This is a genomic window from Nocardioides caeni (genome assembly GCF_004912195.1).
GTDB classification, from domain to species: domain Bacteria; phylum Actinomycetota; class Actinomycetes; order Propionibacteriales; family Nocardioidaceae; genus Nocardioides; species Nocardioides caeni.
The window spans coordinates 669-58,339 of sequence record NZ_STGW01000009.1 but is presented as its reverse complement, the minus strand read 5'-3'; the positions used below and the strand labels follow the sequence as shown (position 1 = coordinate 58,339).

Here is a 57,671-nt window from a genome sequence, read left to right as displayed (position 1 = left end):
GAAGGCGGAGCGCTGCGTCGTGTCGTGGGTATGGACGTAGCGACGGCAGTTGGGGAACACCGCGGTGGCCCGCACGCGGACGACGAGCTGACTGCCGGGGAAGGTCTCCAGCAGCGGGTCATCGGGGTCGATCGAAGCTTCGCCCGTCAGTCGTAGTCGTGAGCCGTCGGAGAAGTCGATGAACAGCAGACCGACGAGCGGGTTCTCGGTGATGTTGCCGACGCTGAGGAACATCCCGTTGCCGTCATAGACCGGGAAGGCGAGCGTCGTGGCGTCGACCACGCGCACGAAGCCCGGGTCGCCTCCCTTGTACGACGACTGGGGCTGCCCGGCCGCGTCGGCCGTGGCGAGGAAGAACATGTCCCGGGCAGCGATCCAGTCGCTGAATGCGGTGAGGTCGTCGCCGGCGACGCCGCCGAGCCGGTCGGCGAGCCGCCGGGTGTCGAAGCGGTCCTGCAGCCGGCGGTGCGAGTCTCGATAGTCCATGGCCCACCTCTCCGCTCGAGCATGGCACCGACCGGAGGGGAGTGGAAGAGCATGATCAGAGGGTCGACGTCGGGGCGGTGGCCGGTCGGCCGCACCGCCCGGGACCTTGGTCCCCGGTGCGGTCCGAAGCCCGGCGCGGGGCGCCGGCCCTGCCTACGATCATCAGCTGGGGAAGCCTGCCCGGGGCGTCGGGAGGACGACGGCGCGCCCCGGGAGCGAGGACGGGATGGCCACGACGGCGCAGGCGATGACCGCCGAGCTGGTCGAGCGTGCCCTCGCCCAGGGCGACGTGGTCGTGCACTACCAGCCCTGCTACGACCTGCGGACGGGCGCGATGGTCGCCGTCGAGGCACTGGCCCGGCTGCGCCACCCCGAGACCGGTGAGCTGGTCGAGCCCGGCCGCTTCCTCGACGTACTCGAGGAGACCGGCAGGGTCGTCCACCTCGACGAGATGGTGCTGTCCGCAGCCGCCGAGCAGGTGGCGCGCTGGCGCGAGCTCCCCGGCGGTGCCGGCCTGTGCCTGGCGGTGAACCTCTCGCCCGCCGATCTCGACGACCCGCTGCTCCCGCGACGCTTCCGTGAGGTGGCCCAGACGGCCGGGCTGCCGCTCGACGCGGTGATCGTCGAGCTGACCGAGACACTCCTCTCGCGCAGCGGGCAGGGGCACGAGCAGGTGCTCGCCGAGCTGGGTGCGCTCGGCTGCAATGTCACCCTCGACGACTTCGGGACGGGCAACGCGAGCTTCGACTACCTGCGGCGTTTCCACGTCGACGGCGTCAAGATCGACCGGTCGTTCATCCAGTTCCTCGGTTCCGGCGGCCCGCGCGAGCGGATGGCGGAGTCCCTCGTCCGCTTCTGCCTGTCCCTGGGCGTCCACGTCGTGGCCGAGGGCGTCGAGCGGCCCCGCCACGTCCGCGCCCTGCGTCGGCTCGGATGCCCCTTCGGCCAGGGCTTCCTGATGAGCCGGCCCGTCGACGCCGAGGCGCTCGGCGCGCTGCTGACGTCGGCCGAGGTGCCCGCGCCACTGGCGCACCCCGCGGATCCGACCGTCCTGCCGGTCCTCGGTGAGCAGGCGCCCCGGCGTCCCCGCCGCTTCGACCGCTTCGCCGCCCGGGTGCTCGCGGCGCTGGTGATCGCGGTGCTCGGCCTCACGGCGGCGCTCGCGAGCGCCCAGCGCGCGGAGTCCCAGGACTCCCTGGTCGACGCGGCCCAGTCGCGTCTGGAGGCGATCAACGTGCTGTCTGCTCAGGGCGTGGACATGAGGCTCGGCGGTCTGCGCGACGTGGTCACCACGTTCAGCGGCAGCGATGTCGTCCGCACCGCCCTGGTCAGCCGCGACCCGGCCCGCATGGACCTGGCCCTGGACGCCCTCTCCGCGACGGCGACCGGCACCCACAACACCTCGCTGTACGACGCCCGCGGCACCATGCTCGCGCTGTCGCCGGCGCAGCGGAGCCCTGACGTGGTCGGCCGCAACTTCGCCTTCCGCGAGTGGTTCGCCGCCGCCAGGCGGGCAGAGGAGGCCTACGTGTCGCAGGCTTACCGGCTGATGACGGCGGAGGGGACGTGGGCGATCGCCGTGGTCGCCCCGGTGCGGGACGGACGCGGTCGTCTGCAGGGCTTCGTGATGGCGACCCTCGCGCTGTCGGCCCTCCAAGCCGAGATCCAGTCGGTCTTCGAGGAGCACGGCGTCGACGTGACCGTGGTCGACCGGCACGGCACCACGCTCGCGAGCACGGTCGGCCTGGTGGGCGCGGCCACCGCGGACTCCCGGCTCCTCGAGAGGCGGAGGGTGCACGGTGAGGGCGACCACGCCCCACTGTGGGCCGCAGCCGAGGTGGAGACCGTGGGCGGCTGGCTGCTGACCGAGCAGGACCGGGAGACCGCACTGGGACACACCCACGCCCGTGCGGACGTGCTGATGGTGCTGGTCGTGGTCACCGGGATGTTCCTGGTCCTCGTGGCGCTGGTCAACGACGCGCGTCGCCGACGGCTCAAGGCCGACCTGCGTCGCTCCAACGAGTGGCTCGCCTCGATCCTCGAGGCGACTCCGACCGGCGTACTCGTGAGCGACGACGAGGACCGCATCCACGACGCCAACGAGGCGGCGGCGGAGCTGCTCGGCGTGCCGGCGGAGTCGTTGCGCGGCCAGACGATCAGCAGCTGGCTGACGACGCGGGACCGACCGTCAGGGGCATCGAACGTCTTCACCGCGACGATCGTGACCCGCTCCGGTGACCTGCGCAGGGTCGAGGTCCGGGTCCGCGAGCTGCGAGGGCCTGACGGCGAGCGGATGCGGTTGCACTCACTCGTCGACGTGACACCGCACCGGCAGGAGCAGGACCGGCTGCGGGCGCTGGGTCGCATGGACGCCCTGACCGGGGCGGCCAACCGGATCGCGTTGCAGGAGGCACTGTCCGCGGCGGCGGCGCCGGGCCGCTCGCCGCACGCACTGGTGATGCTGGACCTGGACGGCTTCAAGTCCGTCAACGACGGTTACGGCCACGCCGCAGGTGACAGCGTGCTGTGCGCCGTGGCAGACGTGCTGGTCGATGCCGTGCAGCCCTCGGACACGGTGGCGCGCCTCGGCGGGGACGAGTTCGTGCTGGTCGCCCGGCTCGACGGGGCGACCACCCACACCGAGCTCGCGGGACGACTGCAGACCCAGGTCCAGCAGGCGCTGGACGCGCACCCGTTCGCCCTGCACGTCCCCGTCGGCGTCAGCATCGGCTCGGTGCTGATCGGCGCGGAGGGTCGGGACCCCGACGAGCTGCTGCGCCTCGTGGACCTGCGGATGTACGAGTCCAAGCGGCAACGATCGTGGCCGCGGGACCGGCCGGGGCGTCGTACCGGCTCGGCCGCCGGCTGACGGACGCCAGAGCGTGCCGCCGCGTTGGCGCGCGATTCACCGTCCGTTTCGATGGGCCACCCATGGTGAGGACCGTTCTCGACACACGCCGGCGGCTCGGGCCCGGCTCGATCCCCCGCAAGGACTCCTTTCGTGCGCCCTCATCGCAGCCTCTCCGGCCTGCTCGTCGGCCTGGTCGGGATGACGCCCGCCGGCATCGTGCTGGCCGCGGCATCGCCCGCAGCAGCCGCCGACCCCGCCAGTGCCCTCGGCAACGTGGTCATCAACGAGGTCAGCTCCAACGGCTTCGCCGGTGGTGACTTCATCGAGCTCCACAACCAGGGCTCGACGACCGTCGACCTCACCGGCTACCACCTCAAGGACAACAAGACGCTGGCCGAGGACGACATCGTCCTCGACGGCAAGCTCCCGCCGGGCGGCTACGCCGTCCACTACGTCGACGGCGGCCCCGGTGCGGCGCCGAAGCCGTTCGGTCTCGGTGGCGCCGACGAGGCGACCCTGCTGTCGCCCGACGGTGCGACGGTGATCGACACCTACGCGTGGGCCACGCACGTCACGCCCAGCTTCGCGCGCGTCCCGGACGGCACCGGCACGTTCGCCGTCACGACCGCGCCCACCCCGGGTGGACCCAACGCGCTGGCCACGACCGCCGAGGCTCAGGTCACGCTCAACGAGGTCTTCACCGACGGTGCCGGCACGAGCGCCGAGGGCCTGCACGACTACGTCGAGATCCACAACGGATCGACCGGCCCGGCTGACCTCACCGGCTGGTACGTCACCGATGGCCCGGGCACGCCGACCGCTGCCGACCGGGTCACCCTCGGCGGCCCGACGGCCACGGTGCCGGCCGGTGGCTACCTCGCCGTCGAGACCGAGCTGATGGACACCGAGATCCCGTCCGGGTTCACCTACCTGCCGGTCAGCAACGGCACCAAGTCCGGCTTCGGTCTCAACAAGACCGACTGGGTCTTCCTCCACAAGCCCGACGGCACCCTGGTCTCCACGACCTTCAAGGGCACGCTGCCCGACGAGCACGCCAACACCTGGTCGCGGGTCCACCCGGGCACCGGGCTCTGGCGCAACGGCGCCGACCAGACCCCGGGTGCGGTCAACACCTTCCCCGGCGGCGAGGTGCCGGTCCTCGACACCCCGGTCGTGCTCAACGAGGTGTCGAACACCTCCGGCCAGGTCGAGCTCCTCAACACCGGCGCCGAGTCGGTCGACATCTCCGGCTGGACGCTGCTCGACTCGACCGCCGCGGTGGTCCACACCGTCCCGGCTGCGACGACGATCGCGCCCGGTGCCCTGCACGTCGCGACCGGCATCACCGGCCTCGACAGCGCCGACTCCCTGACCATCCGTCGCGCCAGCGACCTGGCGAGCGTCGTGGCGTTCACCTGGTTCGAGGACGGCATCGCGTCCTACAGCCGCTGCGAGCTGTTCGGCACCGTGTCCTACGTCGAGACGCCGGCCGCCACCTTCGGCGCGGCCAACACCTGCCCCTCGCTCGACACCCAGCCGTGGCCGGGAGCGAGCACCGTGGCGACCGTCGACGAGGTCAACGGCTTCGGTGACCAGGACGGCAACGGCGAGGGCGACGTCTCGGGTGCCGCCTTCGACCCGTCCGACCCCAGCATCCTGTGGGTGGTGCAGAACAAGAACACGCTGCACAAGATGCACGCGGTCGCTGGCACCTATGTCGCCGTCGACGGCTGGGAGGGCGGCAAGAAGCTGCTGTTCGCGTCCGGCGCCGGCAAGGTCGACTCCGAGGGCGTGACCGTCGGCACCGACGGCTCGGTCCATGTCACCTCCGAGCGCGACAACGACAACAGCGGCGTCTCCTCCAACAAGATCGAGCGCTACGACGTCTCCGGCGTCACGGCGGCGACGACCTCGCTGACCGCGGTCGACGAGTGGGACGTCAACGACTTCGTCACCACCGGCGCCAACCTCGGCCTCGAGGGCATCACCTACGTGCCCGACTCCTTCCTCGTCGACGCGGGCTGGGAGGTCGGCGGCGCGCCCTACAGCGCGGCCACCCACCCGACGCCCGGCCTGTTCGTCACCGCGGTCGAGGGGACGGGCAACCTGCACTTCTTCTCGCTGGCGGCCGGTGCCGCCCCGGTGGAGGTGAAGGTCGAGGACTCCGGCTTCCCGTTCTCGATGGACGTCACCTACGACGCCGACCGGGACCGCCTCTGGGCGCTGTGCGACGACAGCTGCGGCGGCGTGCACAACGTGCTCGACGTCGTCGACGGCGACTTCGTCGTGGAGGCGTCGTACGCGCGACCGGCGGGGATGCCGAACCTCAACAACGAGGGCATGGCGATCGCACCGGCGTCGACCTGTGCCGACGGGGTCCAGCAGGTCGTGTGGACCGACGACGGCGACACCGACGGCTTCTCGCTGCGGGCGGGCAACCTGCCGTGTCCGGAGGCGGTGGCCAGCACGGCGCTCCCGCGGATCACCGGGACGGCGAAGGTCGGGTTCGCGCTGAAGGCATCGATCGGCTCCTGGTCGGCCACGCCCGCGACGGCGACCTTCCAGTGGCTCGCCAACGGCACGCCGATCACGGGCGCCACGCTGCCGACGCTCAAGATCGGACCGAGCCTCGTCGGCAAGCGTCTCTCGGTGCGGGTGGTCGTTGCGGCGGAGGGACGTCTCGACGGGACGGCGACCTCCACCTCGACCGCGGCCGTCACCCGAGGCCTGATCCGGGCGGGCAACCCCCGGATCGTGGGGACGCCGAAGGCGGGCCGCACGCTGACCGCCCGCGCTGCAGCGGCCGCTCCGGCCGCCGCGGTCTCCTACCAGTGGTATGCCAACGGCAAGGCACTGCGCGGCCGGACCACCCGGGCCCTGCGCCTGACCGGCGCGATGCTGGGTCAGCGCATCGCCGTGCGTGTGACCTACAGGAAGGCGGGCTACGCCACGGTGATCCGTACGTCGACACGCGTGCGCGTGCGTCGCTGACCGACGCCGCCGCGCGAGTGCCGGTTCGTCACGGTCCTCGCGCGGCGCGCAGGTGGGCGGGATCCGCCCCCACGCCCATCGCTCGGTGTGATACTCGACCCGAGGGCCCACCAGGGGCCCGCTCGGAGAGGAAGCATGATGCGCTCTGGTCCCGGCCCGGCTCGGTCCGGCGTGGTTCTCGCCCTGCTCCTGTCGCTCCTGCTCGCCGCGTTCGGGTCGACGGCCGGTCCTGCGCAGGCAGCGCCCTCGCCGTTCCCCACCGCAGCCTCGGTGAAGGACGCGGTCTTCGGGACCGGCAGCTGGTCGGCCCGCAACTGGGGTGCCGAAGGCACGATCGGGGGGCGGCCGGCGGCGTGTCGCTCCGACCAGCAGATGGTCGCCCACCGGGCCCGCGGCGCGCGGAGCTACTACGGCGCAACCACAGGCTCGGTCTGGATGAGCTCCGAGGTCGAGGTGCTGCGCTACAGGAGCGTCGCCGAAGCCCGTCAGGATCTGCGCCGCAGTGGTTCCTACCCGCGCCGGTGCCCTCGTGTCACCGAGTGGGTCTGCGAGGAGTGCGACGGCATCTCGACGACCTGGCGCACTCGGGTCGCCGTGCAGCGGGCGGGGAGCGAGAGCGTCGGCTGGTCGTTCAAGCGGGTCGACAACCTCAAGGCCGTCGGCTACACGATGGTGGCGCGCCGGGGCACGACGCTCGTCCTCGTGACACTGACCCTCACGCGCGACGTGTTCGGAGCCAACGGCTGGGTCTACCCCCGCCTGCCCCGCAAGGCCGCGATCGTCAGGCTGGCGCGACTCGCGATCCGCACGGCCACCTGACCCACCTCCTCCACGGCTGTTCCGGGCGACTCCGGTGAGTCCGTGCGGCATAGTTCGCAGGTATGACGACCGCTGTCGCGACCACGACCACCCCCGTCACCTGCCCGCTGTGCGAGGCGACCTGCGGCCTGCTGGTCAGCACGGCGGACGGCGGGTCGATCCGCGTTCGCGGTGATCGTGACGACGTGTTCAGCGCGGGCTACCTCTGTCCCAAGGGCGCGGCGATCGGTGAGCTCCACGCCGACCCCGACCGGCTGCGCCGCCCGATGCTCAAGCGCGACGGCGTCCACGTCGAGGTCACCTGGGAGGAGGCCTACGACGAGATCGCGCGCCGCCTGCCGCCGCTGATCGCGGAGCGGGGGAGCAACGCCGTGGCGCTCTACTTCGGCAACCCGACCGCCCACAACCTGGCCGGTGCGCTCTACCTCCGGCCGTTGGTCAAGGCGATCGGCACGACCAACGTCTATTCCGCCGGCACCGTCGACCAGATCCCCAAGATGTTCGTGACCGGCCACCTGTACGGCGACGTCGCGACGCTCCCGGTGCCGGACCTCGAGCGGACCGAGCACCTGCTGATCATCGGCGCCAACCCGCTGGTGTCCAACGGCAGCATGATGACCGCGCCCGACATGCGCGGACGGATCCGGTCGATCGCCGAGCGCGGTCGCGTGGTGGTCGTCGACCCCCGCCGCACCCGGACTGCCGAGGCCGCGACCGAGCACGTCTCGATCCGGCCCGGCGGCGACACCTGGCTGCTGCTGGCGATGGTCGCCACGCTCGTCGAGGACGGCCTGGTCGACCTCGGTCACCTCGACGGGATCGTCGACGGCGTCGAGGAGGTCGAGCGGATCGCCAAGGACTTCCCGCCGGAGTCGGTCGTCGCCCGCACGGGCATCGACGCGGCGACGATCCGCCGGATGGCCCGCGAGTTCGCGACCGCCGACCGGGCGGTCGTCTACGGGCGGATGGGCACCACGACGCAGCCGTTCGGAACGCTCGCCAGCTGGCTCATCGAGGTGCTCAACATCCTCACCGGCAACGTCGATCGCCCCGGCGGGGCGATGTTCCCCCTCGCCGCCGCCGGGCAGCCCAACAGCCGCCCCGGGCCGCGCCGACCGTTCCGCCACGGTCGCTGGCACAGCCGGGTGTCGCAGCTGCCCGAGGTCATGGGCGAGCTGCCGGCCGTCGTGCTCGCCGAGGAGATCGCCACCCCCGGTGAGGGCCAGGTGCGGGCGCTGATCACGGTCGGCGGCAACCCGGTCGTCAGCGTGCCCGGCTCCGCCACACTGGAGGACGCGCTCGCCGGCCTCGACCTGATGATCAGCATCGACCCCTACCTCAACGAGACGACCCGGCACGCCGACGTGATCCTGCCCGGGCCGTCGCCGTTGGAGCGCGGCCACTACGACCTCCTGCTCTATCAGTACGCCGTCCGCAACATCGCGCGCTGGTCCCCGCCGGTCTTCGACACCGATGTCCCGCCGGAGTGGCACGCGATGCTGCGGATCGCCGCGATCGTCGGCGGGATGCCCGCTTCGACCTCGGTCGAGCCCCTCGACGACGCGCTCGCCGCTGCCGTCGCGAGCCTCAACGGCGCTGAGCCGGCGACCGGCCTCACGGGCCCGGAGCGCCTGCTCGACATCCTCCTCAAGGCCGGCCCCTACGATCTCGACTTCGCCACCGTGGAGGCCGCGCCGCACGGCATCGACCTCGGTCCGCTCCAGCCCCGCCTGCCCGGCGTGCTGTCGACCGCGAGCGGCCGGATCGACCTGGCGCCTGCCGCCATCACCGACGACCTCGAGCGGCTGCGTGCCGAGCCCGAGCCGGCCGACCGCGCGGAGCTGGTCCTCATCGGTCGTCGCCACCTGCGCTCCAACAACTCCTGGATGCACAACGTGGGCTCGCTCAACCGCGGCAGCAACACGTGCACGCTGCACGTGCACCCCGACGACGCCCTCCGGTGCGGCCTCAGCGACGGCGGTGCCGCCGTCGTGGCCAGTCGCAGCGGACGGCTGGAGGTGGCCGTCGAGGTCACCGAGACCATCCGCCCGGGCGTGGTCAGCCTCCCGCACGGCTGGGGCCACGACGACGTCCCCGGCGATGTCGCCCGCGCCCGTCCGGGGGTCAACTCCAACCTCATCGGCGACCAGCGCCTGGTCGACGCCCCCACCGGGACCGCGGTCGTCAACGGGATCCCCGTCGAGGTCGTCCCGGCCTGACATCGGGACCACCGAACCGTCGCCAAACTAGAACACGTTCCTGTAGCGTCCCGCGTGTGAGCAAAGCCACCTCCCTGGCCCGGGTGGGCCTCGTCTACCTGGTCGCGTTCGGCGCCGCGATCGCCTACCTCGCCTGGGCGCCGCGCACCGACCACCTGTGGCTCGACGCGCTGATCGCGGACGTGATCGCGACCGTGCTGGTGTTCGTCGGCAGCCGGATCCACCGCAACTCCAGCTGCTACGACCCCTACTGGAGCGTGCTGCCGCCCGTCCTGGTCGTCTTCTGGGCGGTGGCCGCCGACGCAACGGGTGTCGACGACGGCCGATCGATGCTGCTGACCGTCGTCGTGTTCGTCTGGGCGATCCGGCTCACCGGCAACTGGATCCACGACTGGCCCGGGATGCACCACGAGGACTTCCGCTACGCCCCGCTGCGCGACGGCGCCGGTCGCCTCGAGCTGGTCGTGGACTTCGTCGCCATCCACCTGGTCCCGACGCTGATCGTCTTCGCTGCCCTGATCCCGGCGTACGCCGTCCTCGCCCGCCCCGGCGAGCCACTGGGCTGGCTCGACATCGTGGCGTTCCTCGTCGGCATCGCGGCGCCGATCCTGCAGTTCGTGGCCGATGCCCAGATGCGCCGTTTCATCGAGGTCCGCCAGCCCGGGCAGGCGATGGAGAGCGGGCTGTGGTCGTGGTCGCGGCACCCGAACTACTTCGGTGAGGTCAGCTTCTGGTGGGCGCTGGCGCTCTTCGCGATCGCCGGGTCGCCGGAGGACTGGTGGTGGCTGGTCCTCGGCGCGGTCGCGATGACCCTCATGTTCCAGTTCGCCAGCATCCCGATGATGGAGAAGCGCAGCCTGGAGCGACGCCCGGGCTACCAGGACGTGATCGGCCGGATCCCGCGGCTCGTGCCGCGCCCGCCGAAGCGCCGTGCCGCTGCCTGATCCCGACGTGCCGCGCATCGTCGTCGTCGGTCTCGGTGACAGCGGTCTGCTGACCGCCCTGCACCTGGCACGTCGGCGTGGCCTCGAGGTCGTCGGGATCTCGACCCGCCCGGGCCACGTGAGCGGCCAGGAGCTCGGCCTGCGCCTGGCCCGGCCCGAGGACTGGCAGCGTGACTACCGCTGGTCGTTCGACCGGTTCAAGGGTCTCGACCGCGTGCGCGTCGTGCACGCCGAGGCCACCGCGCTCGACCTGGCCGGCCACACCCTCTCCCTGCGGCAGTACGACGGCTCGCACACCACGGAGCACTGGGACGTCCTCGTGATCGCGACGGGCGTGACCAACGGCTTCTGGCGCCGGCCGGACCTCGTGGACGAGGCCTCCGTGGAGGCCGCCCTGGTGGAGCCGCACCGGCAGCTGGCCGATGCTCGCGACGTCCTCGTCGTGGGCGGCGGTGCGGCTGCGGTCAGCAGCGCTCTGCAGCTCGCCCTGCGCTGGCCCGAGCACCGGGTCCGGCTCGCGTTCCCGGGGGAGCGGGCACTGGTCCAGCACCACCGCCGCACCTGGGAGCACGTCGAGCGCCGACTGGTCGCGGCCGGTGTCGAGCTGCTGCCCGGCCACCGTGCCGTCGTACCGGACGGCTTCGCGGGCGACGCCATCACCTCCGGCGTCGTCGCGTGGACCACCGGTCAGGATCCGACCGCCGCCGAGGCCGTGCTCTGGACGATCGGCCGGGTGCAACCCAACACCGCGTGGCTGCCGGCGGAGCTCCTCGACGACGACGGCTTCGTGGCGGTCCGCCCGGGACTGCAGTCGACGACGGCCGACACCGTCTTCGCCATCGGCGACGTGGCGGCCACCGACCCGCTGCGCTCCTCGGCCCGCAACCGCGCCGACAAGCTGCTCGCCCGCAACATCCGCCGGCAGCTGGCAGGTGGTGCGCTGGGCTCCTTCAACGCTCCCCGGAGGCGGTGGGGATCGGTCCTCGGCGTCGAGCCGGACGGCCTGCGGGTGTTTGCCCCCAATGGACGGCCGTTCCGCTTCCCGGCGTGGACGGTGCGACGGATCCTGCAACCGTGGATCGTGCGCCGGGGGATCTATCGCGGGGTCCGTGGCGACACCGCAACACAACCGAACAATCGTTGAAAAATCTCTTGGGTGTGACCCGCGCTACTGGCAGGCTCGGGGGCATGTATCCCGGAACCTGGGCCGCCAAGAACCCCGACAAGCCAGCGCTGATCATGGCCGGCTCCGGCCGGACGCTCACCTACGCCGAGCTCGACGAGCGCAGCCTGCGGCTCGCCCACCACCTCCGCGAGGCCGGCCTCGGTGTCGGCGACGTCGTCGCGCTGGTCAGCGACAACAGGCCGGAGGCCTACGAGGTCTATTGGGCGGCGCTCCGCTCGGGCCTCTACATCACCGCCGTCAACAGCCACCTCAGCGCTGCCGAGACGTCCTACATCGTCGCCGACTGCGGGGCCAGGGCGATCGTCGCCTCGGCCGCGCTCGCCGACATGGTCGAGGGCCTCGACGTCGACGTGCCGCACCGGCTCGCCGTGGGCGGCGAGATCGCCGGTTACGACGACTACGAGACGGCGTTGGCCGCGGCGAGCACCGAGCCGCTGCCCGAGCAGCCCCACGGCGACGACCTGCTCTACTCCAGCGGCACCACCGGCCGGCCCAAGGGGATCAAGCCGCCGCTGCCGCCGATCGCCGTCGACGAGCCCGGCTACCTCTACCCGACGGTCTTCGGGGCGGTCTACGAGATGGGCGAGGACGTCGTCTACCTCTCGCCCGCGCCGGTCTATCACGCCGCGCCGCTTCGTTTCGGCGGCGTCGTGCACACCGTCGGCGGCACGCTGGTGATGATGGAACGCTTCGATGCCGAGGGCGCCCTCGCGGCCATCGAGCAGCACCGGGTGACGCACACCCAGATGGTGCCGACGATGTTCGTCCGGCTGCTCAAGCTGCCCGAGGAGGTGCGCCTGGCGCGCGACGTCTCGAGCCTGCGCTGCGTCATCCACGCCGCCGCCCCGTGCCCGATCGACGTCAAGCGCCGCATGATCGACTGGCTCGGCCCGATCGTGGAGGAGTACTACGCCTCCACCGAGGCCAACGGCTCGACCAAGATCGGCTCGGAGGAGTGGCTCACCCACCCCGGCTCGGTCGGCAAGGCCCTCCTGGGGATCCCGCACATCGTCGACGAGGAGACGGGCGCCGAGGTCGGCGTCGGGGAGATCGGCACGATCTACTTCGAGCGCGAGGTCCGCAACTTCAGCTATCACAACGACCCGGAGAAGACACGGAGCACCGAGCACCCCGACCACCCCAACTGGACGACCGTCGGCGACCTCGGCTACCTCGACGGCGAGGGCTTCCTCTACCTGACCGACCGCAAGGCCTTCATGATCATCAGCGGCGGGGTCAACATCTATCCGCAGGAGATCGAGGACCTCTTCACCCTCCACGACGCGGTCGGCGACATCGCCGTGATCGGCGTCCCGGACGAGGAGATGGGGGAGCGGGTCGTCGCCTTCGTCCAGCCCGCGCCGGGCGTCGTCGCCGACGACGCCCTCGCCGCCGAGCTCCGCGACCACGCCCGTGAGCGGATCGCGCACTACAAGGTCCCGCGCGAGTTCCACTTCCGTGCGGAGCTGCCGCGCACGCCCACCGGCAAGATGGTCAAGGGCCGGCTGCGCGACGAGTACGTCGGCAGGTGACCCGGCCGGTCCCGTCGGTCTCCCGTCCCCGGACGCGCCGAACCCCCCGGGTGGGCTCCCGGGGGGCTCGGCAGGACACGACGGCGGCCGTCAGGTGAAGATGCTCACGCCACCGGGACCGACGAGCAGTCCGACGACGATGAGCACGACGCCCCAGAGGACCTCCCCGCGCACGAGGCTGACGATGCCCGAGACGACCAGGATGACGGCCAGGATCCACAAGATGAGTGCCACGATTACCCTCCTTTGTCTGGGGTCGACCGGTGGACACTCGATCCCCCAGCGACCTGCTCTCGCAGTACCCGGGAGGCCGCCGATCAGCCCCTCGGATCCGAGGGATCGGTGTCGTCGATGACGTGCATGGCCGCCTCCTCGGCGCTGGCCGCGGCACCGTCGATCCCGACGTCGCTCGCGAGCAGGTCCTTCTCCCGGTCGCCGCGGACGCCCTCGTCCGGGTCGACGAGGCGGCCGGCCCGACGGTCGCCTACCTCGCGGCCCTCCTCGTCGGCCTCGTGCGGCAGCCCGTCGTCGTCGGTCGCCTCCGTCGTCCCCACGTCGGGCTCCTCCTCGCCCAGCCGGTCCTCGAGCGGCCTCGGGTGGGCGGCCTCCCACGGCGTCGTGCCGTAGCGGTCCACGCCGAGGGGCTTCTCGGGCGGGGAGTAGCCGCGGTCGAGCTCGTCGTCGAGATCCTGGTCCTCGAGGGTGTCGGCGGGGTCGAGCTGCGTCTCGTCGTCGACGCTGTAGCCGTCGTACTCCTCGCGGTCGGCGGGATCTGCGGGGGTGTCCTGGGTGCTCATCGGTGACTCCTTCGCTGGCGTCGTCGTCCCGGACGGGCGGACCGTCTCGCCGTACCCTGTGCGCGTGGAATCACTCGCCCTCACGTTCACCTCGGGGTGGGCCAGCGGCATCAACAGCTATCTGGTGCTGCTCGTGCTGGGCATCGCCGATCGGGTGGGCTCGGTCGAGGAGATCCCCGACGTGCTCGGCCGCACCGAGGTGCTCGGCATCGCGGCCCTGCTCTATGCCTTCGAGTTCGTCGCGGACAAGGTGCCCTACGTCGACTCGGCCTGGGATGCCGTCTCGACGGCGATCCGCCCGGTGGTCGGCGGGGTGCTCGGCGTGCTCTTCGCCGGCGACTCGGAGTCGCTGAACGCGCTCGCCGGAGGCTCGGTGGGCGGCGGCACCGCGCTCGTCTCGCACACCGTCAAGTCGGGCACCCGGATCGCGGCCAACACCTCGCCCGAGCCGTTCACCAACCTCGGCATCAGCCTCGCCGAGGACGTCGTCGTGCTGGGCGTGGTCTGGTTCGCGATCGAGCACCCGGTGCTCGCCGCGGTCATCGCCGGGATCCTGCTCCTGCTCGGACTGCTCCTGCTCTGGCTCGCCTGGAAGCTGGTCCGCCGCGGCTGGCGACGGCTCAAGGCCTGGCGGGAGCGCCGTCAGGAGCGGGTCGGTGGCGTTCCGTAGAGTGTGGTGCGCTCGCGGACCGGGCGGTCGATGCCGGCCCCGATCTCGACCAGCTCGGCGACGGTCTTGGCCGAGCCGTGCTCCGAGCCGGCCATCCGGGAGATGGTCTCCTCCATGAGCGTGCCGCCGAGGTCGTTGGCGCCGGCCTCGAGCATGGCGCGGGTGCCCTCGATGCCGAGCTTGACCCAGCTGGTCTGGATGTTGTCGATGCGGCCGTGGAGCATGATCCGGGCCATCGCGTGGACGGCGAGGTTGTCGCGCAGCGTGGGGCCGGGGCGGGCGACGCCGGCGAGATAGATCGGCGCGCTGGTGTGGACGAAGGGCAGCGGGACGAACTCCGTGAAGCCGCTGCTGCCGTTGTCGCGCGCGGTGTCCTGGACACCCTTGAGGACGTTGAGGTGCCCGACCCAGTGGCGCGGGTTGTCCACGTGGCCGTACATCATCGTCGAGGTGGTCGGCAGGCCGATGCGGTGCGCGGTGGAGACGATCTCGACCCAGGTGCGGGCGGGCAGCTTGCCCTTGGTCAGCACCCAGCGGACCTCGTCATCGAGGATCTCCGCCGCCGTGCCGGGCAGCGAGCCCAGACCGGACTCGCGGGCCTTGATGAGGAAGTCCTCGATGGACAACCCGGTGCGGGCGGTGCCGTTGACGACCTCCATCGGGGAGAAGGCGTGGACGTGCATCTCCGGGACGCGCTTGCGGACGGCGGCGGCGATGTCGAAGTAGGCGTCGGCGGGGAGCTCGGGGTCGATGCCGCCCTGCATGCAGACCTCGGTGGCGCCCAGGTCCCACGCTTCCTGGGCGCGGTCGGCGACCTCGTCGTAGGACAGGGAGTAGGCGTCGGCGTCGGTCTTGCGCTGCGCGAAGGCGCAGAAGCGGCAGCCGACGTAGCAGACGTTGGTGAAGTTGATGTTCCTGTTGACGACATAGGTGACCGCGTCACCGACGACGTCCTTGCGCAGCTCGTCGGCCAGCCGGGTGACCTGCCGAAGGAGGTCGCCCTCGGCCGTCATCAGCGTCAGCGCGTGCTCGTCGCCCAGGTCGACCAGGCCCGACTCCGCGGCGGCCTCCGCGGCCGCGAGGGCCTCGCGACCCTCGGCGTGCAGCACCGCGGGCGCGCCGTCGATCAATCCCGTTCGGGCGGCCGCCTCGCCGACCGCGTCCCAGTCGCCATAGACGGAGGCGAAGTCGCTGCGCCGGTCGTCGGTGCGACCCTCGCTGTCGACGGCCGCGAACAGATCGGTCCGGCCCGCCGACTCCAGTACGACGTCGGGCTCCTGCCACGGCAGGCCGCTCGGCCGGACGTCGGGGATCGCCAGTCCGGCCATCGGTCCGTCGAGCTCCGCCAGGGCGGCGACGTGGGCGTGCAGGCGCGGATCGATCCACGCCTCACCCCGCTGGAGCGCCCCGACGACGTACTCGGGGTGCACGGTCAGCCGGGCCTTCAGCTCGAAGCCGCAGGCCGCGGTGATCGAGCGCAACCGCTCCAGCGAGGGCCACGGTCGCTCGGGGTTGACGTGGTCGGGGGTCAGCGGTGAGACGCCGCCCCAGTCGTCGACGCCGGCGTCGAGCAGGGCCCGGCACTCCGCGAGGTCGACGAGGTTGGGTGGCGCCTGGATCCGCGCCTTCGGGCCGAGCACGATCCGGGTGACGGCGATCGCGGCACGGTAGGGGTCGAGGTCGAGGTCGTCGACGTGGCGCATCGCGGTGTCGGGCTTGGCCCGGAAGTTCTGGACGATCACCTCCTGGATCGCGCCGTAGGCGCGGGAGGTCTGGCGCAGCGCGAAGATCGTCTCGGCTCGCTCGGTGAGCGTCTCGCCGATCCCGACGAGCAGGCCCGTGGTGAACGGGATGCCGTGACGCCCGGCGTCCTCGAGGGTGCGGAGCCGGAGCTCGGGGTCCTTGTCGGGGGAGCCGTAGTGGGCCTCGCCCCTGGTCTCGAACAGTCGCCGGGAGGTGGTCTCGAGCATCATGCCCAGCGACGGCGAGACCGGCCTGAGTCGGTTGAGCTCCTCCCACGACATGACGCCGGGGTTGAGGTGGGGCAGGAGACCGGTCTCCTCCAGCACCCGGATCGCCATCGCCCGGATGTAGGCCAGGGTCGAGTCGTAGCCCTGCTCGTCGAGCCAGGCCTGTGCCTCGGGCCAGCGGTCCTCGGGCCGGTCGCCGAGCGTGAAGAGCGCCTCGAGGCAGCCGAGCTCGGCTCCCTGACGCGCGATCTCGAGGATCTCGTCAGGGGAGAGGTAGGGGGCCCGGCCCTCCCGGGCTGCCTGCGTGGGCGTCTCCACGAACGTGCAGTAGTGGCACCGGTCCCGGCACAGCCGGGTGATCGGAATGAAGACCTTGGGCGAATAGGTCACCACGCCCGGCCGGCCGGCGCCGAGCAGGCCGGCGTCGCGGACACGCGCGGCCGCGGCGGTCAGTCGGTCGAGGTCGTCGCCGGTCGCCGCCAGCAGCGCGGTCGCCTCCGCGACGTCGAGGGCAGCGCCGCGCTCGACACGGGCGAGTGCGCGGCGGATCTGCTGGGGAGTGGGGGCGTCGGACATCCTGCTCAGGATATCCGCGACCGGTCGTCGTGCCGCGTCGTGGCCGCCCAGCGAGAGCGCAGTCGGGCCGCAGTCGGGCCGTAGTCGGGCCGTAGTGGGGCGCTCAGTTGCGCAGGGTCGTCCTCAGCCGGCCGACCTTGGCCACGAAGGTGCCGGAGTAGCTGCCCGGGAAGGTCCACGTGACGACACGTCCCCTGCCGCCCGACGTGGTCACCACCGTGTCCCGGCAGCTGCCGGTCGTGGACAGGCAGTTGCCGCCGTTGCTTGTGTACGTCGCCGTGATCGACTCGTAGTCGGCGAAGCCCTCGTAGCGCAGCTCAGCCGCGTAGCAGCCGGGCTCGTCGGTGCAGCGCACCTTCTTCCAGAAGATCCGCTTCGGCTTCGCCGTGCCGCAGGTCTCGGCGTCGGCCGTGCCGGTGGAGCCCCACGCATAGGTCTGTTGCGCCTGGACCGTCAGGCACGCCCGTTCGCCGCCCTCCTCGGTCTCGACGCGCACGACGTCGCGGGTGACGGGCTCGAGGTTGCCCGGTTGGCCGGCGCTGAGCTCGACGCCCTCGGCCCCCTCGGAGTCATCGGAGTCATCGACGTCGAGGGCGAACTGCACCGAGCGGTAGCCCCGTGCGGCCGTGACCGTCGGGAGGGCCGGGGTCGCCAGGTAGCAGTCGTCGAGCTCCTCCACGGCGGCGGCGCGGTCCTTCTCGACCTCGTCCTCGTCGCCGTCGATCGTGAGGTTCTCGGCGGCGAACCAGGCCCCCATCGTCGCGGCGCCGATGTCGCCGAGGCAGTCGGCGTCCTCGAGGCTCCACGTCTCGGCCACGGCCTGCGACCAGTCGTCGGTGCAGTCGAGGACCTCCTCGTAGAAGGCGACCGCGTCGTCGTGCTCCCAGGTCTCGGTGTAGTTCCAGTCGTCGCCGTCCTTCTCGACGACCCCGATCTCCTCGAGTCCCGGCGAGCGGTGCTCGCCGACGAGGTCGTCGACGGCGCACGCGACGGCATCGGCGTCGCTCCACTCCGGGGGCTCGACGCCGTCCTCGATCGCGGCGGCCGCGTCCTTGTCGGCCGCGCTCAGCGGGCCGATGCCGAAACGGCCGGTGGCATAGAGCCACCCGGCCACGGCCAGCCCGGCCACCAGCACCAGTGCGGTGAGCAGGCCGATGACCAGGCCCAGACGTCGTCGGCGCGGCGGCGGGGTGGGGCCGAAGCCGCCGAAACCGGGCGGCGGAGCCGGCGGTCCGCCCGGAGGACCCGCGGGCGGGCCACCCGGACTGCCGTGGGGGAGGGGAGCCGGCGGCCAGCCGGCAGGCGGCTGCTGACCCGGGGTGAGGGTCGGTGCCGCCGGAGGCGGCCCGGACGGTGGAGGTCCCGTCGGGCGGGTGCCTCGTGGGTTGGTCGGCTCCACACGAGGCCAGATCGGCGACGTCTCGTCGGTCATGGCGCAAACCCCTCGCTCCCACGGACCGTGCGTTCGGTCCGCGGGAGCATCGTAGGTCGAGGGCGTCAGACGCCTGCCGGCGTCTTGTCGAGATCGACCGCCGGAGGCTCCGGCGCGGTCGGTGCCGCGCCGCGGTCGAGACGGCTCGGCCACCAGATCCTCGACCCCAGGTCGAGGTTGAGGGCGGTGACCAGCACCGACCGGACGATCATGGTGTCGAGCAGCACGCCGATGGCGACCGTCGTGCCCAGCTGCAGGGTGAACGTCATCGGCATGGTCCCGAGCGCCGCGAAGGTGGCCGCGAGGACCAGCCCCGCTGAGGTGATCACGCCACCGGTGGAGGCCAGGGCGATGAGGGAGCCCTTGCGGGTGCCGTGGATCGCCGACTCCTCCCGAACCCGGGTCATCAGGAAGATGTTGTAGTCGATGCCCAGGGCGACGAGGAAGACGAACGCGAAGAGCGGGAAGCCCGGATCGGTGTGCTCGCGACCGTAGAGCAGGTCGAAGATCACCCCGGAGATCCCGAGCGCGGCCCCGAAGGACAGGATGACCGTGCCGATCAGCAGGATCGGCGACACGATCGAGCGCAGCAGCCCGATCAGGATCAGCAGCACGGCGCCCAGGACGATCGGGATGATCACCTTGTTGTCCCGCTCGGAGGCCTCCATGATGTCGATCGTCACCGCTGACATGCCGGTCACCAGGGCGTCGGCGCCGGGCACGTCGTGCACCGCCTCCCGCACGTCGCCGACCGCTTCGAGGGCGGTGTCGGAGTAGGGGTCGCTGGTCAGCTCGGCGACGATCAGCGTCGTGCCGTCCTTGCTGGCCACCTCGATCGGTTCGGCGATGCCGTCGACGTCGGCCATCGCGGCGGTGACCTCGGCGGCGTGAGCGGTGTCGGTGACCACCTGCACCGGCGTGCTGGCGTCGACCAGCCCGTGCTCGATGAGGATCGTCTGGCCGGTGACGGAGTCCTGGTCCTGCGTGTACTGCTCGTCGCTCGGGATTCCGCCGGTGTCGAGGCGCAGGAAGCCCAGGCACAGGACGGCGAGCACGGCCGCCGTACCGACCCACACGATGCGGGGGCGAGGGGCGATGCCGCGGCCGACGCGGGCCCACAGGCCCGATGAGGTCGGCTCCTCGCTGCCGAAGTGCGGGACGAACGGCCAGAACACCCAGCGCCCCACGATGACCAGCAGGGCCGGGAGCAGGGTCACCATCACCACGAAGGTGACCGCGACGCCGACCGCGTTGGCGGGGCCGAGCCCGGCCGTGGAGTTGAGGTCGGCGAACATCAGGCAGAGCAGTCCCACCACCACGGTCGCGGCGCTCGCGAGGATCGCCGGAGCAGCGCGGTGCAGCGCGAAGGCCATCGCCTCGTGCCGGTCCTCATGGCGGCGCAGCTCCTCGCGGTAGCGGGCGACCAGCAGCAGCGCGTAGTCCGTGCCGGCCCCGATGACGAGCACCGTCAGGATGAACTGGGTCTGGCCGTTGACCGTCAGTCCGGTGTTCTTGGCCAGCAGGTAGAGCAGGCCCATCGCGGCGCCGAGACCGACCACGGCGCTCAGGATCGGCAGCAGCCACAGGATCGGGCTGCGGTAGGTGACCAGCAGGATCAGGATGACCACGCCGAGGGTGATGAGCAGGAGGTTGCTGTCACCGGAGGAGAAGATCGTCGCCGCGTCCGCGCTCTGGCCGCCTGCGCCGGCCAGGTAGGACTCGGCCCCGTCGAGCGCGATGATCTCGTCGATCTCGGGCTTGAGGTCGGGCAGCTCCTCCCACAGCTTGTCGCCGAAGTTGAGCGTGAACTCGAGCTTGGCCACCTGGTCGTCCGTCGACACGAACGGCGCGGGGACGCCGGCCGCGACCGCCGCCTGGGGCGAGAGCACCTGGCTCACGCCGTCGAGAGCCGCGATCTCGGTCGCGTCCTCCTCGATGGCCGCGAAGTCCTCCTCGGTGAGCCCGGACTCACGGAAGTAGACCACGGTCGTGCCGACGTCGTAGGGGTCCTGGAAGGCCTCGAGCCTCTCGAAGGCCTGCGTCGACTCCGCGCTGTCGGGGAGCCAGGACTCGGTCTCGTTGTTCTGGACGTCGATGAGCTTGCCGGCGAAGGAGGCGAGGCCTCCGCCGATCACGATGACCGCGACGAGCACGATCCACTTGGTGAGGGGGCCGGTGAGCTTTCCGGCGATCTGACGGTGCATGGCGAGGACTCTTCCAGTGAGGACCGACAACGGCATCGGGGACTTCTCCGGGTCCGACCCTGAGATCGACCCGGAATCATCGCCACCGGGGAACTGCTTCGTCCTCACGACGAACGAGGGCCCCGGGATGTGACATCCCGGGGCCCTCGAATCGTGCGAATCGCGTGAGAGACCTCTCGCGCTCGTTCGGTCAGAGACCGAGCGAACGGCCGATGATCTCCTTCTGGATCTCGGTGGTGCCGCCATAGATCGTCTGGATCCGGCTGTCGGCGTAGGCCTTGGCGATGGGGTACTCCATCATGAAGCCGTAGCCACCGTGCATCTGCAGGCCCTGGTTGACGATCTTGAGCTGCAGCTCGGTGGTCCACCACTTCGCCATCGACGCCAGCGAGGTGTCGGCCGTGCCGGCGTTGAGCAGCTCGACGCAGTGGTTGACGAAGGTGCGCGCGACGTAGGCCTCCGTGGCCATCTCGGCGAGCACGAACCGCGTGTTCTGGAACTTTCCGATCGGCTTGCCGAACGCCTCACGCGACGTGACGTAGTCGAGCGTCATGTCGAGGACGTGCTCGATGGCCGCGATCGCCATCGTCGCGATGGAGATCCGCTCCTGGGGCAGGTTCTGCATCAGGTAGATGAAGCCCTGGCCCTCCTCGCCGAGCAGGTTGGCCTTCGGGACCACGACGTTGTCGAAGTTGAGCTCGGCGGTGTCCTGCGCCTTGAGGCCCAGCTTGTCGAGGTTGCGGCCGCGGGTGAAGCCGTCCATGCCCTCCTCGACGACCAGCAGACTGAAGCCGTGGGCGCCGGCCTCGGGGTTGGTCCGCGCGACGACGATCACCAGGTCGGACAGGATGCCGTTGGTGATGAAGGTCTTCGAGCCGTTGAGGACGTAGTGGTCGCCCTTGTCGACCGCGGTGGTGCGCAGACCCTGGAGGTCCGAGCCGGCGCCCGGCTCGGTCATCGCGATCGCGGTGATGATGTCACCGGAGACACAGCCGGGCAGCCAGCGGCCCTTCTGCTCCTCGTTGCACAGCTCGTTGAGGTAGGGGACCGTGATGTCGTTGTGGAGCGCGAAGCCCAGACCGCTCGCGCCCACACGGGTGACCTCCTCGGTCAGGACCATGTTGTAGCGGAAGTCCTTGATCCCCGGGCCGTCGTGCTCCTCGGCGACGTCGAAGCCGAGCAGACCGGCCTCGCCGGCCTTGCGCCAGACCTCACGGTCGACCTGGCCGTCCTTCTCCCACTGCTCGTGGTGCTCGATGACCTCCCTCTCGAGGAAGGCGCGCACGGTCTTGCGGAAGTCCTCGTGCTCGGTCTCGTAGATGCTGGGACGCTCGGGCATCAGCTCACCCACTCCTTGATCTGTGCGATGGTCGCGGCCGGGTTGTCGGACGCGGCGGTAACGGAAAGATTCGTGACGCCGGACTCCTTGAAGGCGGCGATCCGCTCCTGGACGTACGACGCCGGGCCGACCAGGTTGCCGGCCTCCAGCCACTCGAGGGGCACGAGCGCCTCGGCCTCCTTCTTCTTGCCCGAGAGGTAGAGGTCCTGGATCTCCTTGGCCTCCTTCTCGAAGCCGTACTCGCAGGCGAGCTGGTTGTAGAAGTTCTTGTCACGCGCACCCATGCCGCCGACGTAGAGGGCATAGAGGGGGCGCATGAAGTCGAGCAGGGCCTTGGTCTCGGGGCCCTCGCCGATGGCGACCATGCCGCCGGCGCAGATCTCGAGCGGCTTGAGGTCCGCGGAGCGCTTCGCGGCGCCGCGGGCCAGCGGCTCGCCCCAGACGTCCTTGGCCTTCTCCGGGTAGTAGAGGAACGGCAGCCAGCCGTCGGCGACCTCGGCGGTCATCGCGACGTTCTTGTCGCCCAGGGCCGCGACCCAGATCGGGAGGTCGGCGCGCTCGGGCCGGTTGAGCAGCTTGAGCGGCTTGCCGAGGCCCAGGCCCTCGCCCTCGGGGAGCGGCACCTGGATGGTCTTGCCCTGGAAGTCGAGGCGCTCGCCGCGCAGGCCGGCACGCAGGACCTGGATGATCTCGCGGGTGCGGGTCAGCGGACGGTCGTAGGCGATGCCGTGGAAGCCCTCGATCACCTGGGGGCCCGAGGCGCCGAGGCCGAGGACCGCACGGCCGCCGGAGACGTTGTCCAGGCCGGCTGCGGTCTGCAGCAGGGCGCCCGGCGTGCGGGAGTAGATGTTGAGGATGCCGGCGCCGATCTCGACGGTCTCGGTCTTGGCGGCGAGGTAGCCCATCAGCGTCGGGGCGTCGAAGCCGTAGGGCTCGGCGACCCAGATCATGTCGAGTCCGGCCTTCTCCAGCTGGACCACCTGGTCGGCCGACTCGCGCGGGTTGCCCGCATAGACGAGGGGCATCGAGAGCTTCATGGGTTTCCCTTCTCATCGCACCCGACGACGGGCGCTGCGACGTGTGTGGCAACAGCGTCCCGGGCGTCTCGGCCAGCGGGCGAGTGTTACGGGACAACTGTGACAGTAATACTGTCACAATAGCAACGGGTTGCCCGTTGTGAATCGGCTCATGCCGATGTGGAACGCTGCGCCCCAGGAGGACACCCATGACTGAGACTTCAGAGACCACCCGCTACACCGTCGCCGTGATCGGCGGCACCGGTCCCCAGGGCAAGGGCCTGGGCTACCGGTTCGCGCGGCACGGCCACGACATCGTGCTCGGCTCCCGCGCAGCGGAGAAGGCCGAGGTCGTCGCGACCGAGGTCAACGACCGGCTGGCCGACGTGGCCGGGGCCGGCACGGCGCGCGGCCTGGCCAACGCCGACGCCGTCGCCGCAGCCGACGTCGTGCTGCTCGCCGTGCCCTACGACGGCCACGACGAGCTGGTCGCATCGCTGCCCCTGGCGGGCAAGACCGTCATCTCGTGCGTCAACCCGCTGGCGTTCGACAAGCGCGGCGCGCACGGCAAGGTCATCAACAACGGCGAGGGCTCCGCCGCCGAGTCGGCTGCCGAGCTGCAGCCCGAGGCGACGGTGGTCGGCGCCTTCCACAACGTCGCCGCGCCCGCCCTGTGGAGCGAGGACGAGTTCCTCGACGAGGACGTCATCGTCGTCGGCGACTCGGTCGAGGGCAAGCAGGTCGCGATCGACCTCGCGGCGTCCGTCACCGGCCGTCCCGGTGTCGACGGCGGCAAGCTGCGGCTGGCCCGCGTGCTCGAGCCGTTCACCGCGGTGCTGATCTCGATCAACCGCAAGTACAAGACCCACTCGGGCATCCGGGTCACGGGCCTCGACGCCCACTGACCCGCCGTACGACGAGAGGGCCCACCGCGACGCGCGGTGGGCCCCTTCTCAATGTCCGGGGCCGTGCCCCGAGCCGTGGCGCCAGTCGTGGACCGTGCGCCTCATCTCCTCGCGGTGGCGTCGCAGGTCCTCGCGGAGCGCGTCCTTCTGGCGCCGCAGGTCCGCCTTCATGGTCTGCTGGTCGGCCTTCCACTGCTGGCGCCAGTCGCTGGTGTCGTCGGGGCGTCGGCGTCCGCGCAGCATCGTCGCGACCAGTCCCGCGGCGCCGGCGACGAGCCACGGCAGGGGCAACAGCCAGTGGCTCTCGGCCAGCTCGACGCGGTCGGTGGTGACGAGCAGCCACAGGACCGACAGGCCGACGAACGCCACGCCCATCACCAGGTGACCGACATTGACGGTGTGCCAGCCCGACCGGGGGAGGGCGTCGCGCTCGGCGCGGGGCCGCTCGACGTCGATCGGCTCGGTGTGCTCGCTCATGCCGCGTCCTCCTCGGTGTGCACGACGAACTCGCCCACGAACCCGTCGATGTCGATCCTCAGCACGGGTGCGTCCGGCCCCGCGTGATGGCGGGCGGCGTCGGTGCGGTCGGCCTTGTCGCCGAACAACTTGATCTCACCGACGCCCTGCAGCTCGGCGTCGACCTCCACGGTGAGACCGTCGTCGGGCACGATCACCTCGAGACTCCCGACCCGCAGGTCGAGCTCGAGAGTGCGGCCGTCGAGCTCGTCGAGGTCCACCACCCGGGTCAGGTCGATGCGCATGTCGCCGACCCCCAGGGACTCGTCGCGGACGTCGTCGGCCGTGCGCGGCGTCTGGTGCACCTCGCCGACCGAGAAGTCGCTCAGGTCGCCCGCCACTCCGCCGGCCACGGTCAGCGCGCCGGCGAGCAGGCCCACGAGGATCAGGCCACCCGCGCGGCCGTAGAACGCGCCGACGAGCAGCATCACTCCGCAGGTGGCCATCACCGTCGCGGGGTAGGCAGCCTCGGGGATGTCCCAGCCGGCCAGGGAGAGCGTCGCCAGCACGCCGCAGAGCAGAGCGGCCAGCGCCATGGTCCACCAGAAGAGGAGGGGAGCCTTCGGGCGGCGCTCCGGGCGTGGAGCCGGCGGTGGTCCCGGCTCGTAGCCGTCGTACGTCGCGCCCCCGCCGGCACCGCTGGAACCGCTGGAACCGTCGGCCGGCACGTCGCCGGCCGGTCCGGTGCGCGGCGGCCCGCCCAGCCACGGGTGCGTGGGGCCGCCGGGCTTCATCGCCTCCTTGCTGCCGAACACGACGAGCAGCACGGCGGCGACGACGAGCAGCGGCCACGGGAACCCGAAGCCGCCGACCGAGTCGCCGACGAGGGAGGCAGCGGCGATGATCCCGGCGATGACGAGGACCGCGGTCCGGATGTTGTCGTCGACACGGATGACCGTGTCCTCGGTCTCCTCCTCGGGCACCAGCAGCCACGCGGCGCCGTAGAGGACCAGGCCCCCGCCGCCGAAGAAGGTCAGCACCACGAACGCCACCCGCACGAGCAGGGGGTCGATGTCGAGGTGCTGCGCGACGCCGCCCGCCACGCCCGACACCTTGCGATCGGTGCGGCTGCGGCGCAGCCGGGACAGGTCGCGGGCCTCCTCACGGGTCACCCGCGGGCCGTGGTGGCCGGTGGGGTGACCCGGGTCCGGGCCAGTGTCGGTCGGTGTGCTCATGGGCTCCAGCCTGCCGGTCGAGCGGGCCGTCCACCATCGGGGACGACCCTGATCCGGGCGTCGGTCCCGGAGTGGGGCGTCAGGGTCGGATCAGGGTCTCACCCCCTGCTGGCGGACGTCGCGCTGTGTGACGATGGAGCCATCATGAGCAGCACCGCACCCCCGGTCCCGGCGCCCGGCCCGGCGCCCGGCACCGTCGTGGCGCCGGCCCCACGACGGGCCTGGCGCGGCCTGCGCGACCCGGTGCTCGGTGGCGTCGCCGCGGGGCTCGCCGCGCACCTCGCCGTCCCGGTGATGTGGGTGCGGGCCGGGTTCGTCGTGGCGACCTTCATGGGCGGGTCGGGCGTTGCCGCCTACGCCGCGCTGTGGGCGATGCTGCCGGCCGGTCCGCCGCCGGAGGTGCTCGCCCCCGGCCTGGCGTCCGCCAGCCGGGACGGTCGCCGGCCCCGCCGCGGCCGCCGACTCTCGGACATCGGACCGGTCCTCACCCTCGCGGTCCTCGGGATCGGCATCGTGTTCGCCACCGAGGCGGTCCTGGGCAACGGTTGGTGGGTGTGGCCGCTGGCGATCGGCATCGTCGGCGTCGCGCTCCTGTGGCGCCAGGCCGACGAGGCCCAGCGGGAGCGCTGGCTCGACGCCACCGGCCAGGTCGATCCCATCGGAGTCGTCGTGGGACGCGGCGGCTGGGCGGCATGGGCGCGGATCGCGGCCGGCGTGGGCCTGATGATCGTGGCGTTCGTCCTGTTCGTGCTCCGCGACGGCTCGCTCTCGCTGGCTCGTGACGCCGTGATCGTCGTGCTGCTCGCCCTTGTCGGCATCGCGATCGTCGCGGGACCCCTCGTCTACCGCCTGGTCGGCGAGCTCGGGGCCGAGCGGGAGGAGCGGGTGCGGACCCAGGAGCGCGCCGACGTGGCGGCCCACCTCCACGACTCCGTGCTCCAGACCCTGGCCCTGATCCAGAAGAACCCCGCCGACGCCTCCCGGCTCGCTCGCGCGCAGGAGCGCGACCTCCGGGCCTGGCTCTATGCGGGCGAGTCCCTCGACGAGGCCACCGTCGCGAGCGCCCTGCGCGCGGTGGCGGCGGACGTCGAGGACGCCTACGGCATCCAGGTCGATGTCGTGGCCGTCGGCGACGTCGCGTTCGACGAGACCGTGCGGCCGATCGTCCAGGCCGCCCGCGAGGCCGCGACCAACGCCGCGAAGCACGCCGGCGTGCCGCGGGTCGACGTCTATGCAGAGATCACCCCGATCGGGATCGACGTGTTCGTGCGCGACCGCGGCGTCGGCTTCGATCCAGCGGTCACCCCCGAGGACCGGATGGGTGTCCGCGGCAGCATCCTCGACCGCATGCAGCGCCATGGCGGGACCGCCGAGGTCCGGTCCACCCCCGGCGAGGGCACCGAGGTCAGGCTGCACCTCGACCACACACCGACCGACCAGCAGGAGGAGACGACGTGAGCGACGCAGCAGCCATCCGGGTGGTGGTGGTCGACGACCACGCCATGTTCCGTCGCGGGGTGAGCGCCGAGCTCGCCGCCACGGGCGCTGGTCGCGTCGAGGTCGTCGCCGAGGCCGCCGATGTCGACGAGGCCGTCGCGGCCGTCGCGGCGCACCGACCGGGCGTCGTACTCCTCGACGTGCACCTGCCCGGCGGCGGTGGGGCCGAGGTCATCCGCCGCACCCGCGACAGCGAGGTCCGCTTCCTCGCGCTGTCGGTCTCCGACGCCGCCGAGGACGTGATCGGCACGATCCGCGGCGGCGCCCGCGGCTATGTCACCAAGACCATCACCGGCCCGGAGCTCCTCGACGCCATCGTCCGCATCGCCGACGGCGACGCCGTCTTCTCCCCGCGGCTCGCGGGCTTCGTGCTCGACGCCTTCGCCGGCGCCGGCATCTCCGCCGACCTCGCCAGCGTCGACGAGGACCTCGACCGGCTCACCGAGCGCGAGCGGGAGGTGATGCGGCTGATCGCCCGCGGCTACTCCTACAAGGAGGTCGCCAAGGAGCTGTTCATCTCGATCAAGACCGTCGAGACCCACATGTCGTCGGTGCTGCGCAAGCTCCAGCTCTCCTCGCGCCACGAGCTCACCCGCTGGGCCTCGGACCGGCGTCTGCTGTGAGGGCTGCGGTCGCCACCGGCATCGCACTCCTCGCGGCCGGTGCGCTGGCCACCGGCTGCTCGACCGGCGACGAGCCGAGCCGTCCCGTGACGACGACGTCCGCTCCCGAGCCCGGCGTCACGCCACCGCCGTCCGCGACATCGGAGCCGGGGCCGTCGTACTCCACCTGGGAGCTGGGCGTCCACGTCCTGCCCCGCACCGCCGACGGCTTCGGCGAGATCCTGCCGACGCCGAGGGCGCTGCGGGTGCGGAGCTATCCGACCACCGACCTGCTGCCGCCGCCAGCCGACGGCGCGTTCGCGTCGTCGATCGGACCGGTCGCGCCCGCCATCCGCGAGCGGATGGGGGAGACCTGGTCGCCCGCCTGTCCCGTCGCCCTCGACGACCTCGCCTACGTCACCGTGTCTTTCCGCGGCTTCGACGGCGAGGCGCACACCGGCGAGCTGGTGGTCGCCGCGACGGAGGCCGAGGGCGTGGTCTCGGTGTTCCGCGCCCTGTTCGCCGCCGACTACCCGATCGAGGAGATGCGGTTGCCGACCACCGCCGACCTCGAGGCGCCGCCCACCGGCGACGGCAACAACACCGCCGCACTCGTCTGCCGCGCGGCGCGTGGCCAGACCACCTGGTCAGCCCACGCCTACGGCCTGGCGATCGACGTCAACCCCTTCCTCAATCCCTACGTGAAGGGTGACCTCGTGCTGCCCGAGCGGGCGTCGGCGTACGTCGACCGCACCCGGACGCAGCCCGGCATCATCCACGCCGACGACCTGGTCGTGCGGGAGTTCGCACGCATCGGCTGGTCGTGGGGCGGGGCCTGGAGCTCGCTGAAGGACTACCAGCACTTCACGGCCACGGGTCGGTGAGCGCCGAGGCCGCTGCGGCGCCCTAGGATCAGCGGCATGGACACCCTCCGCCTGATCCTGCTGATCATCCACATCCTCGGGTTCTCGGCGCTGATCGGCGGCCTCCTCGCCCAGGCCGGGCCGGGGGAGAAGAAGGTCACCGGTGTCATGCGCGACGGCGTCGGCACCGCCTTCCTCGCCGGCCTCCTCCTCGTCGGCGTCCTCGAGGGCGGCGACGGCGACGTCAACCACGCCAAGGTCGGCGTCAAGCTGCTGCTCGGCCTCGTCCTCCTCGTCCTCGTGATGGCCAACATGCGTCGCGAGCGGATCCCCAACGGCCTGTGGATCGGCATGGTCGCGCTCGCGGTCCTGCAGGTCGTCATCGCCGTCGCCTGGTCGCCCGTCCACACCTGAGGCGCCCCGCCTCTCCTGCGGCGCGGCGCATGCCGCTGTAACACGTTGTTGAGCCACCTTCGGTGACCGTGCAGGATCTACACGACCCCTGCAGAGCCGATTTCCGCCGAGACGGGTCGTGCAGGTTCGTCAACAGCGTGTTACATGCCTCTGAGCCGCCGCGACGAGCCGCCGACGATCAAGCAGCCCACCGCCCCCAGCCCATGAGTCGGTACGCCGGAGGTGTCGGACGCGGACGCGGCCGCGGACCGCGCGGCCGGAACGGCGCGAGGTCGCTGACGTCGGTGCCGAAGCGGGAGCAGGTGTCGAGGTACTCCCGGCGGAACCGTGCCCGGGCATGTTCGACGCCGGCGCCCCACACGTCGGCCCAGGTGCCGCGGCTGATCCCGAGCTTGAAGCCGGTCAGGAAGTCCTGCCGCCCCTTCTCCTCCCACAGCACCTCCGTCGCGGGTTGGAGCGCGACGCCGCCGTCGTGAGGCCCGAGGATCTTGACCATGCCGTCGAACTCGAACAGATGGCGTCCCAGCCGCAGGTCGCACCATGCTGTCCGTCCGTCGGCGCTGAGTCCGAACTGAAGCTCGGGTGTCCCGAACCCAAGGCCCTCGACGAGGATCCGCATCAGGGTCTCGCCCGGTGAGTCGGCGTCCGCCGAGGCCGAGGCGATCACCTCGTCCATGATCGTCGACCTCGGCCAACACCACATGAGCGCCTTCACCTCTGCCAGCTGCGACCGCGTCACCCCGAGCCGCATGGCGGAGTCAGCAGCGACGAGTCCTTGCTGATAGCCGTGCTCTCGCGTGATGTCGAGGGCAGTGCGGGCCAGCCCCAGCACGCCCACACCGTGGACGGCCGTGGCCTGTTCCTGGGGGTACGGCGCCAAGTGCTGCGCGATGTCGCGGCGCCGGTGCGTGCCGACGATCCCGGGACGGGTCAGGTGCGACACGGGCCGCGGCTCTCGAAGCACGGGCAGTTGCAGGGCGTAGGCCGCTGAGTGATGACTCAGTACGTGCGAAGCGGCGACGCGCAGGCTGGCCGCCCGGTCGGCCAGCAGGCGCTGCTCTGCGTGGGTGGTGAGGCTCTCGACGTACTCCCGGGCCGTGTAGACGCCGCGCCGCAGCGCCAGCCAGGCGCCGGACTTGACCAGTTGGTCGACGGCCGCTGCCGACATGCCGGCAGCGATGGCTTGGAAGCGCGTCACCAGGCCCCACTGGTTGCTCATGATGGCTCGGACACGGGCGTTCATGCCGCCCACTGTCGCGCTTACTCCGTCCCGGCCGGCTCCTCTCCAGTGCAGCCTGTGCAGTGAGAACGCCACGGAAGGTGGTGTTCGGCCGTCGTGGCCGGGTTTGTGACGCCTGGGACGCAGGGTCGACCGCATCGGGGAGCGGCGCTGTAACACGTTGTTGAGCCAGCTTCGGTGCCCGTGCCGGATGTTCACGACCCGTGGAGAGTTGATTTTCGCCGACACGGGTCGTGGAGGTCGGCCAACGACGTGTTACAGCGCTCGCCGCCGCCAACAACGTGTTACATGCCCGCCCCGCCAACCCGTCCCAGCCACCCGCCGGCTGCGTCGGTACGGCGCCGTAGGCTGGCCGGAGCATGAGTGACGCAACCGCCGCGACCCGGCCCGCACTGACCGCCGACCAGCTTCTCGAGGGCCTCAACGACCCGCAGCGCGAGGCGGTCCGGCATGAGGGAGCGCCGTTGCTGGTGGTGGCCGGGGCGGGGTCGGGGAAGACCCGGGTGCTCACGCGGCGGATCGCCTGGCTGATCGCGGTCCGCAAGGCGCACCCGGGCTCGATCCTGGCGATCACCTTCACCAACAAGGCCGCGGCCGAGATGAAGGAGCGGGTCAGCGACCTGGTGGGCAACCGGGCGCGGATCATGTGGGTCAGCACGTTCCACTCGGCGTGCGTGCGGATCTTGCGCAAGGAGGTGACCCACCTCGGCCACCAGCGGCTGAAGTCGAACTTCTCGATCTATGACGCCCAGGACCAGAAACGGCTCATCACGCTGGTCTGCAACGACCTCGACCTGGACCCGCGCCGCTTCCAGCCGGGGCCGGTGCTGCACTGGATCAGCAACCACAAGAACGAGCTGCGTGACCCCGACGACGTGGCGGCCGAGGCCACGACCAGCATCGACGAGACCTATGCGGCGGCCTACAAGCTCTATCAGCAGCGGCTGCGCGAGGCCAACGCGATGGACTTCGACGACCTGATCATGGAGACGGTGCGGCTCTTCCAGCTCAAGCCGGAGATCCGCGAGACCTACCGGCGCCGCTTCCGCCACGTCCTGGTCGACGAATACCAGGACACCAACCACGCGCAGTACTCCCTCATCCACCAGCTCTGCGGCCCGGACTTCGAGGAGCACGACCCGACCACGCTGGACGGTCTTCCCGCCGACCGGGTGCCGCCGGCCGAGCTGATGGTCGTGGGCGACGCGGACCAGTCGATCTATGCGTTCCGGGGCGCCGACATCCGCAACATCATGGACTTCGAGCAGGACTTCCCTGACGCCCGCACGGTGCTGCTGGAGCAGAACTACCGCTCGACCCAGACCATCCTCAGCGCCGCCAACGCGGTCATCGAGCGCAACGAGGGCCGCAAGCCCAAGCGGCTGTGGTCGGATGCCGGCGACGGGGAGAAGATCGTCGGCTACGTCGCCGACGACGAGCACGACGAGGCGCGGTTCGTGTCCTCCGAGATCGACAAGCTGACCGACTCCGGGGGAGTCAAGCCGTCCGACGTCGCGGTGTTCTATCGCACCAACGCGCAGTCGCGAGTCTTCGAGGAGATCTTCATCCGCACCGGCCTGCCCTACAAGGTCGTCGGCGGCGTCCGCTTCTATGAGCGCAAGGAGATCCGCGACGCGCTCGCCTATCTCCGCATGCTCGTCAACCCCGACGACCAGGTGTCGCTGCGCCGCATCCTCAACACCCCCAAGCGCGGCATCGGCGACCGCGCCGTGCTCGCCATCACGACGTACGCCGACCGCGAGCGCATCACCTTCTGGGAGGCGCTGCAGCGGGCCGGTGAGGCGCCCGGGCTGGCCACCCGCAGCCAGACCAACATCGAGGGCTTCGTCGCGATGGTCACCGACCTGCAGCAGATGGTGGCCGCAGGCGAGCGGCCCGACGTGATCCTCGAGACCGTCCTGGACCGCTCGGGCTACCTCGTCAGCCTCGAGGAGTCCGACGACCCGCAGGACGAGACCCGGGTGGAGAACCTCGGCGAGCTCGTCGCCGTCGCCCGCGAGTTCGCCGAGGACCCCGTCGCCGGCCCGTCCGCCGACCCGGCCGACGTCGACGCCGGCACCGTCGAGCCGGGGCTCGCGGACTTCCTGGAGCGGGTCGCGCTGGTCGCCGACTCCGACCAGATCCCCGACGCTCCCGACGGCGATGCCGACGACCCGGACGCGCCGGAGGACACGGGCGTCGTGACGCTGATGACCCTGCACACCGCCAAGGGCCTGGAGTTCCCGGTCGTCTTCCTCACCGGCCTCGAGGACGGGATCTTCCCGCACTCGCGCGCGCTCGGCGACCGTCCCGAGCTCGAGGAGGAGCGGCGCCTGGCCTACGTCGGCATCACCCGCGCCCGCGAGCGCCTCCACGTCTCCCGTGCCCTGACCCGCTCCGCCTGGGGCGCCCCGTCGATGAACCCCGCCTCCCGGTTCCTCGCCGAGCTGCCGATCGACCTGGTCGACTGGCGGCGCACCGAGGCGGAGCAGACGCGGTGGTCGCGGCCGTCGTACGCGCCCGGCGGCCGGGAGTACGACGCCGGCGGCTCGACCCGTCTGGGCGCCCCCACCGCGGCCGGTCGGCGCAACTTCAGCTCCGCCGCCGCCCGGGCCGACGCGGCCGCGAAGGCCAAGCCGTCACGACCGGTGCCGGTGCTCGCGCCGGGCGACAAGGTCACCCACGACTCGTTCGGCCTCGGCACGGTCGTCTCGGTCGAGGGCCAGGCGGAGAAGTCGGTGGCGTCGATCGACTTCGGCTCCGACGGCGTCAAGCGCCTCCTGCTGCGCTACGCGCCGGTCGAGAAGCTGTAGCTTCATCGGGCCTGGCCGTGCAGCGCCGTCTTGCCGCGAGATCAGGGTTGGAACTACGCAAGGCAACTGCGGCGCGCTCGCGCAATCAGGGCGTCACACCGTGCTGGCGCAGGGCGGCGTCGGGGTCGACCGGGTCGCCGCCGCCGGGGCGGACCTCGAGGTGGAGGTGGGCGCCGGTGACGTGGCCGGTCGTGCCGACATAGCCGATGACCTCGCCGGCGCGGACGGTGTCGCCCGCGCTGACCGTGGTGGCGGACTGGTGGCAGAACCAGATCTCGGTGCCGTCTTCGAGGGTGAGAACGGTCTTGTTGCCGTAGGCGCCGTCGAATCCGGTGGAGGTGATCACGCCGTTGGTGACGGCCTTGATCGGGGTGCCGCTGGGGGCCGCGAAGTCGAGGCCGGTGTGATAGCTGGACCAGAGTCCGTATTCGCCGAAGGTCGCGGTCAGGCGGTAGCTGTCGAGGGGGAGCACCCAGCGGTTGAGGGCGATCTCGGCGGCCTCCGCCTCGGCGGCCTGGACGAGCTCGCCGAGCTGGGCGTTGCGCTCCTCCGCGTGCCGCTCGGCTTCCTCGACCATGTCGATGGTGGAGCCCTGTGCGAGCGCGTCGCGGTCGGAGTCGCGGCTGACCGTCGCCCCCCGGTCGCCGCCGAAGGCGCCCGAGCCGAAGGAGCCGGTCATCGCGTTGGCGGCGGTCAGCCGGCTGGTGCCGGAGGCCAGCTGCGGATCGGCCGACACGACGGCGCCGCCGATCGCGACGGCGAGGGTCGCGACGCCGACGGCGACGGGCAGGGACGGCAGACCCTTGAAGAGGGGACCACGGGGGCCGGCGTGCTTGACGGCACGGCGCTTGCCCGGGGCCTGGATGGCCCGGAGCTGGGTGGTCGAGGAGTCGGTGAGGGGGTCGAAGAGCGGGATGTCGCGTAGGGCGGGCAGCTCGACGGTGGGGGTGCGCTCGAGACCGGCCAGGAGCACCGGCGTCGGCGCCAGCGCCACGGAGGGTACGACGGGCGCGAGGTTCACCTGCGTCGGTCCGGCGGCGCGCCGGCGACCGCCACCCGACGGGGCTGGTGCGGCGGCAGGGGCGGCGGCGGGGGTCGCGGGGGTCTCCGTGACGCGGGCCGCGACGGTCGGTGCCGCGGCCTGCGGTTCACGACCGGCGACGCGCTTGCCGACGTACTTCTCGGCCGTCTGAGGGGTCGTCGGGGAGGAGCCTTCGTCCGTGCTCGACCGGCGCCGCGGCGCGCGGTGATCTGCTCGGTGGCTACCCATCGACTGCTGACTCCTTGGGGGGACGACGATGCAGGCAGATCTCTCCCTGCACCTCATCCGAGCGCCCGATGAGCTCGGCGGCGAGGTGGCCGCCAGGTGACGACCGGGTGAAACGTGCGTGCCGACCTTAACCGATGCGGGGAGGGCCCCGAAATCCCCCGGCACGTCGGCTGTGGATGGCTCGACGGATCAACGATGCGACGTGAAGAGGGTCACGTCACATGTCCGCGGACTCGTCCTACTCGTGGGTCACGACTATCGTGCCCGGGGGTGTGCCGCTGTGCGCGCACCGCACTCTGACCCAGATGTGAGGACGTATCAGTGGACCTGATGGAGTACCAAGCGAAGGAGCTCTTCGCGAAGCACGGTGTGGCCACGACGATCGGTGTGGTCGTCGAGACCGCCGAGGAGGCGAAGGCCGCTGCCGAGAAGATCGGTGGCGTGACCGTCATCAAGGCGCAGGTCAAGGCCGGCGGCCGCGGCAAGGCGGGCGGCGTGAAGCTCGCGAAGACCCCTGACGAGGCCTTCCAGTACGCCACGGACATCCTGAACCTGACGATCAAGGACCTCCCGGTCAACCGGGTCCTGGTCACCCCGGCCACCCCGCCGGAGGCGGAGTACTACTTCTCCTTCCTGCTGGACCGGTCGAACCGCCAGTACCTCTGCATCGCGTCCGTCGAGGGTGGTGTCGAGATCGAGGAGGTCGCGAAGACCAACCCCGACGCCGTCAAGAAGATCGCGATCGACCCGGGCCAGGGCGTCGACGCCGCCAAGGCGCGCGAGATCGCCACGGAGGCCGGCTTCCCGGAGCCCGTCTTCGAGCAGGCCGTGACGATGATCGAGAAGCTCTACACGGTCTTCGTCGAGGAGGACGCCACGCTCGTCGAGGTGAACCCGCTCGCGCGGCTCGCCGGTGACAAGCTCGAGGCGCTCGACGGCAAGGTCTCGCTCGACGAGAACGCCTCCGAGGTCCGCCACCCCGACCACGAGGCGTTCGAGATCCGCGAGGAGGCCGACCCGCTCGAGGCGAAGGCCAAGGACCTCGGCCTCAACTACGTCAAGCTCGACGGCCAGGTCGGCATCATCGGCAACGGCGCGGGTCTCGTCATGAGCACCCTCGACGTCGTCGCGTACGCCGGCGAGAAGCACGGCGGCGTCAAGCCCGCCAACTTCCTCGACATCGGCGGCGGCGCCAACGCCCAGGTGATGGCCAACGGCCTCGACGTCATCCTCAACGACGAGCAGGTCAAGTCGGTCTTCGTCAACGTCTTCGGTGGCATCACCGCGTGCGACGAGGTCGCCAACGGCATCAAGGGTGCTCTCGAGCTCCTCGGCGACAAGGCCACCAAGCCGCTCGTCGTGCGCCTGGACGGCAACGCCGTCGAGGCCGGCCGCGCGATCCTCGACGAGCTGAACCACCCGCTCGTCACGCAGGTCGACACCATGGACGGCGCGGCCGACAAGGCCGCCGAGCTGGCGAACGTCTGAGCGCGCGAGAGATAGAGAGCAGAAGAAGATGAGCATCTACCTCAACAAGGACAGCAAGATCATCGTCCAGGGCATCACGGGCGGCATGGGTGCCAAGCACACCGCCCTCATGCTCGACTCGGGCGCGACGATCGTCGGTGGCGTCAACGCCCGCAAGGCCGGCACCACGGTCACCCACAAGGACGCCCAGGGCGCCGACGTCGAGCTGCCGGTCTTCGGCACGGTCGAGGAGGCCATGAAGGAGACCGGCGCCAACGTGTCGGTCCTCTTCGTCCCGCCAGCGTTCACGAAGGCCGCGGCCATCGAGGCGATCGACGCCGAGATGCCGCTGATCGTCGTCATCACCGAGGGCGTGCCGGTCCAGGACACCGCCGAGGTGTGGTCCTACCTGCAGGGCAAGTCCACCCGGATGATCGGCCCCAACTGCCCGGGCATCATCACGCCCGGCGAGTCGCTGGCCGGCATCACCCCGCACACCATCGCGGGCAAGGGCCCGGTCGGCCTGGTGTCCAAGTCGGGCACGCTGACCTACCAGATGATGTACGAGCTGCGTGACTTCGGCTTCTCGACCGCCATCGGCATCGGCGGCGACCCGATCGTCGGCACCACGCACATCGACGCCCTCCAGGCCTTCGAGGAGGACCCGGAGACCAAGGTGATCGTGATGATCGGCGAGATCGGCGGCGACGCCGAGGAGCGTGCGGCCGACTACATCAAGGCCAACATCACCAAGCCGGTCGTCGGCTACGTCGCGGGCTTCACCGCCCCCGAGGGCAAGACGATGGGTCACGCGGGTGCGATCGTGTCCGGTTCCGCCGGCACCGCGGCCGCCAAGCAGGAGGCCCTCGAGGCCGTCGGCGTCAAGGTCGGCAAGACGCCGTCCGCCACCGCCGCTCGCGCGCGGGAGATCCTCGAGAAGCTCTGAGCTCCTCACCGCAGCAACGACGAAGGCCCGCCACCCCCACGGTGGCGGGCCTTCGCCCATTTCCTGCGCCCGATCGGGCGGTCGACTCAACCCAGCCGGTCGACCGCGACCGGGAGCATCTGGTTGACCGGGGTGCCGCCGTCCTCGTCGAGGAAGTTGTAGTCCTGGCCGACGATGACCGAGGTCAGCACGACCACGCGGTCGCCGTCGAGCGCGACACCGGTCTCCATGATGTAGGCGGAGTCGCCGTCCTCCAGGGCCTCGGGGAGGGGGCCGAAGTGGGCGTCGACGATCAGTGCCTCGGTGCCGGCGTCCACGGCACGCGGCTCGAAGGAGCGGAAGTCCGTGATGGCAGCGGGCCGCTCGGCGCACTCGGTCACGGCGGCCACGACGGCGTCGTACGCCGCCTCGGCGGCCGCCGCGTCGTCGTACTGGCCGACGAGCTCGGTGAGAAGGTCACCCTGGACCTCGATGTCGGGCTCCTGGGTGTTGCGGAGCTCGAAATCGGCCCGGACGACCTGGCTCGCCCCGGTGCCGTTGAGGCCCTCGGCGAGGCAGGGGTGGGCGAGGTCGCCGTGGCCGTCGAGGTCCTCGTCACCCGTAGCGAGGCGGAACCAGTCGGCGCCGTCGCTGTAGACGGTGTCGGCGTCGGTGAGCAGGACGTCGGCCGTCAGCGTTGACGACGAGGGGCTGCCGGTCGAGCTGACCGGGGTGGTCTCGTCGGCGACGGTGGTGGTGTCGTCGCTGCAGGCGGTGAGCAGGGCGGGCGCCGCGAAGGCCATCGCGGCGATGAAGAGGGGGGTGGACCGACGGTTCACGGCGGATCCCTTTCTGTGTGGTGGAGCTGTTGATCGATGTCGGAGGAGATACGTCGGGCCGGCCCGTCCGGTTGCATCGATTGCGCGAGAGATCCCGGGATTCCCGCGCCAGGACAGCAAAAAGTCTCGAGGCCTGCCCGGGTGACGGGCAGGCCTCGAGTGGTGTGCTGGTGGCGCGTCGGAGAGTCAGCAGCCCTGTGCGTCGAAGGCGCACATCGCGTCGAGGACGGTGGTGGTCTCCGCGACGATCTCGGCGACGATCTCGTCCTCGCGTCCCTGCGGGTTGCCGGCGTGACCGCCCCAGGCGGCCACGAGGACGGCGTTGCCCACCCGGACCAGCACGGTGGTGTCGCCGAAGGTGGTCGGTGACCCCTCGAACTCGTCCCAACCGAGGATGGCGACGGCCTCGTGGCCGACGTCGCCGACAGATCTGACCGACCAGTTCGGCGTGTAGCCGTCCTCGCGGGTCTCGCCCTCGGGGCAGCCGCGGTAGAGGTCGGCGACCGCCGCGATGGCGGCCTCCGCCTCGGCGACGGACTGGTAGGTCGTCAGCTGCCGGGTGCGGTAGTCCTCGACGTCGGACCAGGTGGCGCCGAGCCGGTCGTTGAACGGCGCGTCGGCCAGCGGCGTGCCGCAGGCCTCGAAGGCGACCGGGTCGCGCTCGCGGTCGGGCCCGACGAGGCCGTCCTGGTCGGGCTCGGCCGTGCGATCCGGCCAGCCCGCGGCCAGCGGAAAGGCGTCGTCGATGACCGTGTCGCCGGTCGCGGCGTCCGGGTCGGACACCGACTCCGGCACCTCCGGGACGTTGGCGCCCGGCGCCAACCGCTCGGCCGCGAGGGGCAGCATTCGCTGCATCGGGGTGCCGCCGGTCTCCTCGAGGAAGTTGTAGTCCTGACTGATCTGGGTCAGGCTCAGCACCGCGATCCGGTCGTCGAGCAGGACCACGCCGGTCTCGTTGATGTAGGCGCTGTCGCCGTAGGGGTCGACCTCGACGGGCGCCGGGTTGCCGTGGATGTCGACGATCAGGCCCTGGCCACCCACGATGTCGACCGGTCGCGACTGCAGGGTCCGGATCTCGGTGGCCTCGCCCAGGCTGGCGCAGTCGTCGAGCCATCCGCTGATGGTGGCGAACGCGGCCTGAGCCGCCTCGGCGTCGGGGAACTCCGCGACCTCTTGGGCGAGGGTCGGCGGGTACGGCTCGTCGACGATCTCGCCGCCGGGGGCGAAACCGAAGAAGCGGTTGAACTCGGCGGTCGAGCCGAGCCCGCTGAGGGCCTGCTGCTGACAGCTGAAGGTGGTGGCCTGGCCGTCACCCTCGAAGGTCTCGGTCTCCTGCCAGTCGCCCCAGTTGTTGTGGGCCGTCTCGCCGTCGGCGAGCAGGTCGTCGGCGCTGAGGGCGACCGAGCGGGGCGGGTCGGCGACGTTGGTGTCGTCCCGGTCGTCCGTGCCGCTCCCTCCGGCGATGGCGAAGATCGGCACGGCGACGGCGGCGACGGCGAGGGCGGCGCCTCCGGCCACCAGGGCGTTGCGGCGGCGCCGGATCTTCTCGCCTCGCCGACGTGCGTCGGCGGCGGAGTGTGGCATGGGTCCTCCCGATGCTCCTGTGCTGAACCCGGCACCGAACTGGCTCAGCTGGTCCAGCGGATCGCGCTGCTCAGGCATGGGTCATCCCTCCTCCCGCGAGCCCGGACTCGTCGGTCAGCAGCACGGCGAGTGCCGCGCGTCCCCGGCTGAGCCGGGCCTTGATGGTTCCTTCGGGAACGCCGACCTCGGCCGCCACTTGGTGGACGGGGAGGTCGGCGATGTGGTGGAGGACCAGCGCCTGGCGCTGGGCCTCGGGCAGCTGCTTGAGCGCGGCGACGAGAGCCACGTGGGTCTCGTCGACGGCCGGCACGATGACGGGGCCACCGAGGGCGCGGTCGGGGGAGCGCTCGCCGCGCTTGCGACGCCGCCAGCGGCTGACCGCCAGGCGGTAGGCGGTGGTCCGGACCCAGGCCTCGGGATAGGCGGCCTTCTCCAGCTTGCGCCGGTGGGCCCAGGCGCGTGCGAACGCCTCCTGGACACACTCGGTCGCCTCGTCGAAGTCGCCGATCATCGCATAGACCTGACCGGTCACCCGCCGGAACGACGCGGTGTAGAACTCGTCGAACTCCTGCTCGTCCACGCACGCCTCCTCTCGGCTGGTCCGTTGCCCGGGAGCCGGGCTGTCGAGGGTGATACGCCCGGGCCGGCGGGTCGGTTGCACGGATCCGGGAAAAGATTCGCAGACGCTCAGCCTTCGTAGGCGTCCATGCGGCTCAGCCGCTCTCGGGCGCGTCGCGCGAGGTCGGCGAAGTCGCCGTCGGCCATCCCGGCGCCCGGCGCCGCGACGTAGACGAGGACGGAGAGCGACGTACCGCTGCGCACGACCGCGACGTCGCCCTCGAGGGTCTCGTCGTTGGGCAGCGCCGTGCTGAGGTGCCAGGCGGACAGGCTGGTGTCGGCACCGTCGCCGGCGATCTCGGTGACCTCGGTCCCGGCGGACGCGTCGAGGTCGGGGCAGGCGGCCATCTGCTCGCGGACCCGCTCGACGAACCGGCGGGCGGCGCGCGGCGGCAGGGAGCCGACGGTCTGGGTCAGGCCGACGGTCGTCGGCAGGTCGGAGGCGCTCAGCACGAAGGTGCGGAACTGGTTGCCCTTGACCTCCTGGTCGCGGAAGCTGCCGAAGAGGCGCACGATGTCGCAGCCGATCGCGCCGGTGTCGTTGCGGTCGGCGCTCAGCTTCGCGGCCGGGGTGCCCACCCACGGGCCCTGGTCGCGCTCGAGCGGCGGCAGGTCGACCTCGGACACGAACCACGGTGTCCTCCCGACCGGGTAGGCCGGGCGGGCGGTCACCTTCGGCGCCGGGTCGTCGGCGCACGCGCCGCCGTCGGCGAGTGTGCAGAGCCGGTCGACCGCCGTCGCGAGCAGCGCGGCGACGCCCTCCTCGTTGGCCTGGCCCTTGGGCACGGTCGCGGTCAGCGAGGTCGTGGTGGTGAAGAGACCGCTGCGGGCGACACCCACGACGTAGGTCTCCTGGGCGACCCGCGAGCGCAGGACCAGGAGGGCGGACTGGTCGCCCACCCCGGCCACGTCCCAGGTGCTGACGAGCTGGACGCGCGGGATCGCGGAGGCGTCGTCGGCGGGTGCCTGGCAGGCGGTGAACCAGCGCAGCGTCCGCTGGTAGGTGCGGGTCGCGCGCGGCTCGCTGACCGAGGCTTCGGCGAACTGGACGAACGTGCGCGAGGCGCTGGAGCGAGTCCCGTTGCGGAAGGAGCGCACCCAGGCGGCGTTGCCCTTCGGGTCGGCGTAGCGCGTGGACTGGCAGGGGAGGGCGTGACCGTTGCCGGTGGAGTTGTCGCCCGTGCGGCCCTCTGCCCAGCCGCGCGCGGGGAGGGTGGTCCGCACGGTCTCGAGCGGCAGCAGTGCCGTGTCGGGCAGGCGGTTGACGGCCGGCCCGGACGGCAAGGTGGTCGACGCCGCGGGGGGTGGCTCGCGGTCGAGGGTGGGCCGGGAACCGGTCGAGTCGAGCGCGACCGCGCCACCGGCGACGAGCGCGACGACGGCCGTCGCGCCCCCGATCACGGTGTGCGCGCGTCGCCGCGCGGCACCGGCGCGGCGGATGATGGTCGCCCGCGGCCAGGTGACGCTGCGGGTGGCATCGGCGAGGGCGGCCAGCATCAGGTGGATGTGGGACGTCGGGATCGCCAGCTGGGTGGCGAACTGCGCCGCGCCGAGCTGGAGCTCGCGCTCGGCGGTCTCGGCGGCCAGGCCGACCTCGTGAGCCATGTCGGCGAGGCTCACACCCGCCAGCTGGGTGAGCAGCAGGGCGCGGCGCTGGGTGACGGTCAGGGCGTCCAGCGCGTCGATGACCTCGCGGACCTCGGGATCGAGGTCCTTGCGGCGCCGCAGCGGGAGCGCGGTCGTCCGTCGCTGCGCCTTGCGCCAGGCGAGGGGCCGGACGTAGCCCTCGGGATCGTCGAACCGGGCGGTCTTGCGCCAGTGGTGCCAGGCGACCACGAAGGCCTCGCGCACGGCGCTGCGGGCGACGGCGAGGTCGCCGGTCAGCGCGAAGGTCTGCAGCAGCAGGCGGTCACGCGCCGACTTGTAGTAGTCGTCGAAGCTCAGCGCGAGGTCGGCATGGCTGACGTACGACGGTCCGTGCGGTCCGCCGGTGGCATCGGCTGGTGAGGCAGGAGCGGGTGACACGGACATGACCGGTCCACCGTACGGCCTGCGCAGGGCTGCGTCCTACGCCAGGGTGGGTGTCCCGGCGTGGCGGTCCGTCTGGGCCGCGTGGGCGCGTGATGATGGTCGGACCATGACGTCGCTCCACTCCCCGTCGGTCCGCCGTTCGGGCCGCACCGGTGGCCCCGGCGGTCCTGCTCGCACGGACGCCGAGCTGCGCCGCGAGCTGGCGACCACGCGGCCGCTGGTGCCGACCGCGACCCTCGGCGGCGCGATCGCTGCCGGCTCGACGCTGCTGGTCGGCCTCGCTGTCGCCGTCGTCGGCTGGTTCCTCACCGACGCCGGCGGCGAGGGCACGCCCAGCGGGGCCCTGGGGGTGGGCGCGCACGCCTGGCTGATGGCCCACGGCTCCACCGTGGCGGTGGAGGGCATCCGGATCACCGCCGTCCCGCTCGGTCTCACCCTCGTCTGCGCCTGGGTGACCTGGCGGGTCGGTCATCGGGTCGGTGAGTCGGTCTCGGGGCACGGGCCCGACGCCGACGGCATCGCCGACGGCGCCCGCGACCTCACCGTCCCCCTCGCGACCCTCCTCTTCGCCGTCGGTTACGCCGTCCTGGCCGTCGTCACCTGCGCGGTCGCCGCGACGCCCGCCAGCGCGCCCTCGCCGGGTCGTGTGGTGCTCTGGTCGCTGGTGCTCGCGGGCGGCGTGGGCGCTCCGGCGATCGCGTTCGGCTCGGGACGCGCCGCCATCTGGCTGCCCGCCTGCCCGCAGGAGGTCCGGGAGGCGCTGCTCGTCGCGCGCCGCATCCTCGTCAGCTGGCTGCTGCTGAGCCTGGTGATGCTGGTCGGTGCCCTGGTCGTCGACTTCTCGACGGCCGCCAACATCACCTCACAGCTCCACGCCGACGCCGGGGCGGTCCTGCTGCTGACCCTGATCACGCTCGGCGTGCTGCCCAACGCGGTGCTGTTCTCCAGCTCCTACCTCCTCGGACCGGGCTTCGGCGTCGGCACCGGGACCACCGTCGCAGCCGGTGTGCCGGTCGTGCTCGGCCCGCTCCCGATGTTCCCGCTCCTCGCGGCCCTGCCCGACCAGGGGCCGACGCCCTGGTGGACCGACTGGCTGCTCGTGCTGCCCGTCCTGCTGGCGGTCGTCGCAGCCGGTCGCGTCCAGCGTGACCGGCCCCTGCTCGCCTGGGACCGGGCGGCGATCCGCGGCTGCGCCGGCGGCATCACCGCCGGCTTCCTCCTGGCCGTCCTGACCGCGTTCGCCGGCGGGGCGGTCGGTCCCGGACGGATGGCCGACGTCGGACCGGTGGCCTTCGAGGTGCTGCTGCACTCGATCGCCTCCTTCGGCATCGGCGGTGTCGCCGGGGCCCTCGCCGTGTGCTGGTGGCAGCGCAACGGCGGCGACTGGGTGCGGACCCGCGCCGCCGCCCTTCCGCGCCGCCGCCGCTAACATCACCGCTGTGCCCGCCCGCCTCGTCGTCCTCGTCTCCGGCGGCGGCACCAACCTCCAGGCGCTGCTCGACGCGTGCGCCGACCCGGCCTACGGGGCGGCGGTCGTGGCGGTCGGAGCCGACCGCGACGGCATCGAGGGCCTCGCCCGCGCCGACCGGGCCGCGGTGCCCACCTTCGTCGCGAAGGTCGGCGACTTCACGACCCGCGACCACTGGGACCGCGCCCTCGCCGACCGCGTCGCGGCCTTCGAGCCGGACCTGGTGGTCCTGGCCGGCTTCATGAAGCTCGTCGGCCCGGCCTTCCTCGACCGCTTCGGCGGCCGCACCCTCAACACGCACCCGGCGCTGTCGCCGTCCTTCCCCGGCATGAACGGGCCCGGCGACGCGCTCGACTACGGCGTCAAGGTCACCGGGGCGACCCTGTTCGTCGTCGACGCCGGCATCGACACCGGCGCCATCGTCGCCCAGACGGTCGTGCCCGTGGAGGTCGACGACACCACCGCCACGCTGCACGAGCGGATCAAGGCCGCCGAGCGGACGATGCTCGTCGACAGCGTCGGACGCATGGCCCGCGACGGCTTCACCGTCGAGGGTCGCCGGGTCCGTCTCGGCTGACCTCCCCGGCACAGGTCAGTGCAGGTCGGCGCGGACCTCGTCGCGCAGCCGGCTCATCGTGTGGTCGAGCGCCGTGGCCGTCTCCGCCGCCGCGCGCAGCTCGTCGAGCAGGCCGAGCGGCACCGTGCCGTCGTACTTGTAGTAGATCGAGTGCTCGACGCTGGCCCAGAAGTCCATCGCGATCGTGCGGATCTGCAGCTCGACCGGCACCAGCTCGGTGCGGTCGGAGAGATAGACGGGGATGTGGATGATCAGGTGCAGGCTGCGATAGCCGTTGGGCTTCGGCGAGATGATGTAGTCCTCGACCTCGAGCACCGTCACGTCCGGCTGCGACGTCAGCAGGTCGCTGATCCAGTAGACGTCCGTGGCGAAGGGGCACACCACGCGCACGCCGGCGATGTCGCGGATCTCGCTCTCGATGTGCTCCAGCGCCGGCGGGCAGCCCAGCCGCTCCATCTTCGCCAGCAGGCTGTCGATCGACTTCAGGCGCGTCCGCACGTGCTCGATGGGGCTGTGGTCGTGGTTCTCCTCGAACTCCTGCCGCAGGATCGAGATCTTCGTCGTCACCTCGTCGAGCGCGAAGCGGTAGCGCAGGCGGAACCGCTCCAGGGCACGGAGCAGGTCCGGGTCGATCGGCGAGCGGGCCGGACGCGGGGTGACGAGGTGCCCGGCCGCCGGCTCGGCGTGGTCGGGCTCGGGTGGGTCGATGACGCTCATCAGGTCCTCCGGTCGCGGTGGGTCCAGCATGCCTTCCGCGACCAAGCGTCCGGTTCGCGGGTCGGCTGCCACCGGCGGTAGAATCCGGCGTACACGACTGGCGCAGGTGGGCCACCACCAGGGAGTGACGAGTCGGCATCGATCGCCTGGGTGCCCTCATCGAGAGCACCGACCCGATGAGCGACCCCGAGGAGCCCCTCATGTCCGCCACGCCCGACGCCCCCCAGATCGGCACCGTTGAGATCAAGCGCGCGCTGGTCTCCGTCTTCGACAAGACCGGCCTCGACGACCTCGTCCGCGGCCTGCACGACGCCGGGGTCGAGCTCGTCTCGACCGGTGGCTCCGCCGCCCTCATCGAGTCGCTCGGCCTGCCGGTCACCAAGGTCGAGGACCTCACCGGCTTCCCGGAGTGCCTCGACGGCCGGGTCAAGACCCTGCACCCGCGCGTGCACGCCGGCATCCTCGCCGACCGCCGCCTGCCCGACCACGTCGCGCAGCTCGAGGAGCTCGAGGTCGCGCCCTTCGACCTGGTCGTCGTCAACCTCTATCCCTTCGCAGCCACCGTCGCCTCCGGCGCGGGCGTCGACGACTGCATCGAGAAGATCGACATCGGTGGCCCCTCGATGGTCCGTGCGGCCGCCAAGAACCACCCGTCGGTCGCGATCGTGACCGACGGCGCCGACTACGCCGCGGCGCTCACGGCCGCGCAGGGCGAGGGCTTCACCTACGAGGAGCGCAAGGCGCTGGCCGCGAAGGCGTTCGTCCACACCGCGACCTACGACGTCCAGGTCGCCTCCTGGATGGGCAGCGTCCTCACCGACTCCTCCGTCGAGGACGGCGCGAGCACCGGCTTCCCGGCGTGGATCGGCGGCACCTACGACAAGTCCGCCGTCCTGCGCTACGGCGAGAACCCGCACCAGAAGGCCGCGCTCTACCTCAACGGCTTCGGCCCGGCCGGGCTCGCCCAGGCCGAGCAGCTGCACGGCAAGGAGATGTCCTACAACAACTACGTCGACACCGACGCGGCCCGCCGCGCGGCGTACGACCACGGCGACCTGCCGACGGTGGCGATCATCAAGCACGCCAACCCGTGCGGCATCGCCGTCGGCGCCGACGTGGCCGAGGCCCACCGCCGCGCCCACGAGTGCGACCCGGTCTCCGCCTTCGGCGGCGTCATCGCCACCAACGTGCCGGTCTCGCGGCAGATGGCCGAGCAGGTCGCCGAGATCTTCACCGAGGTCATCGTCGCCCCCGGCTACGAGGACGGCGCCGTGGAGGTGCTCCAGGCGAAGAAGAACATCCGGATCCTCGTCGCCGAGCCGCTCACCGCGGGCGGCGTCGAGACCCGCCCGATCAGCGGCGGCCTGCTGATGCAGCAGGTCGACCAGTTCCAGGCCGTGCTGGAGGTGGGCGGCGACGACCCCGCCAACTGGACCCTCGCCACCGGCGACGCCGCCGACGAGCAGACCCTCGCCGACCTCGCCTTCGCGTGGCACGCCGTGCGCGCGGCCAAGTCCAACGCGATCCTCCTCGCCAAGGACGGCGGCGCCGTCGGCATCGGCATGGGCCAGGTCAACCGCGTCGACTCCTGCCGGCTCGCCGTCGAGCGCGCCAACACCCTCGTCGAGGGCGTCGAGCGCGCCCGCGGCGCCGTCGCCGCCTCCGACGCGTTCTTCCCGTTCGCCGACGGCCCCCAGATCCTCCTGGACGCCGGCGTGCGCGCCATCGTGCAGCCCGGAGGCTCGGTCCGCGACGAGGAGACCATCGCCGCCTGCCAGGCCGCCGGCGTCACGATGTACTTCACCGGCACGCGCCACTTCTTCCACTGATTGATGGCGCGAGCGTGTCGCCCTGTCGTTGAGGTCCGCCCGGGCGCTCGCTGCGCTCGGCCCGCGGGCCCTCAACGACGCGACTTCGCCGCGGGGCGCCACGCTGCCGCGCGGCGTTGTCTTTCGTAGCTCCTGCCTTGGCATGGCCGCAAGGCGACTCTGCAGGTTTCCTTCAGCGGCCCACCGGCATTGGACCGTCTCCACACCTCATCTGGGAGGATGCACCCCGTGACTGCACAGAAGCTCGACGGCAACGCCACGGCGGCCGCCATCAAGGACGAGCTCAAGGTCCGTGTCGCCGCGCTGAAGGACAAGGGCATCACGCCCGGGCTCGGCACCGTCCTCGTCGGCGACGACCCCGGCTCGCGCTGGTACGTCGGCGGCAAGCACAAGGACTGTGCCGAGGTCGGCATCGCGTCCATCCGGGTCGACCTGCCCGAGGTCGCCACCCAGGCCGAGATCGAGGAGGCCGTCGCCGGCCTCAACGCCGACCCGGCCTGCACCGGCTACATCGTCCAGCTCCCGCTCCCGCGCGGACGCGACGAGAACCGGGTCCTCGGCCTGATCGACCCCGCCAAGGACGCCGACGGCCTCCACCCGACCAACCTCGGCTGGCTGGTCCTCGGCAACGAGGCCCCGCTGCCCTGCACGCCCTACGGCATCGTCGAGCTGCTGCGCCGCCACGACGTCCCGATCGCGGGCGCCGAGGTCGTCGTGGTGGGCCGCGGGATCACGGTCGGCCGACCGCTGGGCCTGCTGCTGACCCGGCGCTCCGAGAACGCGACAGTCACCCTCTGCCACACCGGTACGACGGACCTGGCCGCCCACGTGCGCAAGGCCGACATCGTCGTGGCGGCGGCCGGCGTGCCCGGCATCGTGACCGGTGACATGGTCAAGCCCGGCGCCGCGGTGCTCGACGTCGGGGTCAGCCGCGTCGACGGCAAGATCGCCGGCGACGTCGCCGACGACGTGTGGGAGACCGCCGGCTGGGTCTCGCCCAACCCCGGTGGGGCCGGCCCGATGACCCGCGCCATGCTGCTGGCCAACGTCGTGACCATGGCCGAGAAGCAGGCCGAGCGCTGAACGAGGAGACCCCCGATCCCGTCGCCGACGGCGAGCTCCCGGACCTGAGCGAGCTGTCGGCCGAGCCGCTGCGCCCGCACCAGCGGTGGAGCCCGCAGACGATCGGCGGCTGGTGCTACCTCGCGATCCTGGGGCTGACCATCGCCGGCATCGTGGTCGCGGCCAGCTCCGAGTGGCGGCTGGGCCTGCGGATCGTCGCCGGCGCGCTCGCCCTGGCGGCGGCCCTGCGGCTGACGCTGCCCGAGAAGGACGCCGGCATGCTCGCCGTACGCCACCGGTTGGTGGACGTGGGCGTGCTCGTGTCCTTCGCGACCGCCGTCCTGGTCCTCGCCGCGACCGTCCCGGACCAGCCCTCCTGACCCTCTCCCCGACACCGGAGACGACGAAGGGCCGGCCCCGTGCGGGGCCGGCCCTTCGTGGTGATGCTGGGACGCTCAGATCAGTCCGAGCTCGGTGACGGCCGCCTTCTCGTCGGCGAGCTCGGCCACGGAGGCGTCGATCTTGCCGCGGGAGAAGTCGTCGATCTCGAGGCCCTGGACGATCTCCCAGTTGCCACCGGAGGTGGTGACCGGGAACGAGGACACGAGGCCCTCCGGGACGCCGTAGGAGCCGTCGGAGACGACCGCCATCGACACCCAGTCGCCGGCGGGGGTGCCGTTGAGCCAGTCGCGGGCGGCGTCGCAGGTGGCGGACGCGGCGGAGGCGGCCGAGGAGGCGCCCCGGGCATCGATGATCGCGGCGCCGCGCTTGGCGACGGTCGGGATGAAGGTGTCGGCGATCCAGGCCTGGTCGTTGACGACCTCGGCGGCGTTCTTGCCGGCGATCTCGGCGTGGAAGATGTCGGGGTACTGGGTGGCCGAGTGGTTGCCCCAGATCGTGATCTTCTTGATGTCGGTCACGGCGGAGCCGGTCTTGGCGGCCAGCTGCGAGATCGCCCGGTTGTGGTCGAGGCGGGTCAGCGCCGAGAACCGCTCGTTGGGGATGTCGGGAGCGTTGGTCGCCGCGATGAGCGCGTTGGTGTTGGCCGGGTTGCCGGTCACGCCGATGCGGACGTCGTCGGCGGCGACGGCGTTGAGCGCCTTGCCCTGCGCGGTGAAGATGGCGCCGTTGGCGGAGAGCAGGTCGCCACGCTCCATGCCCGGGCCGCGCGGACGCGCGCCGACGAGCAGGGCGAGGTTGACGCCGTCGAAGATCTGCTCCGGGTCGGAGCCGATCTGGACGCCGGCGAGGTTCGGGAACGCGCAGTCGTCGAGCTCCATGACGACGCCCTCGAGCGCCTTGAGGGCCGGCTCGATCTCGAGCAGGCGGAGCTCGACGGGACGGTCGCCGGCGATCGCGCCGCTGGCGATGCGGAAGAGAAGGCTGTAGCCGATCTGGCCGGCGGCGCCGGTCACGGCCACCTTGAGCGGGGTGGTGCTCACGAGGTCACTCCTAGGTGTCGGTCGAGGTCACGACGGCCGCATCCTTTTCGAGGCCGGACCGTGAGCGACGCTAGCAGCGTCGGACCGCTCACCGGGAGCCGGGCACGATGCGAGACGATGACCGGCATGACTCCCCGGCTCCGCATCACGGCGGCGGCCCTCGCGCTGGCCGCCACCGCCGTCGCCGGCTGCTCGTCCGGCTCGGAGCCCAGCCCGCCCGCCGGTGTCGACGGACTCACGATCCCGACGCAGGACCCGGACCCGGGGGACTTCGTCGACGAGGTCGACGAGGTCGACCATCCCTGGCTCCAGTGGGCGCCGGGGACCTTCCGCGAGTTCGAGGACGGCACGATCCTGTCCGTGACCGTCGGGCCGGCCCGCGACGGGATCGCGACCGTCGCGGTGTCCCGCCGTGCCCGTGCCGAGGTGGAGCCGGCCGAGGTGATCGACGACTTCATGGCCCAGGACCGCGACGGCAACGTGTGGTGGCTGGGCCGGCAGGAGGGGGTGAGCGGCGAGGTGACCTGGTTCGACGAGCCCGGACTGTTCCTCCCGGCCACGCCCCGTCGCGGCGACGGCTGGGTGATGGCGACCGCGCCCGGCCTCGACGTACGGGCACAGATCGTGGACGACGGCGAGGACGTGGTGGTGCCGGCCGGGGACTTCGAGGACGGGATCGTCCTCGAGATCGTCGAGAACGGCGTGACCCGGTACGAGACCTATGTCCGCGGCGCTGGTCTGGTCGAGAACGACGAAGCGGGGCTCGTCACCAGGTGACGAGCCCCGCTCCGGGGTGAGGGGTGGCCTTACTGCGGCGGCCGCACCTGCGTCTGGTCACCGGGCGGCGGCGCCCAACCGCCCTGCTGGGCGTCGGGGGCCGGAGCGGGGGACGGGGCGGGCGCGGGGGCAGGGGCCTGCTGCTGGGCCGGGATCCACTGCTGGGAGGCGGGGTCCCACTGCCAGCCGTCCTGGATGATCGGCTGCTCCTGCTGCTGGCCGTAGCCCTGCGCGTGGCCCTGCCCGAAGCCCTGGCCGTAGCCCTGGTTCGGGTCCTGGTTCCACTGCTGGGTGAAACCGGGGTTCGACGAGCCGCCGCTGCCGAGGGAGAGGCCGGAGCCGGGGACCGGCTCCTTGTCGCGGCCGAAGATCGCCGGGGCGAGCAGACCGGCGAGCGCGCCACCGATGAGCGGGGCGAGGATGAAGAGCCACAGCTGCAGGATCTTGTCGCCGTCGAAGGTCATGATCGCCGGGCCGATCGAGCGGGCCGGGTTGACCGAGGTGCCGGTGGCGGGGATGCCGACGATGTGCACCAGCGTCAGCGTGAAGCCGATGGCGAGCGGAGCGAGCGCGGCCACGGCACGGTTGCGCTCGTCGGTCACGACGAGGATCACGAGCACGAACACGAGGGTCAGCACGACCTCGAGCAGGAAGGCCGACCACCAGGCGTACTCGTTGAAGCCCGACTCGTTGCCGAAGCCGTTGGTGCCGAGGCCGGAGTCCTTGACGTCCCAGTCCTCGATGCCGAGGAGCAGGACCCGCAGCGCCGCTGCGGCGAGGAGCGCGGCCCCGACCTGCACACCGGCGTAGATGCCGCAGTCCTTCCACGACAGTCGGCCGCTCAGCGCGGCGCCGACGGAGACGGCGGGGTTGAAGTGTCCGCCCGAGATCCGTCCGAACGCGTAGGCGGCGATCATGACCGCGACACCGAAGGCGAGAGCGGTGGCGAGGTAGTTGAAGCTGCCGTCGCTCTCGAAGTCGCGCTCGTTGACCGCGGTCGCCGCGACCCAGAAGGCCACCGAACCACAGCCGAAGAACACCAGGATGAAGGTGCCCACCGCCTCGGCGGCGATCTTCTGGATCATGGTCGGAGGAGTGTCGGCCCGTGTATCGGCCGCGTTGTCGGCCATTGCATCGTCAGTCATGTTCCCTCGTCTCTCCGCGGGCGTGGTCCCGGAAACCAGCCGTTCTCGATCAGTCAGCCTAGATCAGGCGTTGCGCGGCGGTTGGCAGCGGCGCCGCCGGATGGAAGGCTGACCGGGCCACGCGGGTTCCCCAGATCCGCCGCCGTCAGATATCTTGATGTCAAGCAATCTCACTACGTCTCAGGAGTGCGGCCGGAACATGTCGAGCATCATCTACACCCACACCGACGAGGCGCCGCTGCTGGCGACGTACTCCTTCCTCCCGATCGTCGAGGCGTACGCCGCCAAGGCCGGCGTCGCGTTCGAGACCCGCGACATCTCCGTCGCCGCGCGCATCCTCGCGCAGTTCGGGCTCGCCGACGACGCGCTGACCGAGCTCGGCGAGCTGGCCAAGACGCCCGAGGCCAACATCATCAAGCTCCCCAACATCTCGGCCTCGATCCCGCAGCTCAAGGCGGCGATCAAGGAGCTGCAGGCCCAGGGCTTCGACATCCCGGACTACCCGGAGAACCCGACGAGCGACGCCGACAAGGAGGCCCGGGCCAAGTACGACAAGGTCAAGGGCTCCGCGGTCAACCCGGTCCTGCGCGAGGGCAACTCCGACCGTCGCGCACCCGCGTCGGTGAAGAACTACGCCAAGACCCACCCGCACCGCAACAAGCCCTTCGCCGAGGGCTCGAAGACCGACATCGCCACCATGAGCGCGCACGACTTCGCCAGCAACGAGAAGTCGGTGACCCTCGCGCAGGACGACGTGGTGTCGATCGTGCTCGAGACCCAGGCGGGCGAGACCGTCGTGCTCAAGGACGGCTTGAAGGTCCTCGCTGGCGAGATCCTCGACGCCACGAAGATGGACGTCGCCCAGCTGCACGCCTTCCTGCGCAACGCGATCGCCCAGGCCAAGGCCGATGACGTGCTGTTCTCGGTCCACCTCAAGGCCACGATGATGAAGGTCTCGGACCCGATCATCTTCGGCCACGTGGTGAAGGCCTACTTCGCCGACGTGTTCGCCCAGTACGGCGACGACCTGGCCGCGGCGGGGCTGTCGGCCAACGACGGCCTCGGCGCCATCCTCTCCGGCCTCGACGCGCTGCCCAACGGCGCTGAGATCAAGGCCGCGTTCGACGCCGGCCTCGAGAGCGGCCCCCGTCTGTCCTACGTCAACTCCGACAAGGGCATCACCAACCTGCACGTCCCGAGCGACGTCATCATCGACGCCTCCATCCCCGCGCTGGTCCGCAACGGCGGCAAGCTGTGGGGCGCCGACGGCGGCGAGGACGACACCCTCGCGGTGATCCCGGACTCCTCCTACGCCGGGGTCTACAAGGCCGTCTTCGACGACGTGAAGGCCCACGGCGCGCTCGACCCGGCCACCATCGGCACCGTCCCCAACGTCGGCCTCATGGCGCAGGCGGCCGAGGAGTACGGCTCGCACGACAAGACCTTCGAGATCGCTGCCGCCGGCACGGTCAGGGTGCTGGCCTCCAACGGCGACGTGCTGATCGAGCACGACGTCGAGGCCGGCGACATCTGGCGCGCCTGCCAGACCAAGGACATCCCGGTCCAGGACTGGGTCAAGCTGGCCGTCACCCGGGCCCGCGCGTCGCAGACGCCCGCGATCTTCTGGCTCAACGAGTCGCGCGCGCACGACGCCGAGCTGATCAAGAAGGTCAACGCCTACCTGCCCGAGCACGACACCGAGGGCCTGGAGATCCAGATCCTCGCGCCGACCCTCGCGACGGCGTACTCCCTGGAGCGGATGCGCAAGGGCGAGGACACCATCTCGGTGACCGGCAACGTGCTGCGCGACTACAACACCGACCTGTTCCCGATCCTCGAGCTCGGCACGTCGGCCAAGATGCTCTCGGTCGTCCCGCTGATCGCCGGCGGTGGTCTCTTCGAGACCGGCGCGGGCGGCTCCGCGCCGAAGCACGTGCAGCAGCTGGTGGAGGAGAACTACCTTCGCTGGGACAGCCTGGGCGAGTTCTTCGCGCTGGTCCCGTCGCTGGAGAAGTACGCCGAGCAGGCCGACGCCCCCGCGGCGCAGGTGCTCGCCGACGCGCTCGACCGGGCGACCGGCACCTTCCTCAACGAGGACCGCTCGCCGGGCCGCAAGCTCGGCACGACCGACAACCGCGGCTCGCACTTCTACCTCGCGCTCTACTGGGCCGAGGAGCTGGCGAGCCAGACCGAGGACGCCGACCTGGCGGCCGCGTTCAAGCCGCTGGCCGAGTCGCTGCGGGCCAACGAGGCCCAGATCGCCGAGGAGCTGATCGCCGTCCAGGGCAGCCCCGCCGAGATCGGCGGCTACTACTACCCGGACGCGGAGAAGACCTCCGTGGTCATGCGGCCCAGCGCGACCCTCAACGAGGCGCTGGCCGGCTTCTGATCGACACGGGACGCCCGGGGACCTCCCCGGGCGTTTCGTCGTTTTCGAGTCCTTGCGACGGAAATAATCCGGAGGCGCCTGTCGGTGGCGGGACCTAGTCTTGATCCAGTGACGACGACGTTGCCCCGGGCTGCTGTGCTCCCTGACGCGCCGGCCGACCGGAGGCCCTCGCGCCAGGTCGACTGGCGCCGACTGCGCTCGCCGCTGGCCGTGATCGGGCTCGTCTGCTCGGCGCTCGCCGCGATCGGCGCCACCCTCGGCACGGTCGTCGCCGGACGTCTGGCCGAGGAGCCGTCGCGCGCACTCCTGATCGTCCTCGCCGCATGCGTGGTGGGGGCGTCCCTCGTGGAGACCTTCGGCAAGGTGCTGTGGGTCGGCAACTCCGACCGGGCGGAGGGCGTCCTGCGCGACGACCTCGTCGACGCCGCCCTCCGTCAGCCGCTCGCGGCCCTGGGGGAGCAGGCCGTCGGCGAGATCCTCGACCGTGTCGACGACGACACCCACGAGGTCGGCAACCTGGTGCGGTGGCAGGTCTGGATGCTGTCGCGCACGGTGTTCTCGTCCGTGCCGCTGTGGATCGTCGCGGGCTTCAGTTGGTGGCCGGCGTGGTTCCTCTTCCCCGTCCTCGCCGTCGTCACCTTCGCCGCGATCCGCGGTCTCCTCGGCGAGATCTCGCGCCGCAAGGTCGTCGAGGAGATGGCGTGGACCGACCACGCGGCCGCGCTCGAGGAGGGCATCGCCGGTCGCGACGACCTGCGCACCAGCCTCGGCCAGGCGCACGTCATCCGCCGGGTCGCGCACCTGTCCGCCACGGTGCACGAGCGCTTCCGCGAGGTCGTGACGATCGAGAGCCGTGTGACCCGGCGTTCCGGGGTGCTGCTCTATTCGATGCTCGCCGGCGTCGCGGTCGCCGGTGTCGTGCTCGCCAGCAGCAACGAGATCTCGGTCGCTCGGCTGGTCACCCTCTTCCTCGTCACCTCCACCTTCGTCGGCCAGGTGTCGATGCTGGCCAACCACCTCCCCGACCTGCAGGCCGGTCTCGGGGCCGTCATCCGGCTGCGCCAGATGCTCGCGGTGGAGCCCGAGCCCGTCGGCGGCCAGGCCGTGCCCGGCGCCGCCGTCGGTGTCGAGATCCGCGGCCTCGACTTCGCCTACGCCGAGGGCACCTTCGCGCTGCGCGACGTCGACCTCCACGTGCCCGCCGGGCAGACGATGGCGCTGGTCGGGCGCTCGGGCTCCGGCAAGTCGACCCTGGCGTCGCTCCTGTCCCGGGCCGTCGAGCCGCCGCGCGGCACCGTCCTCGTCGGTGGGGTGGACGTGCGCGACCTCGACCTCGACGCCCTGCGTGGTGCCGTCGGCGTGGTCACGCAGCGCACCGAGATCCTCGCCGGCACGCTCGCCGAGAACATCACGCTCTTCGGCGAGCGGCCGCGGGCGGAGGTCGAGGCCGCCGTACGACAGCTCGGGCTGGCCAGCTGGGTCGCCGGCCTGTCCGACGGGCTCGACACCCTGCTCGGTCCCGGTGGGACGCGGCTGTCGGCGGGGGAGGAGCAGCTGGTCGCCTTCGCCCGGCTGCTGATCCGCGACGTCAAGGTCGTCGTCCTCGACGAGGCGACCGCGCGGATGGATCCGCACACCGAGCGTCGGGTCGTCGCCGCCGCCGACCGGCTGCTCTCGGGGCGCACCGGCGTGCTCATCGCGCACCGGCTCAGCACGATCCAGCGGGCGCCGCTGGTCGCGGTCCTCGACCACGGTCGGGTGGTGCAGCAGGGGCGGCGGGCCGAGCTGGCGCGCGTCGACGGGCCGTTCCGCGACCTCCTGCACGCCGGTCGCGCCGACCTCGACGCCTCGCCCGGGGCGCCGGTCGCCCACGCCACCCTCGACGAGCCGCTCGCGACGGACGCGGAGGTGGGTGGTCGTCGGCGGATGGGCCCGCCGCCGCCGGTGCCCGAGGTCGGGACCGGCCCGACATTGGCCCGCGGCATCCTCCACGTCCTCGCCGTGAGGCCCCAGTGGGGGCTTGTCGGAGCCGCGCTGTTCCTCGCCATGTCGCTCACCGGCGCCCAGGGCGCCGTCACCGGCCTGCTGTGGGGCCACATCGTGGAGGACGTGGACGGCGGCGTGCCCTGGGTGCTCGTGACCTGCCTCATCGTCAGCCTGCTCGCCGCGCCGCTGATGCTCGCCGACGCGGTGTGGCGCTATCCGCGGTGGTGGGTCGAGGTCCTGCTGCGGACCCGGATGTCGGTGCTGCAGGGGCAGACCGCGCAGCACCGGCTGCCGCGGACGCCGCCCGGCGAGGTCGTCGCGCGGTCGATGGACGCCGACCGCTATGCGCGCTACGCCGACCGCTGGGTCGACTTCGTCAACGGCATGGTGATCGCCGCGGTCACCGCGCTGCTCGCCGGCACGTGGGTCGCGGGCGCGGTGCTGTTGGCCGTCCTAGTCGTCTCCGCGCTGGCGTCCGGTCTCGGCCGGCCGATCGCCGGCCGGTCGGCCGCGTCGGCCTCCGCGGCCCGCGCCCGGTTCGGCCGGGCCGTGGTCTCCGCGCTCGAGTCCGCGCGGACGGTCAAGCTCGCGGCGGCGACCAGCCAGGTCCGTGCCCACCTGCGGCGTGTGGACGGCGGCCGGGTCGATGCCGCCGTACGGGAGCACCGGGTGCAGGCAGTCCTCGACGGCGTGCCGATGGTGATGGTGCAGTGCGGCGTCGTCGCGGCGTGGGCCATCCACGTCGGCGACGGATGGGGACTCGGTACGACGCTGCTCGTCGCCAACGCGGTCGCCGGCTTCGACTGGTTCGGCCGGGTGGCCGGCATGGTCGTCACCGAGGCCCCGGGCACGCGGGCGTGGCAGAAGGAGACGAGTCGCTTCGCTGGTGGTGTCGACCTGATGGACCTGCCGCCGGGTGTGGATCTCGTCAGCGGTGCCGCGCCCGATCCCGACCCGGTCGAGCGGGTGCCGCTCGACGTCCTCGAGCTGACGGGCTTCGCCGCGCTCCACGACGACGGCACGATCGGCGTGCGCGACGTCGACCTGACGGTCCGCGCGGGCGAGCTCGTGCTCCTCGTCGGCCAGGTCGGGTCGGGCAAGTCGAGCCTGCTGTCGGCGCTTGCCGGGCTGATCGACCACGAGGGTCGGATCACCTGGAACGGCACCGAGGTCGAGGACCCCCAGGTCTTCTTGCGGCCGGGCCAGGTCGGTCACGTCGCCCAGGTGCCGCGGGTGCTGTCCGGCACCTTCGCCGACAACGTCCGCCTCGGCCACGAGCGACGCTTCGACGAGCCCGTCTCGGCGGCCCGGCTGGGCGCCGACGTACGGGATGCGGGCGGGAAGGACGCCCTCGTCGGGCACCGCGGCGTCCGCCTCTCCGGCGGCCAGGTGCAGCGCCTGGCCCTGGCACGTGCCCTCGCGTCCGACGCCGAGCTCCTGCTTGCCGACGACGTCTCGAGCGCCCTGGACGCCACCACCGAGGTCGAGCTGTGGGCGGCCCTGCGCGAGCGCCACGCCACCGTCATCGGCGCCACGTCCAAGCGTGCCGCCCTCGCCGGCGCCGACCGCGTCGTCGTCCTCGTCGACGGCGAGATCGCGGCCACGGGTCCGTGGTCGGAGCTGGCCGCGACCTGGGGCCACCTGGCGGGCTGAGCCGGACTATCCTCGCGGTGTGTCGACGATGCCGCAGGTGGAGCCACGGGTCCGGCCGCTCGGGGCGATCGCCGTCGGGCTGGCCGTCGTCGGCCTGTTGTGTGCGGCGTCGGGGTTCTTCAGCCCGCTCACCGTCCTCTTTGCGGGGATCGCTCTGCCGCTGGGACTGGTCTGTCGTGGCGACGAGCGCCTACGACGGCTTGGGAACGCGGCGGTCGTCCTGTCGGCGGTCGCGCTGCTACTCGCCGCGGTCACGTTCCTGATGGTCGTCGACGTCCTCTAGTTGTCGGCGTGGAGGCAGGCCTCTGATGTGACGGTGGTGAAAGAGACGTCGTGACGAGGTCAGGCAACCGCGGGCCAAACATGTCCCCAGCGGTCGACCGTGAGCCGGTAGCGGATGTCGCCACGGGCTACGGCGATGATGAGATAGGGAGTGAGCCACGCGCCGAGCGTGATGATGCTGAGGAAGATGTGATAGCCGTGTCGAATCGGCTTCTTCTGGCTGAGGATCGCTGAGGTTTCTCCTTTCTGCATGACCGCGCTGCCGGCGAGAATGGCTTCCTCGATTGCTTGGTCAAGCGCCTTCGTGCGAGTCGGCATCGCAATCTCGGGATGAGATTCGATGGGGGTCGGCTCGGTCAGCGCAGGCAAGTTGGCCGAGAGCACGGCCGTACGAGGCCCCTTGCTGTCGTAGCGGGTCCACACTCGCTTCTTCTCGTTCCAGTGGTACTCGCTCACGGACGCTCCCCCTTGCTCGACGGTTTCACCGTCGGATCCTTCCGCACAGGCAGTCCAGCGCGAGGGGATTCCTGGGAATGCGCTGCTCCACGGCCCC

At 71.6% G+C, this 57,671-nt stretch carries 45 protein-coding genes and 1 riboswitch (1 of these 46 only partly in view); of the genes, 25 read left to right on the top strand and 20 right to left on the bottom strand.

Going from position 1 to position 57,671, the window contains the following annotated elements; genetic code table 11:
- A protein-coding gene (locus tag E9934_RS13600) for a pyridoxamine 5'-phosphate oxidase family protein (protein ID WP_136563442.1) crosses the window boundary here: on the bottom strand, nt 1-486 show its 5' portion. The gene continues 132 nt to the left of window position 1, outside the view; 486 of the gene's 618 nt are visible here — the first part of the coding sequence; the start codon lies at nt 484-486; its stop codon lies off the left edge, out of view.
- Between the two features lie 226 nt (nt 487-712).
- On the opposite strand from E9934_RS13600, the gene E9934_RS13595 reads away from it, so the two are divergent.
- From E9934_RS13595 to E9934_RS13565, 7 genes are all read left to right on the top strand, one after another.
- On the top strand, nt 713-3,355 hold the full coding sequence (locus tag E9934_RS13595) for an EAL domain-containing protein (RefSeq protein ID WP_136563441.1): 2,643 nt from the start codon (nt 713-715) through the stop codon (nt 3,353-3,355).
- Between the two features lie 132 nt (nt 3,356-3,487).
- Complete coding sequence (locus tag E9934_RS13590) at nt 3,488-6,328, top strand: lamin tail domain-containing protein (RefSeq protein WP_136563440.1); 2,841 nt, start codon at nt 3,488-3,490, stop codon at nt 6,326-6,328.
- A 135-nt stretch (nt 6,329-6,463) separates the two neighbouring features.
- Nucleotides 6,464-7,147, top strand: a complete 684-nt coding sequence (locus E9934_RS13585; protein WP_136563439.1) for a hypothetical protein — start codon at nt 6,464-6,466, stop codon at nt 7,145-7,147.
- 62 nt (nt 7,148-7,209) lie between these two features.
- A complete protein-coding gene (locus E9934_RS13580; protein ID WP_136563438.1) occupies nt 7,210-9,366 on the top strand; it encodes a molybdopterin-dependent oxidoreductase in 2,157 nt (718 codons plus the stop codon).
- A gap of 56 nt (nt 9,367-9,422) precedes the next feature.
- The gene (locus E9934_RS13575) at nt 9,423-10,310 is read left to right on the top strand and encodes a DUF1295 domain-containing protein (RefSeq protein WP_136563437.1); all 888 of its coding nucleotides are present in this window, start codon (nt 9,423-9,425) and stop codon (nt 10,308-10,310) included.
- A 7-nt stretch (nt 10,311-10,317) separates the two neighbouring features.
- Complete coding sequence (locus tag E9934_RS13570; protein ID WP_202977301.1) at nt 10,318-11,454, top strand: FAD-dependent oxidoreductase; 1,137 nt, start codon at nt 10,318-10,320, stop codon at nt 11,452-11,454.
- 44 nt (nt 11,455-11,498) lie between these two features.
- On the top strand, nt 11,499-13,028 hold the full coding sequence (locus tag E9934_RS13565; RefSeq protein ID WP_136563436.1) for an acyl-CoA synthetase: 1,530 nt from the start codon (nt 11,499-11,501) through the stop codon (nt 13,026-13,028).
- Between the two features lie 90 nt (nt 13,029-13,118).
- On the opposite strand, the gene E9934_RS19840 is transcribed toward E9934_RS13565, so the two are convergent.
- On the bottom strand, nt 13,119-13,262 hold the full coding sequence (locus E9934_RS19840) for a GPGG-motif small membrane protein (RefSeq protein ID WP_162851554.1): 144 nt from the start codon (nt 13,260-13,262) through the stop codon (nt 13,119-13,121).
- Between the two features lie 83 nt (nt 13,263-13,345).
- Nucleotides 13,346-13,825: a DUF5709 domain-containing protein gene (locus E9934_RS13560; protein ID WP_136563435.1), complete on the bottom strand. Its 480-nt coding sequence runs from the start codon at nt 13,823-13,825 to the stop codon at nt 13,346-13,348.
- A 64-nt stretch (nt 13,826-13,889) separates the two neighbouring features.
- Here E9934_RS13560 and E9934_RS13555 point away from each other — a divergent pair, with 64 nt between their 5' ends.
- Nucleotides 13,890-14,495, top strand: a complete 606-nt coding sequence (locus tag E9934_RS13555) for a DUF4126 domain-containing protein (RefSeq protein WP_136563434.1) — start codon at nt 13,890-13,892, stop codon at nt 14,493-14,495.
- Here E9934_RS13555 and E9934_RS13550 read toward each other — a convergent pair.
- From E9934_RS13550 to E9934_RS13525, 5 genes are all read right to left on the bottom strand, one after another.
- Complete coding sequence (locus E9934_RS13550; RefSeq protein ID WP_136563433.1) at nt 14,468-17,041, bottom strand: bifunctional FO biosynthesis protein CofGH; 2,574 nt, start codon at nt 17,039-17,041, stop codon at nt 14,468-14,470. The genes E9934_RS13555 and E9934_RS13550 overlap by 28 nt on opposite strands.
- 103 nt (nt 17,042-17,144) lie before the next feature.
- Nucleotides 17,145-18,473, bottom strand: a complete 1,329-nt coding sequence (locus E9934_RS13545) for a hypothetical protein (RefSeq protein WP_158295003.1) — start codon at nt 18,471-18,473, stop codon at nt 17,145-17,147.
- A 65-nt stretch (nt 18,474-18,538) separates the two neighbouring features.
- Nucleotides 18,539-20,677: an MMPL family transporter gene (locus tag E9934_RS13535; RefSeq protein ID WP_136563431.1), complete on the bottom strand. Its 2,139-nt coding sequence runs from the start codon at nt 20,675-20,677 to the stop codon at nt 18,539-18,541.
- A 190-nt stretch (nt 20,678-20,867) separates the two neighbouring features.
- Nucleotides 20,868-22,016: an acyl-CoA dehydrogenase family protein gene (locus E9934_RS13530; protein ID WP_136563430.1), complete on the bottom strand. Its 1,149-nt coding sequence runs from the start codon at nt 22,014-22,016 to the stop codon at nt 20,868-20,870.
- Entirely contained in the window at nt 22,016-23,053 is a 1,038-nt protein-coding gene (locus E9934_RS13525) for an LLM class F420-dependent oxidoreductase (protein ID WP_136563429.1), read from the bottom strand. Before E9934_RS13525 ends, E9934_RS13530 begins: the two co-directional genes overlap by 1 nt.
- Before the next feature lie 188 nt (nt 23,054-23,241).
- Here E9934_RS13525 and npdG point away from each other — a divergent pair, with 188 nt between their 5' ends.
- Nucleotides 23,242-23,937: an NADPH-dependent F420 reductase gene (gene npdG / locus E9934_RS13520; RefSeq protein WP_136563428.1), complete on the top strand. Its 696-nt coding sequence runs from the start codon at nt 23,242-23,244 to the stop codon at nt 23,935-23,937.
- Between the two features lie 48 nt (nt 23,938-23,985).
- On the opposite strand, the gene E9934_RS13515 is transcribed toward npdG, so the two are convergent.
- Both E9934_RS13515 and E9934_RS13510 read right to left on the bottom strand, forming a co-directional pair.
- Entirely contained in the window at nt 23,986-24,414 is a 429-nt protein-coding gene (locus tag E9934_RS13515) for a hypothetical protein (protein ID WP_136563427.1), read from the bottom strand.
- On the bottom strand, nt 24,411-25,628 hold the full coding sequence (locus tag E9934_RS13510; protein ID WP_136563426.1) for a PspC domain-containing protein: 1,218 nt from the start codon (nt 25,626-25,628) through the stop codon (nt 24,411-24,413). Before E9934_RS13510 ends, E9934_RS13515 begins: the two co-directional genes overlap by 4 nt.
- Before the next feature lie 144 nt (nt 25,629-25,772).
- On the opposite strand from E9934_RS13510, the gene E9934_RS13505 reads away from it, so the two are divergent.
- The 4 genes from E9934_RS13505 to E9934_RS13490 are packed head-to-tail and all read left to right on the top strand — an operon-like array spanning nt 25,773 to nt 29,004.
- Complete coding sequence (locus E9934_RS13505; RefSeq protein ID WP_136563425.1) at nt 25,773-27,086, top strand: ATP-binding protein; 1,314 nt, start codon at nt 25,773-25,775, stop codon at nt 27,084-27,086.
- The gene (locus tag E9934_RS13500; RefSeq protein WP_136563424.1) at nt 27,083-27,748 is read left to right on the top strand and encodes a LuxR C-terminal-related transcriptional regulator; all 666 of its coding nucleotides are present in this window, start codon (nt 27,083-27,085) and stop codon (nt 27,746-27,748) included. Before E9934_RS13505 ends, E9934_RS13500 begins: the two co-directional genes overlap by 4 nt.
- Nucleotides 27,745-28,611, top strand: a complete 867-nt coding sequence (locus E9934_RS13495) for a M15 family metallopeptidase (RefSeq protein WP_202977300.1) — start codon at nt 27,745-27,747, stop codon at nt 28,609-28,611. Before E9934_RS13500 ends, E9934_RS13495 begins: the two co-directional genes overlap by 4 nt.
- 36 nt (nt 28,612-28,647) lie before the next feature.
- On the top strand, nt 28,648-29,004 hold the full coding sequence (locus E9934_RS13490) for a hypothetical protein (RefSeq protein ID WP_136563423.1): 357 nt from the start codon (nt 28,648-28,650) through the stop codon (nt 29,002-29,004).
- Between the two features lie 178 nt (nt 29,005-29,182).
- Here the strand turns inward: E9934_RS13490 and E9934_RS13485 are convergent, their stop codons facing one another.
- Complete coding sequence (locus E9934_RS13485) at nt 29,183-30,247, bottom strand: type IV toxin-antitoxin system AbiEi family antitoxin domain-containing protein (protein ID WP_158295002.1); 1,065 nt, start codon at nt 30,245-30,247, stop codon at nt 29,183-29,185.
- Nucleotides 30,248-30,603: 356 nt separating this feature from the next.
- Here E9934_RS13485 and pcrA point away from each other — a divergent pair, with 356 nt between their 5' ends.
- On the top strand, nt 30,604-33,057 hold the full coding sequence (gene pcrA, locus E9934_RS13480) for a DNA helicase PcrA (RefSeq protein ID WP_136563421.1): 2,454 nt from the start codon (nt 30,604-30,606) through the stop codon (nt 33,055-33,057).
- Nucleotides 33,058-33,142: 85 nt separating this feature from the next.
- On the opposite strand, the gene E9934_RS20050 is transcribed toward pcrA, so the two are convergent.
- Nucleotides 33,143-34,327 carry a M23 family metallopeptidase gene (locus E9934_RS20050; protein WP_202977299.1) on the bottom strand — a complete coding sequence of 395 codons (1,185 nt, stop codon included), beginning with the start codon at nt 34,325-34,327 and terminating at the stop codon, nt 33,143-33,145.
- Nucleotides 34,328-34,648: 321 nt separating this feature from the next.
- Between E9934_RS20050 and sucC the strand changes: the two genes are divergently transcribed.
- Both sucC and sucD read left to right on the top strand, forming a co-directional pair.
- A complete protein-coding gene (gene sucC / locus E9934_RS13470) occupies nt 34,649-35,815 on the top strand; it encodes an ADP-forming succinate--CoA ligase subunit beta (RefSeq protein ID WP_136563420.1) in 1,167 nt (388 codons plus the stop codon).
- Nucleotides 35,816-35,843: 28 nt separating this feature from the next.
- The gene (sucD, locus tag E9934_RS13465; RefSeq protein ID WP_136563419.1) at nt 35,844-36,740 is read left to right on the top strand and encodes a succinate--CoA ligase subunit alpha; all 897 of its coding nucleotides are present in this window, start codon (nt 35,844-35,846) and stop codon (nt 36,738-36,740) included.
- An 86-nt stretch (nt 36,741-36,826) separates the two neighbouring features.
- Here the strand turns inward: sucD and E9934_RS13460 are convergent, their stop codons facing one another.
- The 4 genes from E9934_RS13460 to E9934_RS13445 all read right to left on the bottom strand — a co-directional run bounded on the left by E9934_RS13460 (nt 36,827) and on the right by E9934_RS13445 (nt 41,791).
- Nucleotides 36,827-37,558, bottom strand: coding sequence for a hypothetical protein (locus tag E9934_RS13460; RefSeq protein ID WP_136563418.1), 732 nt, complete (start codon nt 37,556-37,558; stop codon nt 36,827-36,829).
- 186 nt (nt 37,559-37,744) lie between these two features.
- Nucleotides 37,745-39,220, bottom strand: coding sequence for a hypothetical protein (locus E9934_RS13455; RefSeq protein ID WP_136563417.1), 1,476 nt, complete (start codon nt 39,218-39,220; stop codon nt 37,745-37,747).
- Nucleotides 39,213-39,722 carry an RNA polymerase sigma factor gene (locus E9934_RS13450; protein ID WP_136563416.1) on the bottom strand — a complete coding sequence of 170 codons (510 nt, stop codon included), beginning with the start codon at nt 39,720-39,722 and terminating at the stop codon, nt 39,213-39,215. The genes E9934_RS13455 and E9934_RS13450 overlap by 8 nt, the downstream gene beginning before the upstream one ends.
- Nucleotides 39,723-39,829: 107 nt before the next feature.
- The gene (locus tag E9934_RS13445) at nt 39,830-41,791 is read right to left on the bottom strand and encodes a SigE family RNA polymerase sigma factor (protein ID WP_136563415.1); all 1,962 of its coding nucleotides are present in this window, start codon (nt 41,789-41,791) and stop codon (nt 39,830-39,832) included.
- A 106-nt stretch (nt 41,792-41,897) separates the two neighbouring features.
- Here E9934_RS13445 and E9934_RS13440 point away from each other — a divergent pair, with 106 nt between their 5' ends.
- Together E9934_RS13440 and purN are read left to right on the top strand one after the other, a co-directional pair.
- Entirely contained in the window at nt 41,898-43,220 is a 1,323-nt protein-coding gene (locus E9934_RS13440) for a cell division protein PerM (protein ID WP_136563414.1), read from the top strand.
- 10 nt (nt 43,221-43,230) lie between these two features.
- A complete protein-coding gene (gene purN / locus E9934_RS13435) occupies nt 43,231-43,836 on the top strand; it encodes a phosphoribosylglycinamide formyltransferase (RefSeq protein ID WP_136563413.1) in 606 nt (201 codons plus the stop codon).
- Nucleotides 43,837-43,851: 15 nt separating this feature from the next.
- On the opposite strand, the gene E9934_RS13430 is transcribed toward purN, so the two are convergent.
- On the bottom strand, nt 43,852-44,553 hold the full coding sequence (locus E9934_RS13430) for a GTP pyrophosphokinase (protein ID WP_136563412.1): 702 nt from the start codon (nt 44,551-44,553) through the stop codon (nt 43,852-43,854).
- An 83-nt stretch (nt 44,554-44,636) separates the two neighbouring features.
- Nucleotides 44,637-44,712: riboswitch (ZMP/ZTP riboswitch) on the top strand.
- 41 nt (nt 44,713-44,753) lie between these two features.
- Here E9934_RS13430 and purH point away from each other — a divergent pair.
- From purH to E9934_RS20285, 3 genes are all read left to right on the top strand, one after another.
- Complete coding sequence (purH, locus tag E9934_RS13425) at nt 44,754-46,382, top strand: bifunctional phosphoribosylaminoimidazolecarboxamide formyltransferase/IMP cyclohydrolase (RefSeq protein WP_202977298.1); 1,629 nt, start codon at nt 44,754-44,756, stop codon at nt 46,380-46,382.
- Nucleotides 46,383-46,610: 228 nt separating this feature from the next.
- Entirely contained in the window at nt 46,611-47,465 is an 855-nt protein-coding gene (locus E9934_RS13420) for a bifunctional methylenetetrahydrofolate dehydrogenase/methenyltetrahydrofolate cyclohydrolase (protein ID WP_136563410.1), read from the top strand.
- The gene (locus E9934_RS20285) at nt 47,354-47,824 is read left to right on the top strand and encodes a DUF3017 domain-containing protein (protein ID WP_136563409.1); all 471 of its coding nucleotides are present in this window, start codon (nt 47,354-47,356) and stop codon (nt 47,822-47,824) included. The genes E9934_RS13420 and E9934_RS20285 overlap by 112 nt, the downstream gene beginning before the upstream one ends.
- Before the next feature lie 75 nt (nt 47,825-47,899).
- Here E9934_RS20285 and E9934_RS13410 read toward each other — a convergent pair whose 3' ends face one another.
- A complete protein-coding gene (locus E9934_RS13410; RefSeq protein ID WP_136563408.1) occupies nt 47,900-48,886 on the bottom strand; it encodes a malate dehydrogenase in 987 nt (328 codons plus the stop codon).
- A 126-nt stretch (nt 48,887-49,012) separates the two neighbouring features.
- On the opposite strand from E9934_RS13410, the gene E9934_RS13405 reads away from it, so the two are divergent.
- Entirely contained in the window at nt 49,013-49,663 is a 651-nt protein-coding gene (locus tag E9934_RS13405) for a hypothetical protein (RefSeq protein ID WP_136563407.1), read from the top strand.
- 29 nt (nt 49,664-49,692) lie between these two features.
- Here E9934_RS13405 and E9934_RS13400 read toward each other — a convergent pair whose 3' ends face one another.
- A complete protein-coding gene (locus tag E9934_RS13400) occupies nt 49,693-50,808 on the bottom strand; it encodes an MIP family channel protein (protein ID WP_136563406.1) in 1,116 nt (371 codons plus the stop codon).
- 199 nt (nt 50,809-51,007) lie between these two features.
- On the opposite strand from E9934_RS13400, the gene E9934_RS13395 reads away from it, so the two are divergent.
- From E9934_RS13395 to E9934_RS13385, 3 genes are all read left to right on the top strand, one after another.
- Nucleotides 51,008-53,197, top strand: a complete 2,190-nt coding sequence (locus E9934_RS13395) for an NADP-dependent isocitrate dehydrogenase (RefSeq protein ID WP_136563405.1) — start codon at nt 51,008-51,010, stop codon at nt 53,195-53,197.
- A gap of 108 nt (nt 53,198-53,305) precedes the next feature.
- Complete coding sequence (locus E9934_RS13390; RefSeq protein ID WP_202977297.1) at nt 53,306-56,836, top strand: ATP-binding cassette domain-containing protein; 3,531 nt, start codon at nt 53,306-53,308, stop codon at nt 56,834-56,836.
- A gap of 19 nt (nt 56,837-56,855) precedes the next feature.
- On the top strand, nt 56,856-57,119 hold the full coding sequence (locus tag E9934_RS13385) for a hypothetical protein (RefSeq protein ID WP_136563403.1): 264 nt from the start codon (nt 56,856-56,858) through the stop codon (nt 57,117-57,119).
- A 59-nt stretch (nt 57,120-57,178) separates the two neighbouring features.
- On the opposite strand, the gene E9934_RS13380 is transcribed toward E9934_RS13385, so the two are convergent.
- On the bottom strand, nt 57,179-57,574 hold the full coding sequence (locus E9934_RS13380) for a hypothetical protein (protein WP_136563402.1): 396 nt from the start codon (nt 57,572-57,574) through the stop codon (nt 57,179-57,181).
- Nucleotides 57,575-57,671: the final 97 nt, after the last annotated feature.

Coding starts and splice junctions, on each gene's coding strand:
- E9934_RS13560 (WP_136563435.1), bottom strand. CDS start 13,825: ATGAGCACCCAGGACACCCCCGCAGATCCCGCCGACCGCGAGGAGTAC.
- E9934_RS13505 (WP_136563425.1), top strand. CDS start 25,773: ATGAGCAGCACCGCACCCCCGGTCCCGGCGCCCGGCCCGGCGCCCGGC.
- E9934_RS13530 (WP_136563430.1), bottom strand. CDS start 22,016: ATGCCCGAGCGTCCCAGCATCTACGAGACCGAGCACGAGGACTTCCGC.
- E9934_RS13550 (WP_136563433.1), bottom strand. CDS start 17,041: ATGTCCGACGCCCCCACTCCCCAGCAGATCCGCCGCGCACTCGCCCGT.
- E9934_RS13440 (WP_136563414.1), top strand. CDS start 41,898: ATGACGTCGCTCCACTCCCCGTCGGTCCGCCGTTCGGGCCGCACCGGT.
- E9934_RS13485 (WP_158295002.1), bottom strand. CDS start 30,247: ATGAACGCCCGTGTCCGAGCCATCATGAGCAACCAGTGGGGCCTGGTG.
- E9934_RS13585 (WP_136563439.1), top strand. CDS start 6,464: ATGATGCGCTCTGGTCCCGGCCCGGCTCGGTCCGGCGTGGTTCTCGCC.
- sucD (WP_136563419.1), top strand. CDS start 35,844: ATGAGCATCTACCTCAACAAGGACAGCAAGATCATCGTCCAGGGCATC.
- npdG (WP_136563428.1), top strand. CDS start 23,242: ATGACTGAGACTTCAGAGACCACCCGCTACACCGTCGCCGTGATCGGC.
- E9934_RS13445 (WP_136563415.1), bottom strand. CDS start 41,791: ATGTCCGTGTCACCCGCTCCTGCCTCACCAGCCGATGCCACCGGCGGA.
- E9934_RS13400 (WP_136563406.1), bottom strand. CDS start 50,808: ATGACTGACGATGCAATGGCCGACAACGCGGCCGATACACGGGCCGAC.
- E9934_RS13510 (WP_136563426.1), bottom strand. CDS start 25,628: ATGAGCACACCGACCGACACTGGCCCGGACCCGGGTCACCCCACCGGC.
- E9934_RS13565 (WP_136563436.1), top strand. CDS start 11,499: ATGTATCCCGGAACCTGGGCCGCCAAGAACCCCGACAAGCCAGCGCTG.
- E9934_RS13525 (WP_136563429.1), bottom strand. CDS start 23,053: ATGAAGCTCTCGATGCCCCTCGTCTATGCGGGCAACCCGCGCGAGTCG.
- E9934_RS13455 (WP_136563417.1), bottom strand. CDS start 39,220: ATGCCTGAGCAGCGCGATCCGCTGGACCAGCTGAGCCAGTTCGGTGCC.
- purH (WP_202977298.1), top strand. CDS start 44,754: ATGTCCGCCACGCCCGACGCCCCCCAGATCGGCACCGTTGAGATCAAG.
- E9934_RS13430 (WP_136563412.1), bottom strand. CDS start 44,553: ATGAGCGTCATCGACCCACCCGAGCCCGACCACGCCGAGCCGGCGGCC.
- E9934_RS13490 (WP_136563423.1), top strand. CDS start 28,648: ATGGACACCCTCCGCCTGATCCTGCTGATCATCCACATCCTCGGGTTC.
- E9934_RS13545 (WP_158295003.1), bottom strand. CDS start 18,473: ATGACCGACGAGACGTCGCCGATCTGGCCTCGTGTGGAGCCGACCAAC.
- E9934_RS13515 (WP_136563427.1), bottom strand. CDS start 24,414: ATGAGCGAGCACACCGAGCCGATCGACGTCGAGCGGCCCCGCGCCGAG.
- E9934_RS13405 (WP_136563407.1), top strand. CDS start 49,013: ATGACTCCCCGGCTCCGCATCACGGCGGCGGCCCTCGCGCTGGCCGCC.
- pcrA (WP_136563421.1), top strand. CDS start 30,604: ATGAGTGACGCAACCGCCGCGACCCGGCCCGCACTGACCGCCGACCAG.
- E9934_RS20050 (WP_202977299.1), bottom strand. CDS start 34,327: ATGGGTAGCCACCGAGCAGATCACCGCGCGCCGCGGCGCCGGTCGAGC.
- E9934_RS13580 (WP_136563438.1), top strand. CDS start 7,210: ATGACGACCGCTGTCGCGACCACGACCACCCCCGTCACCTGCCCGCTG.
- E9934_RS13595 (WP_136563441.1), top strand. CDS start 713: ATGGCCACGACGGCGCAGGCGATGACCGCCGAGCTGGTCGAGCGTGCC.
- E9934_RS13395 (WP_136563405.1), top strand. CDS start 51,008: ATGTCGAGCATCATCTACACCCACACCGACGAGGCGCCGCTGCTGGCG.
- E9934_RS13535 (WP_136563431.1), bottom strand. CDS start 20,677: ATGCACCGTCAGATCGCCGGAAAGCTCACCGGCCCCCTCACCAAGTGG.